The organism is Burkholderia sp. LK4 (assembly GCF_001043615.1).
Lineage (GTDB): Bacteria > Pseudomonadota > Gammaproteobacteria > Burkholderiales > Burkholderiaceae > Burkholderia > Burkholderia cepacia.
Genome location: NZ_LDUL01000019.1, coordinates 1 through 57,671, shown reverse-complemented (window position 1 = coordinate 57,671; position 57,671 = coordinate 1). Strand labels below are relative to the sequence as shown.

At 68.2% G+C, this 57,671-nt stretch carries 49 protein-coding genes (1 of these 49 running past the window's edge); 25 read left to right on the top strand and 24 right to left on the bottom strand.

All coding sequences use genetic code 11. The features are described 5' to 3' along the window. The 3 genes from VK92_RS11060 to VK92_RS11050 all read right to left on the bottom strand — a co-directional run. On the bottom strand, positions 1 to 380 hold the 5' portion of the coding sequence (locus tag VK92_RS11060) for a type VI secretion system Vgr family protein (protein ID WP_048025535.1). It extends 2,338 nt beyond the left edge of the window; only the first 380 of its 2,718 coding nucleotides appear in the window; its start codon is at positions 378 to 380; its stop codon lies beyond the left edge, outside the window. An 831-nt stretch (positions 381 to 1,211) separates the two neighbouring features. Then, positions 1,212 to 2,531 (bottom strand): MFS transporter, encoded by a 1,320-nt coding sequence (locus VK92_RS11055; protein ID WP_048025534.1) that lies wholly within the window; start codon positions 2,529 to 2,531, stop codon positions 1,212 to 1,214. A gap of 44 nt (positions 2,532 to 2,575) precedes the next feature. Further along, complete coding sequence (locus tag VK92_RS11050) at positions 2,576 to 3,760, bottom strand: M20 aminoacylase family protein (RefSeq protein WP_048025533.1); 1,185 nt, start codon at positions 3,758 to 3,760, stop codon at positions 2,576 to 2,578. Positions 3,761 to 3,942: 182 nt separating this feature from the next. Here VK92_RS11050 and VK92_RS11045 point away from each other — a divergent pair, with 182 nt between their 5' ends. Both VK92_RS11045 and ppnP read left to right on the top strand, forming a co-directional pair. Next, entirely contained in the window at positions 3,943 to 4,845 is a 903-nt protein-coding gene (locus VK92_RS11045; RefSeq protein WP_048025532.1) for a LysR substrate-binding domain-containing protein, read from the top strand. A gap of 208 nt (positions 4,846 to 5,053) precedes the next feature. Continuing rightward, positions 5,054 to 5,374, top strand: coding sequence for a pyrimidine/purine nucleoside phosphorylase (gene ppnP / locus VK92_RS11040; RefSeq protein WP_021162026.1), 321 nt, complete (start codon positions 5,054 to 5,056; stop codon positions 5,372 to 5,374). 84 nt (positions 5,375 to 5,458) lie between these two features. On the opposite strand, the gene VK92_RS11035 is transcribed toward ppnP, so the two are convergent. The 4 genes from VK92_RS11035 to VK92_RS11020 all read right to left on the bottom strand — a co-directional run bounded on the left by VK92_RS11035 (position 5,459) and on the right by VK92_RS11020 (position 9,804). Then, a complete protein-coding gene (locus VK92_RS11035; protein WP_021162025.1) occupies positions 5,459 to 5,794 on the bottom strand; it encodes a hypothetical protein in 336 nt (111 codons plus the stop codon). A 480-nt stretch (positions 5,795 to 6,274) separates the two neighbouring features. Then, entirely contained in the window at positions 6,275 to 8,062 is a 1,788-nt protein-coding gene (locus VK92_RS11030; RefSeq protein WP_048025531.1) for a chloride channel protein, read from the bottom strand. A 20-nt stretch (positions 8,063 to 8,082) separates the two neighbouring features. Then, positions 8,083 to 8,496, bottom strand: coding sequence for a MarR family winged helix-turn-helix transcriptional regulator (locus VK92_RS11025; protein WP_048025530.1), 414 nt, complete (start codon positions 8,494 to 8,496; stop codon positions 8,083 to 8,085). 132 nt (positions 8,497 to 8,628) lie between these two features. Further along, positions 8,629 to 9,804, bottom strand: a complete 1,176-nt coding sequence (locus tag VK92_RS11020) for an HPP family protein (protein ID WP_048025529.1) — start codon at positions 9,802 to 9,804, stop codon at positions 8,629 to 8,631. A 364-nt stretch (positions 9,805 to 10,168) separates the two neighbouring features. On the opposite strand from VK92_RS11020, the gene VK92_RS11015 reads away from it, so the two are divergent. From VK92_RS11015 to VK92_RS11000, 4 genes are all read left to right on the top strand, one after another. Further along, on the top strand, positions 10,169 to 11,137 hold the full coding sequence (locus VK92_RS11015) for a LysR family transcriptional regulator (RefSeq protein ID WP_021162020.1): 969 nt from the start codon (positions 10,169 to 10,171) through the stop codon (positions 11,135 to 11,137). A gap of 101 nt (positions 11,138 to 11,238) precedes the next feature. Further along, entirely contained in the window at positions 11,239 to 12,147 is a 909-nt protein-coding gene (locus VK92_RS11010) for a LysR substrate-binding domain-containing protein (protein ID WP_021162019.1), read from the top strand. A gap of 667 nt (positions 12,148 to 12,814) precedes the next feature. Beyond that, entirely contained in the window at positions 12,815 to 13,588 is a 774-nt protein-coding gene (locus VK92_RS11005) for a hypothetical protein (RefSeq protein ID WP_048025528.1), read from the top strand. 20 nt (positions 13,589 to 13,608) lie between these two features. Then, positions 13,609 to 14,742, top strand: a complete 1,134-nt coding sequence (locus VK92_RS11000; protein ID WP_048025527.1) for a transporter substrate-binding and LysM peptidoglycan-binding domain-containing protein — start codon at positions 13,609 to 13,611, stop codon at positions 14,740 to 14,742. A 90-nt stretch (positions 14,743 to 14,832) separates the two neighbouring features. Here VK92_RS11000 and VK92_RS10995 read toward each other — a convergent pair whose 3' ends face one another. Next, on the bottom strand, positions 14,833 to 15,921 hold the full coding sequence (locus tag VK92_RS10995) for a calcium:proton antiporter (RefSeq protein WP_021162015.1): 1,089 nt from the start codon (positions 15,919 to 15,921) through the stop codon (positions 14,833 to 14,835). Between the two features lie 549 nt (positions 15,922 to 16,470). On the opposite strand from VK92_RS10995, the gene VK92_RS10990 reads away from it, so the two are divergent. From VK92_RS10990 to VK92_RS10970, 5 genes are all read left to right on the top strand, one after another. Continuing rightward, positions 16,471 to 18,027 carry a 3-hydroxyacyl-CoA dehydrogenase gene (locus tag VK92_RS10990; RefSeq protein ID WP_048025526.1) on the top strand — a complete coding sequence of 519 codons (1,557 nt, stop codon included), beginning with the start codon at positions 16,471 to 16,473 and terminating at the stop codon, positions 18,025 to 18,027. Positions 18,028 to 18,085: 58 nt separating this feature from the next. Further along, on the top strand, positions 18,086 to 19,408 hold the full coding sequence (gene paaK / locus VK92_RS10985; RefSeq protein ID WP_048025525.1) for a phenylacetate--CoA ligase PaaK: 1,323 nt from the start codon (positions 18,086 to 18,088) through the stop codon (positions 19,406 to 19,408). Positions 19,409 to 19,446: 38 nt separating this feature from the next. Beyond that, positions 19,447 to 20,247 carry an enoyl-CoA hydratase-related protein gene (locus VK92_RS10980; RefSeq protein WP_048025524.1) on the top strand — a complete coding sequence of 267 codons (801 nt, stop codon included), beginning with the start codon at positions 19,447 to 19,449 and terminating at the stop codon, positions 20,245 to 20,247. Positions 20,248 to 20,368: 121 nt separating this feature from the next. After that, positions 20,369 to 21,040 carry a MarC family protein gene (locus tag VK92_RS10975; RefSeq protein WP_048025523.1) on the top strand — a complete coding sequence of 224 codons (672 nt, stop codon included), beginning with the start codon at positions 20,369 to 20,371 and terminating at the stop codon, positions 21,038 to 21,040. 215 nt (positions 21,041 to 21,255) lie between these two features. After that, positions 21,256 to 22,236 (top strand): aldo/keto reductase, encoded by a 981-nt coding sequence (locus tag VK92_RS10970; protein WP_048025522.1) that lies wholly within the window; start codon positions 21,256 to 21,258, stop codon positions 22,234 to 22,236. A gap of 20 nt (positions 22,237 to 22,256) precedes the next feature. On the opposite strand, the gene VK92_RS10965 is transcribed toward VK92_RS10970, so the two are convergent. The 5 genes from VK92_RS10965 to VK92_RS10945 all read right to left on the bottom strand — a co-directional run bounded on the left by VK92_RS10965 (position 22,257) and on the right by VK92_RS10945 (position 28,594). Further along, complete coding sequence (locus VK92_RS10965) at positions 22,257 to 23,123, bottom strand: CPBP family intramembrane glutamic endopeptidase (RefSeq protein WP_048025521.1); 867 nt, start codon at positions 23,121 to 23,123, stop codon at positions 22,257 to 22,259. Between the two features lie 74 nt (positions 23,124 to 23,197). Then, positions 23,198 to 23,854, bottom strand: coding sequence for a VC0807 family protein (locus VK92_RS10960; protein WP_021163924.1), 657 nt, complete (start codon positions 23,852 to 23,854; stop codon positions 23,198 to 23,200). A 151-nt stretch (positions 23,855 to 24,005) separates the two neighbouring features. Continuing rightward, the gene (locus tag VK92_RS10955; protein ID WP_048025520.1) at positions 24,006 to 25,943 is read right to left on the bottom strand and encodes a sensor histidine kinase; all 1,938 of its coding nucleotides are present in this window, start codon (positions 25,941 to 25,943) and stop codon (positions 24,006 to 24,008) included. A gap of 440 nt (positions 25,944 to 26,383) precedes the next feature. Next, complete coding sequence (locus tag VK92_RS10950) at positions 26,384 to 27,448, bottom strand: 2,3-butanediol dehydrogenase (protein ID WP_042978224.1); 1,065 nt, start codon at positions 27,446 to 27,448, stop codon at positions 26,384 to 26,386. A 348-nt stretch (positions 27,449 to 27,796) separates the two neighbouring features. Beyond that, positions 27,797 to 28,594 (bottom strand): GNAT family N-acetyltransferase, encoded by a 798-nt coding sequence (locus VK92_RS10945; protein WP_048025519.1) that lies wholly within the window; start codon positions 28,592 to 28,594, stop codon positions 27,797 to 27,799. A 138-nt stretch (positions 28,595 to 28,732) separates the two neighbouring features. Between VK92_RS10945 and VK92_RS10940 the strand changes: the two genes are divergently transcribed. Beyond that, positions 28,733 to 29,944, top strand: a complete 1,212-nt coding sequence (locus VK92_RS10940; protein WP_048025518.1) for an MFS transporter — start codon at positions 28,733 to 28,735, stop codon at positions 29,942 to 29,944. A 38-nt stretch (positions 29,945 to 29,982) separates the two neighbouring features. Then, complete coding sequence (locus VK92_RS10935) at positions 29,983 to 30,462, top strand: DUF3331 domain-containing protein (protein ID WP_048025517.1); 480 nt, start codon at positions 29,983 to 29,985, stop codon at positions 30,460 to 30,462. A gap of 24 nt (positions 30,463 to 30,486) precedes the next feature. On the opposite strand, the gene VK92_RS10930 is transcribed toward VK92_RS10935, so the two are convergent. Then, positions 30,487 to 31,689, bottom strand: coding sequence for a GNAT family N-acetyltransferase (locus VK92_RS10930; protein WP_048025516.1), 1,203 nt, complete (start codon positions 31,687 to 31,689; stop codon positions 30,487 to 30,489). A gap of 363 nt (positions 31,690 to 32,052) precedes the next feature. On the opposite strand from VK92_RS10930, the gene pdxR reads away from it, so the two are divergent. The 4 genes from pdxR (at position 32,053) to VK92_RS10910 (ending at position 37,697) form a co-directional block, all read left to right on the top strand. Further along, positions 32,053 to 33,525 (top strand): MocR-like pyridoxine biosynthesis transcription factor PdxR, encoded by a 1,473-nt coding sequence (pdxR, locus tag VK92_RS10925; RefSeq protein ID WP_048025515.1) that lies wholly within the window; start codon positions 32,053 to 32,055, stop codon positions 33,523 to 33,525. Between the two features lie 410 nt (positions 33,526 to 33,935). Then, positions 33,936 to 35,510, top strand: a complete 1,575-nt coding sequence (locus VK92_RS10920) for a trypsin-like peptidase domain-containing protein (RefSeq protein ID WP_048025514.1) — start codon at positions 33,936 to 33,938, stop codon at positions 35,508 to 35,510. 238 nt (positions 35,511 to 35,748) lie between these two features. After that, complete coding sequence (locus VK92_RS10915; protein WP_048025551.1) at positions 35,749 to 36,960, top strand: MFS transporter; 1,212 nt, start codon at positions 35,749 to 35,751, stop codon at positions 36,958 to 36,960. Positions 36,961 to 37,157: 197 nt separating this feature from the next. Continuing rightward, entirely contained in the window at positions 37,158 to 37,697 is a 540-nt protein-coding gene (locus tag VK92_RS10910) for a DUF4303 domain-containing protein (RefSeq protein WP_048025550.1), read from the top strand. Positions 37,698 to 37,781: 84 nt separating this feature from the next. Here VK92_RS10910 and VK92_RS10905 read toward each other — a convergent pair whose 3' ends face one another. The 7 genes from VK92_RS10905 to cobA form a co-directional block, all read right to left on the bottom strand. Further along, positions 37,782 to 38,480: a fumarylacetoacetate hydrolase family protein gene (locus tag VK92_RS10905; RefSeq protein WP_048025513.1), complete on the bottom strand. Its 699-nt coding sequence runs from the start codon at positions 38,478 to 38,480 to the stop codon at positions 37,782 to 37,784. Positions 38,481 to 38,605: 125 nt separating this feature from the next. Continuing rightward, positions 38,606 to 39,547: a helix-turn-helix transcriptional regulator gene (locus VK92_RS10900; RefSeq protein WP_048025549.1), complete on the bottom strand. Its 942-nt coding sequence runs from the start codon at positions 39,545 to 39,547 to the stop codon at positions 38,606 to 38,608. 119 nt (positions 39,548 to 39,666) lie between these two features. Then, a complete protein-coding gene (locus VK92_RS10895; RefSeq protein WP_048025512.1) occupies positions 39,667 to 40,446 on the bottom strand; it encodes a YkgJ family cysteine cluster protein in 780 nt (259 codons plus the stop codon). Between the two features lie 60 nt (positions 40,447 to 40,506). Continuing rightward, positions 40,507 to 41,106 carry a uracil-DNA glycosylase family protein gene (locus VK92_RS10890; RefSeq protein WP_048025511.1) on the bottom strand — a complete coding sequence of 200 codons (600 nt, stop codon included), beginning with the start codon at positions 41,104 to 41,106 and terminating at the stop codon, positions 40,507 to 40,509. Between the two features lie 120 nt (positions 41,107 to 41,226). Continuing rightward, positions 41,227 to 42,279, bottom strand: coding sequence for a CmpA/NrtA family ABC transporter substrate-binding protein (locus VK92_RS10885; RefSeq protein WP_048025510.1), 1,053 nt, complete (start codon positions 42,277 to 42,279; stop codon positions 41,227 to 41,229). A 5-nt stretch (positions 42,280 to 42,284) separates the two neighbouring features. Beyond that, the gene (locus tag VK92_RS10880) at positions 42,285 to 42,881 is read right to left on the bottom strand and encodes an ANTAR domain-containing response regulator (RefSeq protein WP_042977474.1); all 597 of its coding nucleotides are present in this window, start codon (positions 42,879 to 42,881) and stop codon (positions 42,285 to 42,287) included. 162 nt (positions 42,882 to 43,043) lie between these two features. Next, entirely contained in the window at positions 43,044 to 43,823 is a 780-nt protein-coding gene (gene cobA / locus VK92_RS10875) for a uroporphyrinogen-III C-methyltransferase (RefSeq protein ID WP_048025548.1), read from the bottom strand. 714 nt (positions 43,824 to 44,537) lie between these two features. On the opposite strand from cobA, the gene VK92_RS10870 reads away from it, so the two are divergent. From VK92_RS10870 to VK92_RS10855, 4 genes are read left to right on the top strand one after another with little or no spacing between them, the layout of a single operon-like run. Next, entirely contained in the window at positions 44,538 to 45,863 is a 1,326-nt protein-coding gene (locus VK92_RS10870) for an MFS transporter (protein ID WP_048025509.1), read from the top strand. A 21-nt stretch (positions 45,864 to 45,884) separates the two neighbouring features. Beyond that, a complete protein-coding gene (gene nirB / locus VK92_RS10865) occupies positions 45,885 to 48,482 on the top strand; it encodes a nitrite reductase large subunit NirB (protein WP_048025508.1) in 2,598 nt (865 codons plus the stop codon). A gap of 31 nt (positions 48,483 to 48,513) precedes the next feature. Beyond that, positions 48,514 to 48,861: a nitrite reductase small subunit NirD gene (gene nirD, locus VK92_RS10860; protein ID WP_021162917.1), complete on the top strand. Its 348-nt coding sequence runs from the start codon at positions 48,514 to 48,516 to the stop codon at positions 48,859 to 48,861. Between the two features lie 16 nt (positions 48,862 to 48,877). After that, positions 48,878 to 53,065, top strand: coding sequence for a bifunctional nitrate reductase/sulfite reductase flavoprotein subunit alpha (locus VK92_RS10855; RefSeq protein WP_048025507.1), 4,188 nt, complete (start codon positions 48,878 to 48,880; stop codon positions 53,063 to 53,065). Positions 53,066 to 53,256: 191 nt separating this feature from the next. Here VK92_RS10855 and VK92_RS10850 read toward each other — a convergent pair whose 3' ends face one another. Together VK92_RS10850 and VK92_RS10845 are read right to left on the bottom strand one after the other, a co-directional pair. After that, a complete protein-coding gene (locus tag VK92_RS10850; RefSeq protein WP_048025506.1) occupies positions 53,257 to 54,033 on the bottom strand; it encodes an SDR family oxidoreductase in 777 nt (258 codons plus the stop codon). Between the two features lie 4 nt (positions 54,034 to 54,037). Then, the gene (locus VK92_RS10845) at positions 54,038 to 54,475 is read right to left on the bottom strand and encodes a GlcG/HbpS family heme-binding protein (RefSeq protein ID WP_048025505.1); all 438 of its coding nucleotides are present in this window, start codon (positions 54,473 to 54,475) and stop codon (positions 54,038 to 54,040) included. 96 nt (positions 54,476 to 54,571) lie between these two features. On the opposite strand from VK92_RS10845, the gene VK92_RS10840 reads away from it, so the two are divergent. From VK92_RS10840 to VK92_RS41670, 4 genes are all read left to right on the top strand, one after another. Beyond that, positions 54,572 to 55,486 carry a LysR family transcriptional regulator gene (locus VK92_RS10840; protein WP_081080111.1) on the top strand — a complete coding sequence of 305 codons (915 nt, stop codon included), beginning with the start codon at positions 54,572 to 54,574 and terminating at the stop codon, positions 55,484 to 55,486. Positions 55,487 to 55,569: 83 nt separating this feature from the next. After that, positions 55,570 to 56,004, top strand: a complete 435-nt coding sequence (locus VK92_RS10835; protein ID WP_021162920.1) for a hypothetical protein — start codon at positions 55,570 to 55,572, stop codon at positions 56,002 to 56,004. Positions 56,005 to 56,360: 356 nt separating this feature from the next. Continuing rightward, the gene (locus tag VK92_RS43475) at positions 56,361 to 56,558 is read left to right on the top strand and encodes an ESPR-type extended signal peptide-containing protein (RefSeq protein ID WP_419761817.1); all 198 of its coding nucleotides are present in this window, start codon (positions 56,361 to 56,363) and stop codon (positions 56,556 to 56,558) included. A gap of 388 nt (positions 56,559 to 56,946) precedes the next feature. After that, entirely contained in the window at positions 56,947 to 57,369 is a 423-nt protein-coding gene (locus tag VK92_RS41670; protein WP_131723363.1) for a hypothetical protein, read from the top strand. 17 nt (positions 57,370 to 57,386) lie between these two features. On the opposite strand, the gene VK92_RS42875 is transcribed toward VK92_RS41670, so the two are convergent. Then, the coding region (locus VK92_RS42875; protein ID WP_205630789.1) for a hypothetical protein at positions 57,387 to 57,671 on the bottom strand (285 nt) is incomplete at its 5' end.

Below are 57,671 nucleotides of genomic sequence, written 5' to 3'. Positions count from 1 at the left end.
GTTTTATCCTGCCAGATGCGTTGGTCCCGACGGAATTTAAGGAAATTCAGCCACGACGCAAAGCGGATCTGGTAACTGGTCAACCCACCCTCTGATCCCAGTCGCCTGACCGAATAAACATACCCGTGGCGGGGCAGATAGGATTGATTGGACTGTTGAAGCCAAAGGGTAACAGGCTGACCAATCAACTGTTTCAGCTTGATATTGCTATTGGTCGATTGGACGTCGAGTGTGAACTCAAAATGTCGGCCAATACGTGACCATCCCGCGACACGTTGCGGCAACAGCACGTCCGGGCCGAGCGGGGTATCGAGCTTGACCAGTCTCTCATTCTGGATCAGGCCGCCGCGAATTGCAGCCACTATATCCTGCGCGTTCATGTTCAGTCCCTTTATTATATTTGGCCACTTGTTGTCATTGATTTGACATGCCGGGTCGCCGATTTTACAACCTATTGGCCTGACGATTGCAAGAAATGGAAAGTACGGAACGTCGACGCTCTCTTCATGCGTTCGGGCATGCTGGATTCGAGCGCGGGCGGTACAAACAGGCGCCTGAAGCGAGGTATCACTCTCTTCTCGGGATCGAACATGGCAAGTTCGATGAAGGTCGAGACGCCCATGTCGCGGCCTATCGCAATGGCATTGAGTGGCGTGATTGCGTCGTGCAGTGGGCCGACATCGCCACATAGCTGGATATTACGCGCGGCTTACGGCAAGTCGAATAACCCGGCTGCATTGAATCAGCGATCCATTCATCTCAGTGGGCACTGTCCGACGGCGATCTGGCTGTCCGATGCACCGGCCGGTTGACGGTATCCGAAACCGGCAACTCGGCCGTCAGCGTCTACCAGCAACCAGCCTTGAGGGGAGGCTGCCCATGCAACGGCGGATTAGAAGCGGGTGATGAGGGCCGGCCCTTGAGGATGCTTGCAAGGACAGGTGCTGCTCGGCCGTGCAGCAGCACCTGTAATTCGGGACACGCGGATGCTGATAGTCAGATTGACGGTGCTGATCCGTACGGCTGGCAGCGCCGGTCGATCAACCCGTTGATGTTGGCGATTTCGCGTCCGCTGTCGCACGGGCAGTCGGGGCCGTGAAACTGACCGGCCAGCATGTCGACGACGTTCGGTGCGCGTTGCGGGAATGAGGCGACTGGCATACCCGCTACACGCAAACCACGTCAATCGCGCACTCGGCATCGACCGCCGTTCAGTCGAGTGCCTTCCCGGCTTTTTCGTCCATGCAGCGAATCGCGAGCAGCGTGAACGCACCGCACCCAATCGCATACCACGCCGGCGCATTCGGGTTGCCGGTTGCCGCGATCAGCCATGTGACGAAGAACTGCGCGAAGCCGCCGAAGATCGCAACGCCCACGCTGTACACGAGTGCGCCGCCCGTCGCGCGCACCGCACGCGGGAACAGCTCGCCGAGCATCGCACCCGTCGCACCGACGTTGATCGCATGCACGATCGACAGCGCGGCGATGATCGACAGCAGCGACACCGCGCCCGGCCAGCGGTTCAGCGCGATGAATGCCGGATAGATCGCGACCATCAGCACGATGCGCGTCCACCAGACGATCCGGTTGCGCCCGTAGACGTCGGACAGGTGGCCGCCGATCGGCGTCACGAGCATCAGGATCGCGCCCGCGACGCAGCCGGCCGTCATCGACAGCCAGGTCGGCAGATGCAACACCTGCACACCGTAGATCGCCATGTAGAACACGATGATGTAGTGGATCGACGTGCCGCCGATCGTCACGCCGAGGCCCGCGAACACGGCCTTGCCGTGATGGCGCAGCACGTCGGCGAGCGGCAGCGATGCGACCGGCTCGTCATGCGTGGCGGCGGGCGTGGCGGCCGGCACTTCCTCGACGGTGCGGCGCAGCCAGTAGCCGAGCGGCACGAACAGCGTGCCGATGATGAACGGGACGCGCCAGCCCCAGCTTTCGAGCTGCGCGGCATTCAGCGTCGACGTCAGCGCGACGCCGGTCAGCGCACCGGCGAGCGCTGCGAGTCCCTGGCTCGAGAACTGGAACGATGCGTAGAAGCCGCGACGATGCTGCGGCGCCTGTTCGAGCAGCAGCGTGGTAGACGCGCCGACTTCGCCGCCCGACGCGAACCCTTGCAGCAGGCGTGCGAGCACGAGCAGCAGCGGGGCGGCGAGGCCGATCTGCGCGTAGGTCGGCGCGACGGCGATCGTCGCGGTGCCGAGCGCCATCAGCAGCAGCGTGAGGATCATCGCCTTCTTGCGGCCGGCGCGGTCGGCATACATGCCGATCACGAGCCCGCCGAGCGGGCGCGTGACGAAGCCGACACCGAAGCTCGCGACCGCGAGCATCAATTGCCCGAACGACGAATGCACGGGAAAGAACAGCTTGCCGATCAGGATCGCGAAGAAGCTGTAGACCGTGAAGTCGTAGAACTCGAGCGCGTTGCCGACGGCGGCGGCCGCGATCAGCCGGCGTTTCTTCGCGGCGGCGCGAGCATCGACCGGCGTGCCGGCGAGCGAAAGGGCGGACGTTTCCATGTGGGGTTCCCCCGGTTGGCGCGAAACGATAGGATGAAGGGCCGTCAGGCCGCGAGCCAGGCTTCGGCGATGCGAACCCAGTAGCTCGCGCCGATCGCGAGGATGTCGTCGTTGAAGTCGTAGCCGGAGTTGTGCACCATGCAGCCGCCCTTGCTGCCGATCCCGTTGCCGATGAATGCGTAGCAGCCGGGGCGCGCTTCGAGCATGAACGCGAAATCCTCGCTGCCCATCAGCGGCGCGGCGTCGGTTTCGACACGCTCGGCGCCGAGCATCCGGCGCGCGATGTCGGCCGCGAATGCAGTCGGCTCCGCGTGATTGACGAGCACCGGGTAGCCGTAGTCGTAGTCGACTTCCGCCGTGACGCCGAAGCTTTCCGCCTGGCCTTTCGCGAGCGCTTCGATGCGGCGCGCGAGCAGCGCGCGCACGTCGGCGTTCAGCGCGCGCACCGACAGCTTCATCACGACGGTTTCGGGAATGATGTTGAAGGTCTCGCCGGCCTGCACGCTGCCGACCGTGATCACGGCCGCATGCTGCGCATCGACCTCGCGCGCGACGATCGTCTGCAGCGCGACCATGATGCTGCCCGCGGCCGACATCGGATCGCGCGCGAAATGCGGCATCGCGCCGTGCCCGCCGACACCGCGCAGCGTGATCGTCACGCGGTCGGCCGATGCCATCGCGGCGCCGGTGCGGAAGGCCATGTCGCCAGCCGCGCGGCCCGGCATGTTGTGGATCGCGAAGATCGCGTCGCACGGGAAACGGTCGAACAGGCCGTCGTCCATCATCGCCTTCGCGCCGCCGAAGTTTTCCTCGGCCGGCTGGAAGATCAGGTTCAGCGTGCCGGAGAACCGGCGCGTTGCCGCGAGGTGGCGCGCCGCGCACAGCAGCATCGCGGTGTGGCCGTCGTGGCCGCACGCATGCATCTTGTTCGCATGGCGGCTCGCGTACGGCAGGCCGGTGGCCTCCGCGAGCGGCAGTGCATCCATGTCGGCACGCAGCCCGACCGTGCGTGTGCCTTGCCCTTCGCGCAGCACGCCGACCACGCCCGTCTTGCCGATGCCGCGATGCACGTCGTAACCCCAGCCGGCGAGCAGCTCGGCGACGAGGTCGCTCGTGAGCGTTTCCTCGAATGCGAGTTCGGGGTGAGCGTGGATGCGGTGGCGCACCTCGACCAGCTCGGGCGCGATCGCGGCGATACCGGGGATGACGGGGTTCACGGCTTGCAGCATGGTCTCTCCTGTGGGGCGGCTGGGGCGTTTGACGCACATATGACGAGCAAGCATATAAATTTCTTTTGCGTACCAGAAGCTGATAAATTGCTTTGGTGCTCACCACCGGTTGCCGCTCGGGAATACCCTGAGCCGGTGTGTGCCGTGCAGCACAGGGTTTCCACGGATCACGCGTCGCCGCCATGAAATACCATCAGCTGAAAGCGTTCGTCACCGTCGCGGAAGAGGGGAGCATTCGCGCGGCCGCGCGGCGCCTGAACGTGTCGCCGGCGGCATTGACGAAGGCGGTCAAGGAACTGGAGATCGCGCTCGGCGTGTCGCTCGTCGTGCGCACCGCGCGCGGCGTCCAGCTCACCGCGTTCGGCCAGCAGTTGCAGGTGCGCGCGCGGCTGATCGTCGCCGAAATGCAGCGCGCCCGCGACGACATCGAGCAGGCGCAGGGGGCGATGACGGGCTCCGTCGCGGCGGCGGTCACGCCGGCCGCCGCGGTGACGATCCTGCCCGATGCGTTTCGCGCGTTCCGGCGGCGTTTTCCGGCGGCGCGCGTCAGTATCGTCGAAGGGTTTCCGGGCGTCGCGCTGCCGCGGCTGCACGACGGCTCGCTCGATTTCGCGGTGGCCGTCGTCGTGCCCGAACTGCTGGCCGCCGAGTTCGATCACGCCGAACTGTATTCGAGCCGTTCGCTGATCGTTGCGCGCAAGGGGCATCCGCTCGCATCGGCCACGTCGCTCGCCGATCTCGTCGAAGCCGACTGGCTGATGAATCCGTCGCCCGAAAGCTCGACGCAGGTGCTGTTCAATTCGTTCGTCGCCTACGGGTTGCCGGTGCCGGCGCGCGTCGTCGAATGCCCGAGCTTCGGGCTCGCGCGCAGCCTGATGATGGGCTGCGACCTGATTGCCTCGATGCCCGAGCAGCTATTGCAGGGCGAGTGGGCGCGCGACCAGTTCGCGGTCCTGCCGATCCGCGAGCGGTTGCCGGCCGTATCGGTGCAGGTCATCACGCGTCGCGACAGCCCGCTGACGCCGGCAGCGGCCATGCTGCTCGATTGCCTGCGCGATTCCGCGAGGCGCAAGGGGCTGCTGTGAACCTGTACCGGCGGGCAGCGACCGTCATGTGTCGTTATCCTGACGATCTGGCGTGCGGCGTTGCGGTTGCCCGGCGGGCACGTGGCTTGCGCGGCGCACACGTCATCGCGGCGCCCGCCGCGCGAGCCGGTATCATAGCGGCCGGCCCGCCGCTCCGGCTGGCCTCCAACAACATCGCCATCCGGCATCCAGCAAGCAGAGGCATTTCATGACCAGTGCAACCCAATTCGACAACGTATCGATCGTCAAGCGCGCGAACGTCTATTTCGACGGCAAGTGCGTGTCGCATACCGTGCTCTTCCCGGACGGCACGCGCAAGACGCTCGGCGTGATCCTGCCGTGCGCGCTCAACTTCGGCACCGATGCGCCCGAATTGATGGAAGTGCAGGCCGGCAAGTGCCGCGTGAAGCTCGACGGCAGCAGCGAATGGCAGACCTACGGCGCCGGCGAATCGTTCTCGGTGCCGGGCAAGAGCCGCTTCGACATCGAAGTGCTCGAGACGCTCGATTACGTCTGCAGCTACCTGTAAGACGCGCGCAGCAAAAGAAAAGCCCCGCCGAAGCGGGGCTCGTCACAAGCGGATGGCGCAAGGCCATCCGGAGCGCCTGTTCTCTTACAGGCAGGCGTTGATGTCGCCGGCCGACGATGCGTCGCCGCCGCGGAAACCAACCCACGTCTTTGCATTCGCGGCGTTGGCCGGACGCACGACGGCCGCGGCGCCGTTCGGCGGCTGCTGGCCCGGCGCATATACGGCCATGGCGAGGCCGTTCGCGAGTTCATACTGCGACGTCACTTGTTGCTGCGACTTGTCGGCCCAGGTCTTGGCGATGCATTGCGCGACCTGATCGGCGGGCTTCTGGCTTTGTCCCACGTTTTGGAGGGCAGAATCGGCTGCATGAGCAGAAAATGCCACGGTCAATGCGATGAGCGGTAAGTATTTCGCGTTCACGTTATCTCCCTCGAGTCGTGATTGATTGAGTGGGATGCGCAGCAGGACTGCGTGCAAGTGAGATCGCATCGAACAAGCACGGTTCCGGCTATTCCGAAACAAGTTGTTAACGCGCTTGCCAAATGGCGACTCCGATGCTGTGCACTTTGCTGCGGCACGGCATGCATCGTGTGCGGTTCGACGTCATGCGCGGCGTGGTCGGCGCGCTGCCCGGTCGTGTGGTGAAGGGATGGCCGCGGCGAGCGGCATGCGTGTGCATGCCGTGCCGCAACTCTTTATTTGATTGTGCGCAGTGGAATGGCTGATGGTTGGCCCCGTCGCATGAGCACCATGATGACAAACTTTCGGCCGTCGAATTGTTAACCAACTTTAAACAGGGGAAGCGACGGAATGCGACGCGGCACGCGACGGGCGTGCCGCGTCGTGCGCAGAGGTGACGCGAGCGGCGCGTGCGCGGCGTGGGTGCCGCGCGGTGCTGGGTCAGCCGGCCTTGCGCGTGCCGATGTCGCGCAGGTTGGGCGGGACGATCGGGCGGAAGCGCTCGCGCTTCTGTTCGTCGTCGAAGTGCTGCAACGCGGGCTTGATGAGGTCGCTGCGCGACACGATGCCCGTGATGCGCATCGAGTGCTCGTTGGCGACGACGGGCAGGCGCTCGAGCCCGAGCATCGCGAGTCGCGACGCGACGACGCGGCACGTTTCGTGCGCTTGGGCAACCGCCGGCGCACGATTGGCGAACGCGCGCGAGATCGGCGTGTCGGCTGCAGCCTGCGCGCGCTGCGCATCGAGCGTCGCGCGATCGACGAGACCGAGCAGGCGCCCGTTCTGCACGACCGGGTACGCACGGTGCGTCTGTTTCGCGCCGAAGTACCGCGACTCGACGGCATCGAGCGTCGCCGCGCCGTCGATCGTGACGAGCAGGTCGGCGGACGTCATTACTTCGCCGATGTCGTGCCGCTCGAGCGGATCGACGCCGTATTCGCGATAGATGTGATAGCCGCGGCGTGCGATCTTTTCCGTCATGATCGAGCGTTTCATCACGATGGTTGCGAAGCCGTGCGCGACGAGCGTCGCCGCGAGCAGCGGCAGCAGCGCGTTCGCGTCATGCGTGAGGCCGAACGCGAACACGATCGCGGTGAGCGGGGCGCCGAGCGTCGCGCCGAGGGTCGCGGCCATGCACACGAGCGGCCACAGTATCGGGTCGCCGCCCGGCAGCATCGGCGACAGCACGGTGCCGAGGCCGGCGCCGAGCATCAGCAGCGGAGCGAGCACGCCGCCCGACGTGCCCGAGCCGAGCGCGATCACCCACATCACGGCTTTCACGATCAGCAGCGCGAGCGCGATCTTCAAGGCGATGTGCTGGTGCAGCAGGTCGCCGATCACGTCGTAGCCGACGCCGAGCGCGCGCGGCTCGAGCCAGCCGCCGATGCCGATCACGATCGCGCCGAGCGCGGGCCACCACATCCAGTGCACCGGCAGCTTCGCGAAGGTGTCCTCGACGCGGTACAGCGCGGCCGACAGCCCGCATGCGAGCAGGCCCGACAGCAGACCCGCGACGATGCACGACAGCAGCGCGACGGGTGTCGGCGCGGCCGTCGTCAGCGGAAACAGCGGATCGACGCCGAAGAACACGACGCGGGCGAAACCCGCCACCGCGCATGCCAGGGCGACCGGCAGGAAACTGCGCGGACGCCATTCGAACAGCAGCAGTTCGACCGCGAGCAGCACGGCGGCGACCGGCGTGCCGAACACGGCCGTCATGCCGGCGGCCGCGCCGGCGACGAGCAGCGTCTTGCGCTCGGCGGCGGTCACGTGCACGCACTGCGCGATCAGCGAGCCGAGTGCGCCGCCCGTCATGATGATCGGGCCTTCGGCGCCGAACGGGCCGCCGCTGCCGATCACGACGCCGGACGACAGCGGCTTGAGGATCGCGACCTTCGGCGACATGCGGCTCTTGCCGAACAGGATCGCCTCGATCGCTTCCGGAATGCCGTGGCCGCGGATCTTTTCCGAACCGAAGCGCGCCATCAACCCCACGATCAACCCGCCGATCACCGGCACCACGATCACCCACGCGCCCAGCGTGTTGGTCGCGGGCGAGCGGTCGACGAACGAGAACTGCTGGAAGAAGAACAGGTTCGTGAACAGATGGATCAGGCTCAACAGCACGAACGCGGCAAGCGTGCTGAGCAGGCCGATCCCGGCGGCGAGCAACGCGATCCTGGGCAGGCGTTCGTTGGTCGAGAAATCGCGTTTGTGTGGGGCGTTCATCGGCGTGGAAAAGGAGAGGGTCAGAAATCGATCTGCGGAACCTGGAACGTGCCCTTGAGCGACTTCAGCTCGGCGCGATGCATGGCCGCGAGGCGGGCGAGCAGCGTCTCGCCGGCCGGCTCGAGGTGAACCTCGACCTGCCGGCGATCCGCTTCGCTGGTCTTGCGCTTCACGAGGCCGAGCGCTTCGCAGCGCGTGACCAGCGCGACGACTCCGTGATGCTGCGCCTGCAGGCGTTCCGCGAGTTCGCCGATGGTCGCCCATTCGCGATGCGGGTAGCCCTTGATGTGCAGCAACAGCAGGTATTGCAGCGGCGTCACGCCCTCGCTTTGCGCGGCGCGCTCGGAGAAGCGCTCGAAGCGGCGCATCTGGTAGCGGAACTCGGACAGTTGCTGGAAATCGCTTTTCGTCAGCGCGCGTCGGGTATCGTTCATCGAGGTCGGTCGGGCAGTCGGTTACGGTGACGTTGAATATATCACAACATGATATAAATGGCCGGATTCGTGCGGACAGGATGCGCTCCGCGTTGCACCGGCCGCTACATGGCGTTACGTGCGCGGCATACGTCAGGCGGCATCGAGCATTTGCGTCTGCCGATAGAGGCCCGTGACGAGATCCGTCTGGGTAATGATCCCGACGAGCCGGTGCGATTCATCGACGACCGGAATGTGGTGGTGGCCCGAATGCGTCAACAGCGGGACGAGCGCGGTGATCGGCATCGTTTCCGGCACGCACGCGACGTCTCGGGTCATCACGGAGGCGACGCTCGCCGGCTGGCCGCCGAACGATTGCGGCAGCCGCGCGGACAGGCGTTGCCACAGCGGGGTCGGGCGGCGCGGCTGGCGCGTCAGGTCGGCGCGCGTGACGATGCCGGTCAGGCGGCCTTCGCCGTCGACGACGGGCAGCGCCTTCACGCGATGGCGGTCGAGCAGCGTGAGCGCGGTCATTACCGATGTCGACGGCGCGACTTCGATCGCGTTCTTCGTCATCAGGTCGGCGCACGAGAGCTGGCCGAACGTGCGTGAGTAGGCCTGCATCTCGGTTTCGCGCAGCAGTGCTTCCAGGTCGTCCGGATCGACGTCGAGCCATTCGCCGCGGCGCTTGAGCACCGCGTCGAGGTCGCCGCGCGTGAAGCGGCCGCGCGCCGGAGTGGCGCCGCCCGCCTGCGGTTTCGCTTCGGGGCGCATGCCGCCGTGCGGGTAGCGGTGCCCGGTCAGCGTGTGATAGGCGAGTGCGGCGGACAGCAGGATGGCCGATTGCAGCGCGATCGGCTCCAGCACGAAGCGGAACCCGAGCGAATGGATCGCAGGGCCGCCGACCACGGCCGTGAGCGCGACGGCGCCCGACGGCGGGTGCACGCAGCGCAGCGCGAACATGCCGCCGATCGCGCACGCGATCGCGACCGCGGCGGCCGTGATCGGATCGGCGATCCATTGCGCGCAGGCGACACCGACCGTCGCCGCGACGAGATTGCCGCCGATGATCGACCACGGCTGCGCGAGCGGACTCGCCGGCACCGCGAACAGCAGCACGGCCGACGCGCCCATCGGCGCGACGAGCAGCGGCACGAGGCCCGGTACGCCAGGCAGCACGCGCATGGTCACGCCGACTGTCGCGATGCCGACGAGCGCGCCCGTGCACGAACGCAGGCGCTCGCGCCAGCCCAGCGACATCGGATGGGGAATGAAGCTGTGCAGCCATTGCCGCAACGTGCGGCGCGACGGAGGTGAGCCTGACGACATGGACGGTAAGCGGTAAAGATGACAGCGCGGGCGCGCGCAGCGACGAGCCGCGAATTATATCTCGTTGTGATATAAATTGTCGCGCCGCATCAAGACGTTGCATGTGCGTGACATGCGTGTCTTGCAAAAACCTTTCATCCGATGAAAGGTTGCGGTCCTGGCAATAGCGCAAATTTGTCTGTAGCGGCGTACAATTCGGGCCACTGAATCCCCCCTTCATGCCAGAACCACGTACGCGATGCCCGCTCTCCCGCCTTTCTCCCGGCACGGTGATCGATTCGACGTGGTTCGCGGCTGCGTTCCGTTCCTCACCTGACGCGAGCGCTGCCGACGCCTCCCCACTGACTCTCCCCAAGCCAATTCAATGGACATGCTCGAAAACATGCGCCTGTTCGTGCGCGTTGTCGAAGCCGGCAGTTTTACTGCGGTCGCGAAGGAAATCGACGCGACCACCGCGCAGGTGTCGCGCGCGGTTTCGAACCTCGAAGCGCACGTACAGACGCGCCTGCTGCATCGCACGACGCGCCACCTCGGCCTCACCGAAAGCGGCGAACGCTATTTCGAGCGCGCGAAATCGATCCTCGCGGAAATCGACTACGCGAATGCCGAGGCGCGCAACGCGCTGCTGCGGCCGAGCGGCAAGATGCGCATCCATGCGATGACGGGGCTCGGGCAGAGTCATGTCGTGTCGTCGATCGTTCGCTACCAGGAGGACAACCCCGATGTGTCGGTCGAGCTGACGCTCGCGCAGCGGATGCCGAATCTCGTCGAGGAGGGTTATGACGTCTCGATCGTGACGGCGTCGCAACTGCCCGATTCGGGCTACGTCGCGCAGACCTGCGGCACGAGCTGCAGCGTGCTCGTCGCGTCGCGCGAATACCTGGCGCGCCACGGCACGCCGCAGTCGCCCGACGAATTGCCGAACCACGTGTGCCTGCGCCTCGACACGCCCGCATCGCCGGCCGGCGAATGGCGGCTCGAGCGCAACGATGGCGAGGAGGCTGTCTACGAGCTGCAGCCCGCGCCGTTCCAGGTCAACGTGCCGGACGCGCTGTGTGTCGCGGTGCGCGCCGGGCGCGGGATCGCGTGCGTCGCGCTGTATACGGTGCTCGACGACATCCGCGAAGGGCGGCTGATCCGCGTGTTGCCCGATTATCGGCTGCAGACGGTGAGCGTGTATGCCGTCTACGCGACGCGCCGTTATCTCGACGCGAAGATCCGCACGTTCCTCGACCACCTGCGCACGACGCTCACGCCCGCGCTGGAGGACGACCTGCGCGAACTCGACCGGCTGACCACCGAACAGTCGCCGGGCGGCCGCAAGCGCGCCTGACGTCCTGCGCGGCCCCGGCCGTGCATCGGGTGCAATCGAGTATGGAAATCGTATCGATATCGGTCTAACGTCCAGAGACGATCGATCGATTCAAGAATTGCATGATTGAACTGCACCAGCTTCGCTGCTTCGTCGCGGTCGCCGAGGAACTGCATTTCGGTCGCGCGGCCCGGCGGCTCTTCATGACCCAGCCGCCGCTCAGCCGGCAGATCCAGCTGCTCGAGCATGCGCTCGGCATCGCGCTGCTCGAACGCAGCAGCCGGCAGGTCAGCCTGACCGCGGCCGGCGAGCGGTTCCTGCGCGACGCGCGGCACATTCTCGAATTCTCCGCACGGGCCGAGCAGGCCGCGCAGCGCGTCGCGCATGGCGGCGCCGGTCGCATCACGCTCGGCTTCACGGCGGTCAGCGCGTACCGGATGATCCCGATGCTGCTGGCGCATGCCGCGCACGCGCTGCCGGACGTCGACGTCGAATTGCGCGAGATGGTGTCGACCGTGCAGATCGATGCGCTGGCGTCGCGGATGCTCGACGCGGGCTTCGTGCGCCAGCGGGCTGCCCGCCAGCCGCTCGAATACCGGCTCGTGCAGCGCGAACCGATGCTGGTCGCGGTCGCGGAGGGGGCGCCGCTCGCCGCGTGCGAGCGCATCGGCCCCGACGATCTCGACCGGCAGCCGTTCATCGCGTATTCGCCGAACGAGGGGAAATACTTCCACGACCTGATCTCGGGCCTGTTCGCGAACGCGGGGCGGCTGCCGAACTACCTGCATTACGTCGGGCAGACGCATACGATCCTGGGCCTCGTACGCGCGGGCCTGGGCGCCGCACTCGTGCCGGCGTCGGCGCGTGAACTGCATGTCGACGGCGTGGTGTTCCGGCCGCTGGCGGGCACCGACGTGGCGGCCGAGCTGTATCTCGCATGGCGCACGGACAACGACAATCCTGCGTTGCCGGTGTTCAACGCGATGGTCGAACGGTTTCTCGCGCAGGAGCGGGGCGGCGCGGCGACGTGATGCGCCGGGGCATCCGCCCGGCGATGTGACAAGCTTTCAGTCCGGAAGGGGGCGCATGCGATGACAAGCAATCCTGACCGAGCACGACGGGTCGCAGTCCTGCGAATCCTTACCGTACTGAAAGCCGTTTCGCTGCCGGTGTTCCAGCGGAGGAACGCAGCGCTTCGCTGCACTGCGACAACTGCTTGACGCTGCATGCCGGTCGGCGCAGGATACGCTCGTGCATGTGGAGCGGGACGCGCCGGCCGCGCGGTTCCTGCACCCGCGATACGCAGAAGAACAACGATGAGCCTTTACGCACTCGTACCGGAATACCGGCCCCGTGTCTGTCGGCCCGCCGGAACCACGCTTCTCCCGACGCCCGTCGCGTCACGTATCCGTCATCCCGTTTCGTACCGTGCCTCGGTAGGCTTTCTCGTTCGCGCGCGAGCCGCGACGACGAACGGCGCCCGTCCGGCGCGCCGCATCGCGGCACCGTCCGCCATCCTTCATGACCGCATCCTGAACGGCGCCTACACCGGCGTCTCGTGACGCCCGTCGCGCCCGTCCTTGTATTGCGCCGCCGGTTTTGCCTGGCTGCCCGGCGGCACCGAAGTCCGAAGCATTTCGATTGAGCTTGAAAGAGCACACGCAAGCAGTTCGGTTCGAGGTTCAAGGAGAAAAACTCATGTCGCAGCTTTCGAATGAAGAAGCAAACGGCAGTTCGGGGAGTAGCAAGGTCAAGCTGGTCAAGTGGGCGATCATCATCGCCGGCGTCGCGATCGCGGCCCCGGCCGCGCTGTTCATCCTGAAGGGGGTGATCGCGCTGGTCACGGCGGGCGTGATCGGTCTCGGCGCGATCTACATGGCGCCGGTCATCGCGATGAAGTTCGCGAACCAGAAGGTGAAGATGATCGTCGAGGAGGCGCAGGCGAATCCGATCGAGACGCTGATCAACCAGCTCGCGGAAAAGCGCCAGGCGGCACAGAAATTCGCGGACAGCATCACCGCGTTCCGTACCGAGGTGAAGAACTTCGAGAACAAGACGGAACTGTTCGAGAAGCAGTATCCGGACGACGCGCCGCGCTTCAGGCAGCAGCTCGACACGATGAAGCAACTGCTCTCGTTCCGCGAGGGGCGCTACAAGCAGGTGCAGGCCGAGCTGAAGAACTTCGCGTCGGCGATCGACCGCGCGAAGGCGATGTGGGACATGTCGCAGGCCGCGCAGCAGATGAACAAGCTCGCGGGCCGGCAGGCGTCCGACACGTTCGAGCAGATCAAGACCGACGTGGCCGTCGATTCGGTGATGCGCTCGGTCAACAAGGCGTTCTCCGAAATGGAGACGTCGCTGATGGATAACCCCGAGGTCAAGCAGGCGCAGCAGCAGGCGGTGGCGAACGCACCGCACGCGCCCGGGCTCGATGCGGCGAACCCCGCGCAGCTGCCGTCGAAACAACAATAACTTCCTGCAGGCACGCAACCATGAAAAAACTGCTTGGCGCCATCGCGTTTCTGGTAGTGCTCGTCGGCGTATGGATCGTTCATCAGGGCGGCCTGTCGACGCTGATTCCCGCGCATGACGCGGCCCCGGCCTCGACATCCGCGCAAAACGGCGACAGCGGCCAGTCGGCGCAGACGCCGCCGTCGGCCAGCGTACTGCCGGCCGGCTTCACGCCGCAGGCCAGCACGCTGAAATCGATCGCCGAAAACGGCATCGTGCGAATCTCGGTGCAGAACCCGAGCGAGCCGTTCTTCGGCGAGGACAAGGGCTCGCCGCACGGCTTCAACGTCGAGTTCGCGCGGCTGCTGTTCGCGGACCCTTCGTTCTCGCACGGCGGCAAGCCGGTCGTCGTCGATACGCGTCACGAGGTCGACACGTACCCCGGCGTGCCAAAGCAACTGCTCGATACCGACGCGAAGGGGAACCACGTGGTCGACGTGGCGATGGACGGGCTGACGTTCCCGGACAACACGCCGGCGGGCGTCGTCTATTCGGTGCCGTACGTCGACGATTTCGGCTATTCGCTGATCGTGCGGCAAGGCTCCGCGATCCGCTCGACCGACGATCTCGCGGGCAAGACGGTCGGCATCCTGAAGGGCGACCCGGACGTGCGTGCGTTCGTCACGCGCCAGTATCCGAACGTGAAGTTCGTCGAAGTCGACGATTCCGATCCGGCGTTCATCGCGAAGAGCATCGACGGCCATGCGGTCGATGCGTTCATCTACGACTATCCGTTCGCGGTCAGCTCGATCAAGGGCACCGACCTGAAATTCGCGGTGACCAAGCTCGACGGCTCGAACATCGCGTACAAGATCGGCGTGCGCGCGGATGACCAGGATCTGCTGATCTACCTGAACGCCGCGATCGCGAAGCTCAAGCAGTCGCCGCAGTATCTCGAGCTGCTGCGCAAGTACTTCGTCAGCGACCAGGCGGTGACGACCGCGGCCGCGTCAGGCGAACACACGTACGTGGTGAAGGCGGGCGACACGCTGAACATGATCGCGGCGAGCAAGCTCGGCAGCGGCCAGCGCTATCGCGAGATTCAACGCCGCAACAACCTCGCCAACCCGAACCTGATCCTGGCGGGCCAGCATCTGGTGATTCCGGTGCGCTGACGGCGGCGTGAAGTGAACGAAAAGGAAGGGACGTGAAGGACTGCGTGCGGCCCGGCGGAGGTGATTCGCCGGGCCGCGCGCAGGCGGGCGTCAGTGGGTGATCGACAGGAACAGGTACGCGGCGAACAGCGACAGGTGCACGACGCCGTGCAGCACCGTCGTGCGGCCCTGGCTGAGCGTCAGCGTGCTGACGAGCAGCGTCAGTGCCAGCAGCACGGTTTCCATCGGGCCGATGCCGAGCGTGAGCGGCTGGCCGACCCAGATGAACACGGCCGCGACGGTCGGGATCGTGAGCCCGATACTCGCGAGCGCCGACCCGAGCGCAAGGTTCATGCTGGTCTGCAGGCGATTCGCGCGTGCGGCGGTGACGGCCGCGAGCCCTTCCGGCAGCAGCACGAGCGCGGCGATCACGATACCGACCGCGGCTTCGGGCGCACCGAGCCGCAATACGGCATGCTCGACGGCCGGCGACAGCAGCTTCGCGAGCAGCACGACCGCGACGAGGCTCGCGAACAGCAGCAGCAGGCTGATCAGCGCGGTGCGGCTGCTCGGCGGCGCCGCGTGCACCGATTCGTTCGCGCTGTCGTGCGCGGTGAGGAAGTAGTCGCGGTGACGCACGGTCTGCACGAACACGAATGCGCCGTACAGCACGAGCGACGACACGCCGGCGAACGCGAGCTGCGATTTCGAAAAGAACGGGCCCGGTGCGGCGTTCAGGTAGTTCGGCATCACGAGCGACAGCACGGACAGGGAAGCCAGCACCGCGAGCGCCTTGCTCGCGCCGCGCCCCTGGAAGTCCTGCTCGCCGTGCTTCCACGCGCCGACCAGCAGGCAGATGCCGACGATACCGTTGCAGATGATCATCACGGCGGCGAACACGGTGTCGCGTGCGAGGCCCGATTTCTCGGGGCCGGCGCCGAGCATCACCGACACGATCAGCGCGACTTCGATGACGGTCACGGCGACCGCGAGCACGAGCGTGCCGAACGGTTCGCCGACCCGATGGGCGACGACTTCGGCATGGTGGACGGCGGCGAACACGGCGCCGGCGAGTGCGGCGGCGAACACCGCGATGACGAGGCCTTCGGCCGGCACGACGCGCGACAGCGCGAGGACCAGCCATGCGGCAAGCGGGGCCACGAGGGTCCAGCGCGGGAGCTGGTTGGACGAGAGCGGCATGGAGGGTTTCCTTATGCGAGTGGCGACGCGCGACGCGCCGTCACGGGTTGACGAAGCCCGGCCGTACTATCCGCCGAACGAGGGTGATGAAACCGAAGGGCGGCAGCACGCAACGGTGCTGCCCTGGGTTCGCTGCCGCACGGCAGCGAGGGGCGCGGGCGGGCCGGAGCCCGTCGCGGGATGAAACGATTCGATGCGGCCGCCGCAAACGGCGAGGCGGGCGCGTGAGACGACGCGCGTGCCGGAGGCTCGGTTCCGACCCCGGAAGGGCGGCCGGCAATGGACGGCGGTGGCGGCGTGACACGCGGTTTCCCCCTGAAATCCGGCGGTTTGCCGAATTTTATCAGGCGTTCGGGGGTCACTATCTCATATTCGAGTGCTTTCATTGACCTTTCGGTTTACAAAAAGTGCCCCGATCGTTCGATTTTTTGTCTTTGCAGTTTCCGTAACGGTCTCTTGCACGACAAATTCGGGCACGCCCTGACATAAATATACCGACCGGTCGGTTTATAATCGCTCGCACTTCCACTTCATGACGGATCGCAAGCGATGGCTGTTTCTTCTGCACATTCGGTGAACTCGGGCGCGCTGGCGCCGTCGGCCGTCGTCGGCGTGATCGGTGCCGGCGCGATGGGCGCGGGCATTGCGCAGGTCGCGGCGGCGGCCGGCCATACGGTGCTGCTGTACGACCTGAACGAAGCCGCTTGCGACAAGGCACTGGCCGGCATCCGCGCGCAGTTCACGCGGCTCGCGGAGAAGGGGCGGCTCGAACCGGCCCAGGCCGATGCGGCCGGCAGCCGGCTCCGCGCGGTGCGTGCGCTGGCCGATTTCGCAGGGGCCGCGCTGATCGTCGAAGCGGCCGCCGAGCGGCTCGACGTGAAGCGCGAGATCTTCGCGACGCTCGAGCGCCATGTCGACGACGCGTGCCTGCTGGCGACCAACACGTCGTCGATCTCGATCACGTCGATCGCGGCCGGGCTGCGCGCGCCGCAGCGCGTCGCCGGCCTGCATTTCTTCAACCCGGCCCCGCTGATGGCGCTCGTCGAGGTGGTCAGCGGGCTCGCGACCGCACCCGAAGTCGCACAGGTGCTGGTTGCGACCGCCGCCGCGTGGGGCAAGCAGCCCGTGATGGCCAAATCGACGCCGGGCTTCATCGTGAACCGCGTCGCACGGCCGTATTACGCGGAGGCGCTGCGCGTGCTGAACGAACAGGGTGGTGCGCCGGCGTCGATCGACGCGGTGATGCGCGAGGCCGGCGGCTTCCGGATGGGGCCGTTCGAGCTGATGGACCTGATCGGCCACGACGTGAACTTCGCGGTGACCGAATCGGTGTTCCGCGCGTACTTCAACGACCCGCGCTACACGCCGTCGCTGATCCAGCAGGAACTCGTGAACGCCGGTTTCCTCGGGCGCAAGTCGGGGCGCGGTTTCTACTCGTATGCGGACGGCGCGACGCCGCCCGCGCCCGATCTCGAAGCCCCGCGCAACGCGCCGGCCGACGTCGCGCTGTTTGCGCAGGACGGCCCGGCCGCCGCGCTGCATACGCGTTTCACCGAACGCATCGCGGGCGCCCGGCAGGCCGGCACGCATGCCGACGACCTGCTCGCGACGGCCGGCCGCGCATCGATCGCGCTGACCGACGGCCGCACCGCGACCGCGCGCGCCGCGCAGACGGGCGTGGCCGATCTCGTGCTGGTCGACCTCGCGCGCGATTACACGCAGGCCTGGCTCGTCGCGCTGACGCGTGCGCTCCAGTGCAGCGATGCGGCCTATGCGGATGCGGTCGGCCTGTTCCAGCAGGCGGGTTTTCGCGTCGTCGGCGTCGCGGATGTGCCGGGCATGGTCGCGATGCGCACCGTCGCGATGCTCGCGAACGAGGCGGCCGACACGGTGAACCAGGGCGTGTGCTCGCCCGCCGATCTCGATCTCGCGATGGAGAAGGGCGTGAACTACCCGTGCGGCCCGCTCGCGTGGGCCGATGCGATCGGCATCGGCCGCGTGTTTCGCGTGCTGTCGAACCTCGCGGCGAGCTACGGCGAGGACCGCTATCGCGTGTCGCCGCGCATCGCCGCACTGCATGCGGCCGGCCGCACGTTCCGGTCGTAACGCCGACTTCGTCACCTCGAACACGATAACGACATCACTCCATTGGAGGAGCACCCCGATGACCCACCCGACGCATCCCGTCGCCGCCCTCGAGCCGATCGAGACCGCCAGCCGCGACGAACTGCAGGCACTGCAGCTCGAGCGCATGAAGTGGTCGCTGCGCCACGCGTACGACAACGTCCCGCACTATCGCCGCACGTTCGACGCGGCGGGCGTGCATCCGGACGACCTGAAGTCGCTCGCCGATCTCGCGAAGTTCCCGTTCTCGACCAAGAACGATTTGCGCGACAACTATCCGTTCGGGCTGTTCGCGGTGCCGCGCGAGCAGGTCGTGCGCGTGCACGCGTCGAGCGGCACGACGGGCAAGCCGACGGTGGTCGGCTACACCGCGCGCGACATCGATACCTGGGCGAACGTGACCGCGCGCTCGATCCGCGCGGCCGGCGGCCGCCCGGGCGACACGCTGCACAACGCGTTCGGGTATGGCCTCTTCACGGGCGGCCTCGGGATTCACTACGGCGCGGAGCGGCTCGGCTGCATGGTCGTGCCGATGTCGGGCGGGCAGACCGAGAAGCAGGTGCAACTGATCCGCGATTTCGAGCCGAAGATCATCCTCGTCACGCCGTCGTACATGCTGAACCTGATCGACGAGATGGTGCGGCAGGGGATGGACCCGGCCGAGTCGTCGCTGAAGATCGGCATCTTCGGTGCCGAGCCGTGGACGCAGGCACTGCGCGAGGAAGTGGAGACGCGTGTGGGCATCGACGCGCTGGACATCTACGGGCTGTCGGAAGTGATGGGGCCGGGCGTCGCGTGCGAATGCGTCGAGACGAAGGACGGCCCGGTGATCTGGGAAGACCATTTCTATCCGGAGATCATCGATCCCGTCACGGGCGAAGTGCTGCCCGACGGCAGCCAGGGCGAGCTCGTGTTCACGTCGCTGACGAAGGAAGCGATGCCGGTGATCCGCTACCGCACGCGCGACCTCACCGCGCTGCTGCCGCCCACCGCGCGCGCGATGCGCCGTCTCGCGAAGATCACCGGCCGCTCCGACGACATGCTGATCGTGCGCGGCGTGAACGTGTTCCCGAGCCAGATCGAGGAGATCGTCGTCGCGCTGCCGCAGCTGTCGGGCCAGTTCCAGATCACGCTGTCGCGCGACGGTCACATGGACCGGCTCGACCTCGCGGTCGAACTGCGCTCCGAAGCGGCCGCGTCCGTCACCGAAAGCGATCGCGCGGCGCTCGCTCGCGAGCTGCAGCACCGGATCAAGACGATGGTCGGCGTGTCGTCCGGCGTGACGGTGCTGGCGGCCGGCGGCATTCCCGCGACCGCGACCGGCAAGGCCCGGCGCGTGATCGACCGCCGCCAGGCCGCGTAATTCCGATGTTTGCCGTTCTACCCGAGGAAACCTGTTCGATGGATGGATTGAAGACCCTGGCCGTCACGGTCGATGCGCGCGGCATCGCAACCGTCGCGTTGCAGCGCGGCGACGTGCTCAACGCGTTCGACGAAACGATGATCGCCGAACTGACCGCCGCGTTCACCACGCTCGGCTCGCGCGACGACGTGCGCGCGATCGTGCTGCGTTCGGACGGCCGCGCGTTCTGCGCGGGCGCCGACCTGCAGTGGATGCAGCGCGCGAGCGCGAACGACGCGGCCGCGAACCTGCGCGATGCGGAGCGGTTCGCCGCGATGATGCGCGCGATCCGGCAATGCCCGAAGCCGACGGTGGCGCGCGTGCAAGGTCACGCGTTCGGCGGCGGCGTCGGCCTGTGCGCGGCGTGCGACATCGTGATTGCGAGCGATCACGCGCGCTTCTCGGTCAGCGAGGCACGCTTCGGGATCCTGCCGGCCGTAATCGGGCCGTATCTGGTCGAGGCGGTCGGCCAGCGCCAGGCGCGGCGGCTCGCGCTCACCGCGACGCAGCTCGCCGCCGGCGAGGCGGTCGCGATCGGCCTGATCCACCAGGCCGTGCCGCTCGATTCGCTCGACGAAGCACTCGACCGGACGCTCGCCGAACTCGGCCGGAACGGCCCGAACGCGCTGATGGAGATCAAGCGCTTCTTCGACACGATCGGCGAGTATCCGTCGTCCGACGAGCGCGCGGCGTTCACCGCGCAGACGATCTCCCGCGTGCGGGCGACGCCGGAAGCGAAGGAAGGCTTCGCCGCGTTTTTCGCGAAGCGGCCGCCGGCATGGGAGGCGGGCGCCGAATAAGCGCAAGCGGAGACGATCGGCGGCGCAACGGGCGAGCCCGCATTTTGCGCCGCGGGCGCTTGCTCTACAATGCGTGACCCCCGGCGCCCCGCCGGCCCAGCCCCGACCGATTCTTCATCCGATGATCGTCAACCGCCTTATCTCCGAGATCCTGTTCGGCTTCACCGGCCTGATCGGCATCATCAACCCGATCGGCATCGCGTTCCTGTTTCTCGAACGGACCGAGGCGCTCACCGAACACGAGCGGGACCTGCTCGCCCGGAAGGTCGCGTTCAACTCGTTCATCGTGATGCTGGTCGCGTTTTTCGCCGGCACGCCGGTGCTGCATTTCTTCGGGATTTCGATGGAAGCGCTGCGGATCGGCGGCGGCTTCGCGGTTGCCGTGGCCGGCTGGCAGATGCTGAACGAACCCGACGGGCCGGGCGGCGGCGACACGCCGGTCAAGCCGATCGACGCGAACGCGATCATGACGCGCGCGTTCTTCCCGCTGACCGTGCCGCTGACGGTCGGCCCGGGCTCGATCGCGACCGCGATCGCGCTGAACGCGAACCGCACGCACAAGCTGTCGGAGTTCATGCTGTCGAGCATCGTGTCGATCGCCGTGTCCGTGCTGGTCGCGGTTGTGATCTGGCAGGTCTACAGCCGCTCCGCGCTGCTGTCGCGCTACCTCGGCAGCGAAGGCACCAAGGTCGCGAAGCGCGTGTCGGCGTTCCTGCTGCTGTGCATCGGCGTGCAGATCATGCTGACCGGCTTTTCCGCGTTCCTGCAGCCGATCGCCGATCAGGCCAAGTAAGCGGCCCGCGCCGCAGCGCACGTCCCGCGAAGCCGGCGCCTCGCACGCCCTCGCACGCCCTCGCACGCCCTCGCACGCCCTCACGCCGGCGAACGCCCCTTCGTCCGACGCGGCGACGCCGCACGTCTTTTTGCCGCCCGGGATACCATGCGACGGTCCGGCGGATGCGCGGCGCGCATCCGGCCGTCAGCTCAACTTCAATCGCGAGGCGTGCAATGGAATACGTGAAATTCGGATCGACAGGGCTGGAAGTGTCCAGACTGGTGCTGGGTTGCATGACGTTCGGCGAACCGTCACGCGGCTCGCACCCGTGGACGCTGCCGGAAGCGGAGAGCCGCCCGATCATCCAGCGGGCGGTCGAAGCCGGCATCAACTTCTTCGATACCGCGAACATCTATTCGGACGGCACGTCGGAGGAGATCGTCGGCCGCGCACTGCGCGATTTCGCGAAACGCGACGAGATCGTGATCGCGACCAAGGTGTTCTACCGGATGCGGCCGGGGCCGAACGGCGCGGGGTTGTCGCGCAAGGCGATCATGACCGACATCGACCAGAGCCTGAAGCGGCTCGGCACCGATTACGTCGATCTCTACCAGATTCACCGCTGGGATTACGGCACGCCGATCGAGGAGACGCTCGAGGCGCTGCACGACGTCGTGAAGGCCGGCAAGGCGCGTTATATCGGCGCGTCGTCGATGTTCGCGTGGCAGTTCGCGAAGGCGCTGCATACGTCGAAGCAGCACGGCTGGACCCGCTTCGCCAGCATGCAGAACCACCTGAACCTGCTGTATCGGGAAGAAGAGCGCGAAATGCTGCCGCTGTGCGCGGACGAGGGGATCGCGGTGATTCCATGGAGTCCGCTCGCGCGCGGCCGCCTGACGCGCAACTGGGACGAGTCGACCGAGCGGCAGCAGAGCGACGAGGTCGGCCAGCGGCTTTACGACGCGACGGCGGAGTCGGACAGGGCGGTCGTCGACGCCGTTGCGACGATCGCGGCCGCACGGAACGTGCCGCGTGCGCAGGTGGCACTCGCGTGGGTCGCGCAGAAGGCCGGGGTCACCGCGCCGATCGTCGGTATTTCGAAGCCGCGGCAACTGGACGACGCACTGGCCGCGCTCGAACTGAAACTGACCGACGACGAGATCGCCACGCTCGAACGCCCGTACGTGCCGCACGCGATCGCCGGGTTCAACTGAGCGGCGGTGCCGCGCGGCCGTCAGCGCGCGGTGGCGAGCATCGGGTAGGTGAACAGTCCGAAGTGGATGACGTTGAGCCCCGCATGCGCGAGCGCGGACGCGAGCAGTCCGCCGCGCCGCCATGCGAGGCCGTAGCCGACGCCGGCCACCGTGCCGAGCACGATCCATGACCAGCCGCCGGCCGCATGCGCGGCGCCGAACAGCACCGCGCCGATCGCCAGCGCGGCCCACGGCCCCCACGCGAACGCACCGAACGCGCGCGTCAGCCCGCCCTGCACGTAACCGCGGAACAGCGCTTCCTCGGCGAGCGTCACGAGCAGCAGGTTATTGACGAGCCACAGCCAGCCCGACGCCGGCCACTTGGGCGCCCAGCCGACCATGCCGAACGCGAGCGCGCCGGCCAGGCACGCGGCCGCCGTGGCGACGGCCGCCACCGCGCCGGTGCGCAGCGCGCGCGACAGCGGGACGTCGGGGGCGACCCACGGCAGCACCCACACCAGCCACAGGCCGACGAGCGGCTTGTCGAGGTTCAGGTACATCGTGAACGGGACGGCATCCGGCGTGAAGCGCGTCGGGGCGATCACGAGGGGATTGTGGAAGCCGGGAAGCAGGTGCAGGCTGAGCGCGATCGCGAGTGCGGCGAAGACGGCGTGCGCGGCGATGCGCACCGCGCGCGGGCGCCCGGGCATCACGCCCCAGGCGGCCGCGGCCAGCAACGCGAGCGGCGCCAGCGCGAGCGGCGCGAGCTTGCCGAACGCCAGCGCGCACGCATAACCGAGCGCGGCAAGGCCGACGCTCAGCCCGTGCTGCGGGCGATGCCACGCAAACGCGGCGGCCGCGAACAGGGCGAGCCAGATCGTGGCGGATGGAAGGAGCGAGAGGGACATGACAGGAGCGGCATTCGTCGGACGAGACGCCGCGCATCATACAGCAGCCTTCCGGTCATGCTGGCCGGGAGCCGTCAGCGGCCGGCGGTTTCGGTGACGCCGTCGCGGCCCGGGATGTGCACGCTGTTGCGCACGCGCATCCGCCGCCGGTACCAGAACGTCCACGTCAGCAGACAGCCGAACACGGTATAGCCGATGATCGGCGACACGACCAGCACGCGTTCGACCGGCCAGGTCATGACCATCCAGCAGCGCAGCAGCATTTCCAGCGTCATGAACCCGCCCCAGACGAAGGTCATGCGCCGGAGCATCTGCCGCAGACCCGGCTGCGCGTTCCAGACCGCTTCGAAATGCGCGGCACCGCCATCCATTTCGCGGGCGATGGTGGCGCGGGCGAGATAGAAGATCAGCGGGCGTTCGCGGAACAGCGACAGGAGGAACACGACGCCGATCGTGCCCGACGCGAGCGATTCGCGCATCAGCAGCGTGCGCGCGCTGCCGCCGAACGCCATCCCGATGATCGACAGCGCGATGCCGAGCAGCACGATGGCCGCCACCGCATCGACGCGGCGCGAGCGGATGAATTCGACGATCGACCAGATGACCGGCGGGACCGCCGACGCGTACAGCGCGCCGGTTTCGCCGAAATACGGCTGCGCGGCCCGGTAGGCAACCCAGGGCAGCACCAGGTTGACGAAGAGTTCGAGAATCAATCCGGCTCGCGGTTTCACGGTGAGCAATTCCACGCAGGTTGGGGCGAACGCGCAATGGGTGTGGTGGCCACCGGTTGCCCCGAAAAGGGTTCGGTCCAGTATATCGAAGAATCGCGCGGGGCTGCGGCACGGCTTCGGCCGCTTTCCGCCGGCCGCGGCGGCACCGTCGTCATGGCGCCGCCGCGGCCGGCAGCGTGATCGTGATGGTGGTGCCCTGCAGCACGACGCTGTGCACGTGGATGTGGCCTCCGTGCCGTTCGACGACGGCCTTGACGAACGCCATGCCGAGCCCGACGCCGCTGGTTTCCGGCTGGCCGGCGGTGCGAAAGCGCCGGTAGCGCTCGAACAGCCGCGTCTGGTCCCCGCTGCTGATTCCGCACCCGCTGTCGCGGATCGTGCAGCGCACGGTCTTGCCGTCGGCACCCGGCTCGACCTTGCATTCGACGCTCGTCAGCGGCGCGCTGTACTTGATGGCGTTGTCCAGCAGGTTGATCAGCGCGCGCGACAGCAGCGCCGGGTCGCCCCGCACGATCGTGTCGTCGCGCCGCGGCACGTCGTCGATCGACATGGATTTCCGGTGCGCGAGCGGCCACACCGCATCGCGTGCCTCGTTCATCAGGTCGGCGAGGTTGACCGGCACGCGTTCGTATTCGCTCGCCTCCGCACGCGACAGCTGCGCGAAGCCGTCGGCCATCGCCAGCGTGTGCCGCGCCAGCCTGGCGATTCTCGCGAACTGCTGCTTCATCTGCGCGTCGGCTGCCCGCTGCGCCTGCGTGTCGATCAGGATGATCAGCGATGTCAGCGGGGCGCGCATGTCGTGCGAAAACAGCGTGAGCATGTCGTTGCGCTGGCGCTCGAGCATGTCGCGGCGGACGGTCGCGTTGCGCAACGTTTCCAGCGACGCGTGGATTCGCGCGATCTCGGGTCCGACGCCGCGCGGCATCGCGACGTGCGACGTATCGCCTTCGCTGAGCGCGACGATCCGGCGGCCGAGTACATCGAGCGGCTTCGACAGCAGCCGCTGCATGCCGCGCGCGAGCGAGGCCAGGATCGCGATGCACAGCGTCGTGGCGAACGCCGACACCCCGACCCTGACCCGCGCGGCGTTCCGGTCGCCGATCGCGCGATGCCGGGCAAGGTCGATCACGCGGTCGCGCAGCAGCTCGCTCGGCCGGAAATGCGGCACGATCGCGCGGGAAAAATCGGCGGCGCTCATGGCATACGCGCCGTCCCGGCCGCCGGCGATGGTCGCGTCGACGAGCGGCAGGATGCGCGCGTCGAAGGCCGCGTTGAGCTGTGCATATTCGCGTGCGACGTCGGGGTCGTCGAGCTGCGTGCCGATCGCGCCGTCGATCAGCGCGCGCAACTGCTCGATGCGGCCGCGCATCCGCATGATGTCCGCGAACTGCGCGCGATCGAGCGCCTGCCGCGCGAACATCGGCGCGATCAGCAGCGAACCCGTGCGCCCCGCGTATTCCCGGAGATCGCCGAGGAGCCGCGCGAGCAGGATCGCACCGGACGTGCGCGGGTCGCGCATCGCCGTGTCGCTCATCGCGCCGTCGATCAGCAGCGACAGCGTGTCGACGATCCGGAACAGGCGCGCCTGCGCGTGCTGGATATCGTGAACGGTGCGTGACGCGAGCGGCCGCGCGTCGAGCGCGTCGACTTCGGCACGCGCGTCGGCAAGCATCATCCGGACGGAGTCGAGTGCATGCAGCAGGTTGCCGCGTTCGCGGTCGTCGAGCACGGCCGCCTGCGCGATGCCGGCGCGAAAACGTTCGAGCGCGTTGTCGGAACGCGCGCGCGCGGCGAGCAGGTTGCGGATCTCGGCGGCGCCGTCGTCCTGCAGGCGTACCAGCAGGTCGTTCGTCGGGCCGCGTTCGGCCGAGATCACGTTGGCGGCGCTCATCGCGCCGCGGACGAATTCGAAGCTCTGCAGGTCGGCGTTTTCCTGCCGGTATTGCCGGAAACTCCCCCAGATGATCGTGCCGCAGAGCAAGGCCAGCAGCGTGGTGACGAGCGCGAAGCCGATATGCGTCTTCTGCAGGATCGTCAGCGATCGAATGTTATATGCGTGTTCCCGGCTAAACGAGAATGAACGATTCATGACACACCATGTTTGCAAGCTATCCCGGGTGGGCCCGTATTCTCGGCCTGTCGGCGCCGTGACGCCGTAAGGTTTTGTGGGGGGCGCGGCCGCCTTCACGGGGCCGCCACGATCCCGGCCGGGAGGCCGGATCTCGCGTTGCACAGGATCGCCTTGCGTCAATGCCCTGTCGACATCGGGCGAATCGCGCTTGATCCGGAGAAACCCTGATCGCGTATCGAACCCTTGGCGCGTTACGGCAGATGATTTGGATAACGAATATTTTTGATCCGCGCGTCTGTCGTGAGGTGCGGCATCAGGTCCGCTTAGGACGACGGCGGCAAGGAGGGAGCTGGACGGGAACGGAAGGCAGGTGCGCCGCCCGTGTACGGGCGACGCTTCAGGACGATGCGGCAGCAGGCGTGCCGCGGCGCGAATCGGTGCCGCGGCCGCGCGAGCGGTCAGGCGACGGCGGGCCGAACGATGATCTTCACGTTACGGTCCTTGTGATTGACCAGTTCCTCGAAGCCGTGCGAGACGATGTCGCCGAGCGCGATGCGCCCGGTGATGAGCGGCTGTACGTCGATGCGGCCGTCCGCGATGAAGCGGATCACGTCCGCGAACTCGCCGTTGTACGCGAGCGAGCCGATCACTTCCTTTTCGGTCGACACGATGTCGAAGAAGTTGAACGGTGCCGGCTCCTCGAAGATGCCGACCATCACCGACTTGCCGGCCTTGCGGATCACGTCGATCGCGAGTTTCGCCGTGGCCGTGTGCCCGATGCACTCGAACGACACGTCGGCGCCGTAGCCGTCAGTCAGCGCCTTGACTTCGGCGATCGCGTCGGACGTCTTCGGATCGATGACGACGCTCGCGCCGACCTCGAGCGCCTTCTGCTTGCGCGCGGCCGACATCTCCAGCGCGATCACGCGCCCGGCGCCCGCGGCCTTCGCGCACATGATCGTGCACAGGCCGATCGTGCCCGCGCCGACCACGACGACGGTCTGCCCGACGATGTTGCCGGCCTTCTTGACCGCATGCAGCCCGACTGCGAGCGGCTCGATCAGCGCGCCGGCCTCGGTCGGGAAACCGTCGGGCAGCTTGTACAGCAACTCGGCCGGCACGTTCACGTATTCGGCGAACGCGCCGTTGTTCATCAGCCCGGTGAACGCGAGGTTCTCGCAGATGTTGTACAGCCCGTGCCGGCAATACCAGCAGGTGCCGCAATGCTGGCATGCGTCGGCCGTCACGCGGTCGCCGACCGCGAAGCCCGTCACGCCCGCGCCGAGCTCGGCGATCTCGCCGCTGAACTCGTGGCCGAGGATGCACTGGCCCTTCAGGCCCGTCAGCGGATGCGGCGCGTCGACCGGGATGAAGACGGGGCCGGCGACGTATTCGTGCAGGTCGGAGCCGCAGATCCCGCACCAGTGCACGCGAATCGTGACCCAGCCGGCCGGCGGGCGCGCCGGAACGGGAACCTGTTCGACGCGGATGTCGTGGCGGCCATGCCAGACGGCGGCTTTCATGCTGGGGGCGGTGGTCGATGCCGGTGTACTCACGTTGCTGTCTCCGTCAGGTTGTCGTCGGGCACGCGGCATGGCTGCCGGTGCGCCCGTTGCGCGATTGCGCGATCGACCGGTATGCAGGAACGGGGCCAGCTCGAGCGGGTACGCCGGGTGGCGATTCAACGGAACGTGCGTGATGCAATGCACCATTCGCCTGTTCCGTTGACAGAAAACGATTCGACGGGGGAAATGCACGAATTTTGCTGCAATCGCTGCACGGCACGCCGGTGAGACGCTGGGACGTTCGTCTCAGTGCAATGAGACGAATCGCGAGACGCGCGGCGATGGACGGCGCCGTTCGACGCGCGGTCAGGCGGCGATTTCGTCGACCGCGACCGATGCGAGCCGCGTGAATCCGGCGGCGCGGTACAGCGGCAGGCCGGCCTCGGTCGACACGAGCCACACGCGCCGCGCGCCACGTTGCCGCGCGTGCGCGACGATCGCGGCGAGCACCTGCATCGCGAGACCCCGGCGGCGGTACGCATCTGCCGTCGCGACGCGGTCGACGACGATATCGTGCGCCGACGCAAAACCGTAGCGCGCGGTGGCGGCGATCTGCCCGTCCAGGCGGTGCGCGAACAGGAACGCGGCCGGATTCGGCTGGAATGGCGGGAACGGGGCGTCCGCATTGAACGTTTCGACGTCGCGCGGCGTGTGGCAACCGAGCGCCTGCGCGAGTGCATCGTCGCCGGACAGCGTGCCGATATCGGCGGCCATGAAATGCTCGTCCGACAACCGGCGTGTCCTGCCTTCCAGCGCGGGCGGCAGCGGCGCGGCGCCGAAGCGCGTGATCCATGCGCCGACGGTGAACGGGCCGTCGCCATACGCGGGCGCGCCCTCGATCACGAAGTGCTCGAAAGGCCGCCCCATGCCGGCGTCGAACCGCACGACCTGGCCGTCCGGGCTGTCGTGCAGCGGCGCATCGCGCCGGTCGCGTGCGGCGCAGTAGCCGGCGACGAAGATGCGCACGGCGGCCTTGCGGCGGGGGAAGGTCGACCAGGCTGCGGCGAGCGGAAGCGGGAGAGGCGGTCGGCATGCGGGCGCAACGTGGTCGGGGCGAAGCCGACAGCTTAAATCAGGCGGCCGCTCGCCGCCGCGCGGGCCCATTGCCGCGATCGGCGAAACGGATCGTTGCGCGCGATACCCCTTTACTTGAAGTTAACTTCAATTTGTATCATGTGCGCCAGTCCGATCGCGGACGCGTGACGCACCCCGTTGCACGCGGCCGCTCCAACGGAGGTGGAGATGACCGAATCGCCTGTCGCGGCCGAGGCCGCGACGCTGCCGCCGCGCAGCTACCGGGCCGCCGTCGCGAACGTCGTGCTGGCGAGCATCGTGTCCGCGTTGCACGTCGGCAAGGCGACGATCGCGTTGCCGTCGCTGCAGCACGAGTTCGGCGGCTCGCTCGCTTCGCTGAGCGGGATCATGTCGGTGTTTCCGTTCGTCGGCGTGTTCGGCGGCATCGCGGCCGGGCTGCTGGTACGGCGCTGGGGCGACCGGCGGATGCTGATCGCGGGCCTGGTGATCCTCGGCCTGTCGAGTGTCGCCGGCGCGTCGGCCGGCAGTTTCGCGTTGCTGCTCGCCACGCGCTTCGCGGAGGGGCTCGGGTTCGTGATCGTGGTGGTCGCCGCGCCGGCGGTGCTGAATCGCGTGACGCCGCCCGAGCGGCGCAATCTCGCGTTCGGGCTGTGGAGCACGTTCATGCCGGCCGGCATGGCGCTGTCGATGCTGGTCGGGCCGCTGCTCGGCGGCTGGCGCAACGGCTGGCTCGCGGCCTCGGCGCTGACGCTCGCCGCGGCCGCCGCGGTGCCCGTCACGACGTCCGCCGAAACGCCGGCCCGGCAGGCCGCGGCGCCGCGCATCGGGCCCGCGCTGCGCGACGTGCTCGCGTCGCGGTCGACCACGCTGCTCGCGCTGGGTTTCGCCACCTACAACGTGCAGTTCTTCGCGGCGATGACGTTCCTGCCGGTTTTCCTGATGCAGCGCCTCGGCGTCGCGGTCGGCGCGGCGGGGCTGATCAGCGCGGCGATCGTCGCCGCGTGCGTGATCGGCAACCTGACGGCCGGCTGGTTGCTGTCTCGCGGCGCACGGCCGGGGATCGTCATGGCTGCGACGTCGGTCGCGATCGGCGCGGCGGGCGCGGGGCTCTTCAGCGCGGCCACACCGGCACCGCTCGCGGTCGCGCTGGGTTTCGCGTTCTCGGCGATCGCGGGGATGCTGCCGGCGACGATCCTCGCGTGCGCGCCGGGCTCCGCGCCGACGCCGTCGCTGGCGCCGCTGAGCATTGGCTGGGTCGTGCAGGGCAACTATCTCGGCCAGGTGATCGGGCCGCTGTCGATCGGTGCGATCGTCGGTGCATTCGGCTGGTCGGGCGGCATCGGACTGATGCTCGCGGCCGCCGTCACCGGCGCGGCGATCGGCCTGTCGCTGCTGCGCGAACCGATGGGCCGGCGCTGAGCGCGGCGCCGTTCAACCTGCACGGAAATCCGTCAAGCATGCTCAACACCATGGAAAGCCTGATTTGCGAAGAAGACGTGCCGTGCGATGCGCCGGCACGGGTCGAACACGATGCGATGCCGCCGCGCGGCGGCGCCGCGCATCCGCTCGTGACGCCCGGCGGAGCGCCTGCTCCCGAGCATGCCGCGGCGGCCGTCTCGCCGTTGCGCCCGCAACTGTTCGTCACGGTGCTGGAGGCCGGCGACGACGCGTTGCTGGTTCGCTGGGTCGAGAGCGGCCGTTGCCATTACGGCGAACAGCGCTGGCGCTTGCGCGTCGCGCTGCAGCCGGGCCGTTGCGCGATCTCGGGGCAGCCGATCGAGCCGGGCGAGCCGGTGTTCCGGCCGGTGCGACGGCCCGTGCCGGCCAATGGCGACGAGATGATCTGCCCGGCGTCGGTGCCCAGTGCAACCGGCGCGGCGTGTGGCGTCACGGCGGAGGGTGACGACGCATACGCGCCGGCCGACGTTCGCGGCTGAACGCCGGCCGGCCGGGGCATCCCGTCATTTCTTCACGTCGTGCCGGTACTGGATGAACCCGGCGTTGTTCGCGAGCTTGTCGTACAGCGCGCGCGCGGTCGTGTTGGTTTCGTGCGTGAGCCAGTACACGCGGCTCGCGCCGGCTTCGCGGGCATGGTCGTACACGGCTTCGATCAGCGCACCGCCTGCGCCTTGCCCGCGTGCGTCAGGCGCGGTGTACAGGTCCTGCAGGTAGCAGTACGGCCCTTCGGTCCAGCACGAGCGGTGGTAGATCGAATGCACGATCCCGACCAGCGCCCCCGATGCGTCGAATGCGCCGAGCACGAACATCGGCTCGGCAGGATCCATCAGGCGGGCCCACGTCGTCGCGAACACCGCGTCGCTCAGCGCGGTGTCGTAAAACTTCTGATAACCCTGCCACAGCGGGCGCCACGCGGCTTCGTCGGCGGCGACGAGCGGGCGCACCGTGACGCGCGTCGCGTCGTGCGCGCGGCCGGCCGCATCGCGCGCGCGCGCCTGCGCGTGGCGGATCGCGGTGAGCGACTGGCGCTGCTTGCCCTGCGCGTCGAAGTTTTCCGGTGCGAGCCACGCGTCGAACGCGGCGCGGACATCCGGCCATTCGCCGTCGATGATCGAGAACCACGCGGTGTCGCGATTGCGGCCGCGGTAGATGATCGCCTGCCGGAACGTGCCTTCGTAGCGGAAGCCGAGCCGTGCGGCGGCCTTGCGCGACGGCACGTTCAGGTCGTCGCATTTCCATTCGTAGCGCCGGTAGCCGAGCGTGTCGAACGCGTACTTCATCAGCAGGAACTGCGCTTCGGTCGAGACGGGCGTGCGCTTGAGCAGCGGCGAGAACGTGACGGAGCCGACCTCGATCACGCCGTTGGCCGGATCGATGCGCATCAGCGCGAGCGTGCCGACCGCGCGGCCCGTGGAACGGTCGATCACCGTGTAGTGCAGCGGATCCGCGCTCGCCTGCGCGCCGCGCGCGTAGTCACGGTAGCTCGACTCGTCGGTGTACGGGCCGTGTGCGAGATAGGTCCAGTCGCTGCCGTCCGGCGCCTGGGCGTAGGCGGCGTACAGGTCGGCCGCGTGGCGCTCGGCGTCGAGCGGTTCGAGCCGGCAGTAGCGGCCTTTGAGCACGATGCGCTCCGGGCGCGGGCGCGCGGACCAGTCGGGGACGGGGTGGCCGATGGATTGCTGGAAATCGTTGGTGAGCGTGGACAAGGTCGATCTCGCTTCGGTTGGCGGCCGGCGACATGCCGGCATGCAGACGATCGTAGTCGCGGCGAGGTACCATGAGAAGCGCCAGGGATTGGCAAATTTATGGTGCCACGAGCCATGCGCCGTGAGCCACGAGCCACGAGCCACGAGCCACGAGCCACGAGCCAAGAGCCAAGAGCCAAGAGCCACGAGCCAAGAGCCACGAGCCGAGAGCCAAGAGCCAAGAGCCAAGAGCCATGCGCCATGCGCCATGCGCCATGCGCCGTGCGCCGTGTGCCGTGTGCCGTGTGCCGCTGGCCGTCAGCAACCGGCCGTCCGCAACTAGCCGTCCGCCACGTTCCGACATTTTCACGCTGAGATGTTCCGATGACGACAATCCTGCCTTCCTGCGACGCACCGTTGCTGCCGCTCGACGCGCCGCTGGCGCGCACGCCCGGCGCGCCTTCGCTGCAGCGCCAGTTGCTGCGCCGCGTGCGCGACGCGATTCTCGGCGGTGCGATGCCGGCCGGCACGCGGCTGCCCGGCACGCGTGCGCTGGCCGAGACGCTCGGCGTGTCGCGCAACACGACGGCTGCCGTCTACGAGCAACTCGTCGCCGAAGGCTTCCTGCAGTCCGACCGGCGCGGCACGCGTGTCGTCGGGTTGTCGCGGCCGGCGCCGCCGCGCCGGCGTGCCGCGCCGCCGGCCGTCGCGCAGCGGCTCGGCCGCATTCGCCCGAGCCGCATCGGCACCGGCGAAACGGAGGGTTTCCGGCCGGGCGTGCCCGCGCTGACGCATTTCCCGGTGGACGCGTGGCGCCACGCGATCGACCGTGCGCTGCGCCGCAGCGGCCGCGACCTGCTCGGTTATGGCGATCCGCTCGGCGAGCGCGCGCTGCGCGAATCGATCGCGCGCCACCTGGCCGTGACGCGCGGCGTGCGCTGCGATCCCGAGCAGATCGTGATCACGGAGGGCGCACAGGGTGCGATCTCGTTGTGCGCGCAGCTGCTGACGAACCCGGGCGATACGGTGTGGGTCGAGGAGCCCGGCTATCGCGGCGCGCGCACCGCGATGCAGGCGGCCGATCTCGACGTCGTGCCGATGCCGGTCGACGCGGAAGGGCTGCGCGTCGAAGCGGACGACTGGCGCGAGCGGACGCCGCGCCTCGTCTATACGACGCCGTCGAACCAGTTCCCGACCGGCGCCGTGCTGTCGATCTCGCGCCGGCTCGCGCTGATCGATGCCGCGCGCCGGCATCGCGCGTGGATCATCGAGGACGACTACGACAGCGAATTCCGTCACACCGGCGAGCCGATCGGCGCGATGCACGGGCTCGCGGACGATTCGCCCGTCGTCTATCTCGGCTCGTTCAGCAAGACGATGTTTCCGGCGCTGCGCATCGGTTTTCTCGTGCTGCCCGACGCGCTGCTGGCCGCGGTGCGGCCGGTGCTGCCGGAGATGCTGCGCGGCGGCACGCGTCACGTGCAGCTCGCGCTGGCGGATTTCATCGAGACGGGCGAGTACGGCCGCCATCTCGGCCGCATGCGCCGGCTGTACCGCGACCGGCGGCGGTTGCTGCTCGCCGCGCTCGACGGCAGCCTGAGGGTGCCGCACCAGATCGAGGGCGGCCCGTGCGGGCTGCATCTTGCGCTGCGGCTGCCTGCGCGCTACCGCGATCGCGCGATCGTCGACGCGGCGCGCGCCCACGGCATCGGGCCGTTCCCGCTGTCGGGCTTTTCGATCGATGCGGCATCGGCAGGCAACGGGCTGGTGCTCGGTTTCGGCAATACGTCGGCCGACGCGTTCGAGCCGATGTTGCGGATGCTGTCGGCGATCGCGGAGCGGGTGGGCGGGGCGTGACGTGCGTACGCGTTGCCTGAGCCGGCGGCGCGGCGATCCGGTGAAGGAAGCCGCCAACCTTTGACTCGATACCGCTTCTCGGCGGTCGGCAGCAGCAAGTTCACCGCTGTCAGCGGGCTGTTCTTCGTACATCGACCGGATATGCAGCCGCCGGGTTCGGCTCCGCGTACCAGCACACACCGCTCACCGCCGCGCACGACAATCGGACTTGTGCGGATTGACGAACCGCACACTTTGTTCGAAACGAACGCCGTCGCGGCTCCGCGCCTGCCGTGCCGCCCGGCATACGGGTTTCGATTCGTATGTTCGAACAGGCCGCGTGGACTATAAATGGATGCGTGTACCGGTGCTTGTCAGGCGCCTGCGCGTCTCGCGCATGTCGGCGCCGCGACGCCCGGGGGAGGTGCACCGTGGTTCGCCAGACGCTTGCTCGCGCCGTGCTTCGCACCGCGTTGATCGGGGGCGTGTTTGCCGGCTGTTTGCTGCCTTCGCCGGCCGCCGTTTCCGGAACCCTGTCGCCATCCGCCACGCCACCCGCGACGAAGCAAAGGCCGGGTGCGACGCCTTATGCGATGCCGGTCGATTTTCCGGCGATCGTCGACCGCTACGGCCCGGCGGTCGTGACCGTCACGTCCGCCGCACCCGACCAGCAGGCCGGTGTCCAGTCGTTCACGATCCTCGATCCCGACGATCCGCTCGCCGCATTCTTCCGGCGCGGCGCGCCGCCTCCCGCGCAGGGCCCGCAGACGCCGGCGCCCGACACGGCGCCGCGTGCGGTATCGGGCAGCGGCTCGGGTTTCATCGTCAGCGCCGACGGCCTGATCCTCACCTCCGCGCACGTGGTCGACGATGCGACCGACGTGACCGTGCGGCTCACGGACCGCCGCGAATTCAAGGCGACCGTGCTGGCCGTCGATCCGCAAAGCGACGTCGCCGTGCTGCGCGTTACCGCGACGAAACTGCCGTTCGTGCGCATCGGCGATTCGGCGAAGGTACGCGCGGGCGAACCGGTGATGACGATCGGCGCGCCGGACGGATCGGGCAACACGGTCACGGCCGGCATCGTCAGCGCGACGTCGCACCGGCTGCCGGACGGCAGCGCGTTTCCGTTCTTCGAAACCGACATCGCCCCGAACCCCGACAACTCGGGCGGCCCCGTATTCAATCGCGCGGGCGACGTGATCGGCATCGCGGTGCAGGTGTATACGGGCACCGACCGCTACGCGAGCATGACGTTCGCGATTCCGATCGCGTTTGCCGCAAAGGTGCGTGCGCAACTGCAGAAGCAGATGCAGGCGCAGCAGTCTCAGGAGCCGGGCGAGCCGTCGTCCGGCAACGCGCTTGGCGTCGACGTGCAGGATGTCGGCATCGGGCTGGCCGCGGCGTTCGGGCTGCCGCGTCCGGCGGGCGCGCTCGTCAACGGCGTGGCGCCCGGCTCGCCGGCGGCCGCGGCCGGCGTGAGGCCCGGCGACGTGATCGTCAAGCTGGGCGACAAGTCGATCGGCCGTTCGGCCGAGCTGAACGACCTGGCCGCCGCGCTGCCGCCCGGCCAGAAGACGCCGCTGCGCGTGATCCGCAATCGCGCGCCGGTGAGGCTGACGATCACGGGCGCCGACGAGGCCGCCGGCAACGCGGGCACGACCGTCGGCATGGCCGCGCCGAAGGTGGCCGCACGACCGGGGCCGGGGGCGGGAGCGAGTGCGGGCGCGGGCGACGGCGGCGACCGCCTCGGGCTGACGATGCACGCGCTGAGCGACGACGAGCGCCGCTCGACCGGGCTCGCGGTCGGGATGATGGTGGACGCGGTGCACGGCCCGGCAGCCCACGCGGGCATCCAGCCGGGCGACGTCGTGCTGGAGCTCAACGACACGCTGCTCGAGACGCCGGACGACGTGCAGTCGCTCGAAGCGAACGGCGGCAGCGTGATCGCGGTGCTGATCCAGCGCAACAACGCGCGGAAGTTCGTGTCGGTGCGGGCGCGTTAGGGCGTTGACGCGGCCGGTATCGTCCGCCTACCATCGTCCGGTATCGTCCGACATCGCACCAGGCCAGCCCGGCAACCAGGAGCCATCCGGCATGAAAGCAGCAACCTTCATCGTAGTCGTACACAGGCGCAGGGTCCGGTAGCGGCACCGCGCCGGCATTCCTGCGCCCCCGACTCGTTCGGGGGCTTTTTTTTTGCATTGCGCACGGCCGTGCGGCACGTGCGCGGAGGACATCCGCTTGCAACCGAACCTGCCGATCGCTTCCGAACGCGCGTCGCCGAGGCACGCGACGCTGATCCTGCTGTGCGCGTGCTCGGTGCTGCCGCTGAGCCTGTTCCTGCCGTCGCTGCCGGCAATCGCACGAGACCTGCGCGCCGACTACGCGCTCGTCGCGCTTTCGCTCGGCGGTTACGCGGCGGTGGCCGCGTCGCTGGAGTGCGTGATGGGGCCGCTGTCGGACCGGTTCGGGCGGCGGCCGGTCGTGCTGGCGGGCGTCGGCATCTTCGCGCTCGGCTCGCTCGGCTGTGCGATGGCGACCGATATCCGGGTGTTTCTGGCATGCCGGCTGATGCAGGCGGCGATCACGTCGGTCTATCCGGTGTCGATGGCGACGATCCGGGATACCGGCGGCGGTGCGCACGCGGCGAGCCGGATCGGCTATGCGGCGATGGCGGCCGCGTTCGCACCGATGCTCGGCCCGACGCTCGGCGGCGCGCTCGACCAGACGGCGGGCTGGCGCGCGAGCTTCTGGCTGCTCGGCGCGGCGGGCATTGCGCTGTTCGTCTGGTGCGGGTTCGATTTCGTCGAAACCCACGCGAACCGGTCGTCGAGTCTCGGGCAGCAGCTGCGCGCGTATCCGGCGCTGCTGCGCGCGCGCCGTTTCTGGGCCTACGCGCTGTGCATGGCGTTTTCGACCGGCTCGTTCTACGCGTTCCTGGCCGGCGCGCCGCTGGCCGCGCAAACGGTGTTCGGCATCCCGCCCGCGGAAATCGGCTTCTACATGGGGACCATCACGGCCGGCTTCGTGTGCGGCAGCTTCCTGGCCGCGCGTTACGCGCGCCGCTTCGCGCTGGCCACGACGATCCTGTGCGGGCGGATCGTTGCATGCGCGGGACCGTTGATCGGCCTCGCGTCGATGTTCGGCGGCGCGACGCATGCGATCGCGTGGTTCGGGCCGTGCGTGCTGGTCGGCATCGGCAACGGGCTGACGAATCCCGGTGCCCATGCCGGCGCGGTGTCGGTGCGCCCGGCGCTGGCCGGGAGCGCGTCGGGGCTGGCCGGTGCGATGACGATCGCCGGCGGCGCCGCGCTTTCATCGTTGACGGGGGCGGTACTGACGCCCGGCAACGCGGGTTATGCGCCGCTGGCGATGATGCTGCTGTCGGCCGCGATCGCGCTGGCGGCGGCCGTCTGCGTGCGGGTGTTCGACGCACGGGACGCAGGGCGGTGAACGCGAGTACGCGGTATCGCCGCGCAGAATCGGGCATCGGTGCGGGCATGGGCGCGGGTATCGGTGCGGACATGGGTGCGGGTACCGCTACCGTCCCGCGGGCGATGGGCGGACAATCGATCGCATATCGGGAGACGACGAACCCGCCGCGCGCCGAGCATGCTCCGCCGCGCGAAGGTCGATTGGACGAGGGAACGATGAGCGACTTTTCTGATTTCCAGCGAGACATTGCCGACGCCGCGAGAGCGACATTCAGGGCGCTGCGGGCGCTGCACCCGGACGAGCATTTCTACGCGTTCGCGCTCTATACCGACAGCGGCGCGATGACGGTGGTGCCGGCAGCCAATTCGGTCGAGGGGCTGCGCCGGGTTCGCGAGCAGCAGGCCGTCGCGGACGACGACCCGTGGTATGCGTGGGGCTTTTCGGAATGGGCGTATGCGGCGGCGGAAGCGTCGCCGTTCAATGCGATCTGCGGCAAGCTCGCCGACGACGTGCTGAGCCCGCAGTTTGTCCGGTCGAGATTCCCGGAATTTTCGCGGCAACTGCACGCCGACATGATCGGTGCGTTGCGCCTGCTCGACCGCGAGGGCCTGTTCGGCACCGGCGAAGAACGGGCGGCGATCACGCTGTTCGTGTCGATCAGCGACGACAACGCGGCCGAAGCGCTGGAAAACGAATCGGCGAAAGCGCTGAATCCGCCGGCCGTCGCCGACGCATTCCTGCGCCGCTACGACTGACCCAAATCGGGATATCGCACGGCGGCCCCGCGCGGGCGGCCGCCGTGCTTGCTGCGGTACGGCTTACGGCTTACGGCTTATGGCTTACGGCTTCGCGCCCACCACGAACTCGAACGTCGCGACGCCGTCGACGCCGCCCGTCACGCGGTCACCGGGTTGCAGCGCGCCGACGCCGGCCGGCGTGCCCGTGAAGATCAAATCGCCGGCCTTCAACTCGACCGAGCGCGACACGTACGCGATGACATCGGGCACGGCCCAGATCATGTCGGCCAGGTCTCCTTGCTGGCGCGTGTCGCCGTTGACCGCGAGCCAGATGCGGCCCTTGGCCGGATGACCGGTGGCCGAGGCCGCGCGCAACGCGGTCACGGGGCCCGACGCGTCGAAGCCTTTCGCCCAGTCCCACGGACGGCTCAGTTTCTTCGCTTCGGCCTGCAGGTCGCGGCGCGTGAGGTCGACGCCGACGCCGTAGCCCCATACATGCGACAGCGCGTCGGCCGGGTCGATCGACCGCCCGTCCTTGCCGATCGCGACGACCAGCTCGATTTCGTGATGGAGGTCGTTCGTCAGCGGCGGATAGGGGACGGTGCCGCTGGCCGGGACGATCGCGTCGCCCGGCTTCGTGAAGAAGAACGGCGGTTCGCGGTCGGGATCGGCGCCCATTTCGCGCGCGTGGTCGGCGTAGTTGCGGCCGACGCAGAAGACGCGGCGCACCGGAAAGCGCGCGGACGACTGGTCGACTTCGACGGAAGGACGCTCGGCAGCGTCGATGACATAGGCGGACATCGGATGGCCTCGTTCGGTGGGAAGACGGATGCCGCGCCCGTGCGGCGCACGGGCCGGCATGCGTGCAACGATACCTGACGCCCGTGCGGCCGGATGCGACGCAACTGCGTTTTACCGGGACAAAACTACGCGTCGGGTGCTGCCGGCGTGTCCTCGCCGTCCGGCAGCGCGGCGTTCGCGTCGCGGTACGCCTTCGGCGACACGCCGACCCGCGCGCGGAAGCGCCGCGCGAAATACCCTTCGTCGCGGAAGCCGACCGAGCGGGCGATGTCCGCGATGCGCCGGCTCGTGTGAGCCAGCAGCGACTGCGCGAGCGCGATCCGGCGCTCCGTCACGAGATCGGTGAAGGTGCTGCCGGTTTCCTTGCGGACCAGGTGCGCGAGGTAGTTGGGCGACAGGAACGCGGCTTCGGCGGTCGCGGCGAGCGTCAGGTCCTCGCGGGTGAGGTTGGCGCGGACGTGCCGCAGCACGCGCGCGAGCGCATCGCGCCGGCCGGCGCGCTGGGCGCCGCGCTGCGCGAGCTTGTCGAGCGCGCCCGCGTACTGCGTGCAGACGAGCCCGATCAGCTGCAGCAGGTAGCCGCGCAGCAACGTGGTCGAGCCGAACGTGCGCACGCGATCGGTGTCGAGCATGCATAGCGCGAGGCGGCGCGCTTCGTCGTAGGTGTCGCCGGTCAGGATGAAGTCGAGGTGTTCCTGGAAGCGGAACGGCGTCAGCTCGGGAAAGCGGTGGGCGGGCACGTCCTCCAGGTCGAGCGGGTCGACGTCGAGATCGGCGCGCAGGAACGCCTGGCTGAAGTTGATCACGATGAAGTGCGCGCCTTCCGGATGCGGGATCAGGTGCTCGCGGTGCGGCAGCACGAACGCGAGCGCGCCGCGCGGAAACGGCCGCGTGACGCCGCCAATCCGCTGCTCGGTGTCGCCGCCGAGATTGAACTGGATCTGGAAATACGCGTGCCGGTGCGGCTCGGTGATCGCCTGGCGCGACGCCTGGTCGCGGATGTAGAAGTCGAGCCGGTCGCTGCGTTCGGGCATCCCGTACAGGCGCGGCGGGGCGGTGGAGGGCATGAAGGATTCTGCTGGTCGTGACGCGGTTGAGCCGCGATGGTACAGCGAACCGGGCGCGTCGGCGATCCGCGCGGCCGTGCGGCGTTGCCCGGTGTCGCTCGCGGCGTGCCGCGCGACGGTCATTCGTCCGGGTGGAAGCCGAGATAACGGGCGTGCGGGCCGCCTTCGCCGGCGCGCTGGCTCGCCGCGCCGACCGATGCGAGCGCGTCCACCGTCGTCGCGCGGTTCGAGATCAGCGTCCACGCGACGGTGTCGTCGGCGTCGGCCGGTGCCGACGCGCGCAAATCCGTCAGCGCGGCGAGCAGCGTGGCGGCCGGCGGCGCGTGGATCGCGAACCCTTCGTTGGCCACGGCCGCCGTCTCGATCCCCAGCACCTTGCACAACCGTGCCCGCAGCGGCGTTTCGGCTTCGCTCGCCGCACGCGAGCGCGCGATGTTCTCGCGGGTGGCCGCGTCGACGATCGTGCCGCCGCGGACGAACGGCGCCTGCTGCCACGCGTCGGGCGTGCATTGCTTGCCAGCCGGTACCAGCGGTACGAACGGATTCACTTCGGCCGGGTAGATCCGGCACACGAGCGGGCGCTCGTCGTAGATCGCGCATCGCAGGTCGTCGCGCAGGTTCGGGCACGGCCCCGCATGGGACGCCGTGAGCATCACCGTCACGCGGACGGGCAGCGAGCCGCTGAGCGCGGCGCTCGAGCGTGCGCGTTTGTACGCGGCGAACGCGTTGTCGGGCTCGGGCTCGACGAGCCACGGCATCGCGTCGCACAGCAGCTCCACGTGGCCGCCGCGCTGCAGCCACGCGGTGGCCTCGTCGATCGTCAGCGGAATGCGCAGGTCGCGGCAGCATCCGCCGCAGCCGTTGCAGGCAAAGTCGAGGTCGGTAGGGGTGTCGTTCATGCTTGATTCGATACGGATGACGGGGTGTCGCGAAGCGTCGCGACACGGCGGTGATTTCGTTTACCGGGCGACCAGCGGCGCGATCCGGCGTCGCAGCTCGGGCACGACGTCGGCGTCGAACCACGGATGGTGCTTGAACCACGCCTGGTTGCGCGGCGACGGATGCGGCAGCGGCAGCACGCCGGGGCCGTAGTCGCGCCACGCATGTACGGTGTCCGTCAGCGTGGCCTTGCGCGCGTCGCGCAGGAAGTGCCGCTGCGCATACTGGCCGATCAGCAGCGTGAGCCGGATCGACGGCAACCCGGCGAGCAGCCGGTCTATCCACAGCGGCGCGCATTCGGGGCGCGGCGGGTTGTCGCCGCTCGTGCCGCGGCCCGGGTAGCAGAAGCCCATCGGCACGATCGCGAAGCGGGTTTCGTCGTAGAACGTGCCGGCGTCGACGTCGAGCCAGCCGCGCAGCCGCTTGCCGCTCGCATCGTCCCACGGGATGCCGCTCGCATGGACGCGTGCGCCCGGCGCCTGCCCGACGATCAGGATGCGCGCGTCGCGATGGGCACGCACGACCGGGCGCGGGCCGAGCGGCAGGTCGGCTTCGCAGGCACGGCACGCGCGGATTTCAGTGAGCAGCACGTCGAGCGGCGCGCGCGTGGGTTTCGGCATCGAATCGGATCGGGGACGGAGTGGTCATGCGGCGCCCCGGGAACCGCGCGCCCGGCGCCGACAGGCGGCCCGGGCAGGCGTGGCGCGGGAGCGCGCGCCGCCTGCATCACGCGGCGCGCCTCACGCCCGCGACGGGCCCGGTGCGCCGCTTTCGGCGACGGCAGCATCATACAACGCGGTTTGCGCGATCGCGCGGGCGATCGCCGCGTCGTCGTGCGAACCGTCGAGCATGCCCCAGCGCCGGTATTGGGACAGGAACCACTCGCCTTCGCGCGGATCGGGGCGGTTCACGGCGCCGCCGTCGTGGAAACGGATCGGCAGCGGCGGCACGGCGAACGGCCCCGATCCGTAGTCGCCGAGCAGGCGCGGCGCGATCAGCCGGGCCGGCACGCCGAGCGCGTCGGGCGACGCGAGCCAGCCGGCCGCCTCGCGACGGTGCGCGGCACTGTCGAGCCACGCGCACGCATCGACGAGCGTGCGGATCAGCGCGCGCGCGGTGGCCGGATACAGCGCGACGAAATCGCGCCGGGCCGCGAGCACCTTCTCCGGATGATCGGGCCAGATCTCGCTCGTGACGGCGACGGTCCGCCCCGCGTTGCAGGCCTCGGCCACGGCATGCCACGGTTCGCCAGCGCAGAAGCCGTCGAGTTCGCCGCCCGCGAGCGCGGCCACCATCTCGGGCGGCGGGATCACGACGCTGCGCACGTCGCGCAGCGGATCGACGCCGTGCGACGCGAGCCAGTGGTTCAGCCACATCGCGTGCGTGCCGGTCGGGAACGTCTGCGCGAGGAGCGGCTTGCGGCCGAGCGTCGCGAACGCGTCGCGCACGCTGCCGCTTTCGCGATAGGCGTCGGCGAGGCCGCGCGACAACGAGATCGCCTGGCCGTTGCGGTTCAGCACCATCAGCGCGGCCATGTCGGCCTGCGGGCCGCCGATCCCGAGCTGCAGCCCGCAGACCAGCCCGTACAACGCATGCGCGGCGTCGAGCTCGCCGCTCAGCAGCTTGTCGCGGACGGCGGCCCACGACGGCTGGCGGCTGAGTTCGAGCGTGAGGCCGTGCCGCGCACCGAGATCCAGGCGCTGTGCGACGATCAGCGGGGCCGCGTCGCTCAGCGCGACGAACCCGAGGCGAAGATGCGCGCGTTCCGGCGCGACGGGAGAGGTGGTGTCCATGGCGGTCATGACTGGGGTGACGCGTCGAGCAATTGCCGCGCGACGTCGACGATGCGCAGGCCCTGATCCATCGCGCGCTTGCGCAGCGCCGCATACGCGTCGTGTTCGGACAGCCTGCGCTGGTCCATCAGCATCCGCTTCGCGCGGTCGATCAGCTTGCGTTCGGCGAGTTCGCGCTCGACATCGGCAAGCCGGCGGCGCAGCGCGTCGTCGTGCGAGAAGCGTGCGAGCGCGACTTCGAGAATCGGTGCAAGGCGTTCGGCCGACAGCCCCTCGACGAGATACGCGCTGACGCCCGCGCCGACCGCCGCGCGGATCAGCGACTGGTTGGCGTCGTGGCTGAACATCAGCACGGGGCGCGGCGCGGTCGCATGCATGACCGCGAGTTGCTCGAGCGTGTCGCGCGACGGCGAATCGGTATCGATGATCACGACGTCGGGATGCTGCTCCTCGACGGCGGCCGGCAGGCGCGCGGGCGTCGCGACGTCGTTCAGCATGTCGTAGCCGAGCTGCGCGAGCGCGTCGCCGAGCTCGCCGATCGGTTTGTCGGTATCGGTGACGAGCAGCACGCGCAGGCGGGGGGAGGAAGCGGGCGCACTCATGATGCGAACGGCGGCGGAGAAATCGTGGCGCGATGCGCAGATCGGAGGGGGCCCCGCGCGCACGTCGTGCCGGTGCCGCGCGCGGCGACCCGGCAGCCGGTGCGAACGGCGCCGCTGTTTTCATGACAGGTGGGCGGCGAGTGCCGCGTGGTGTCGCGCATGCTACGCGGCCCGGGAGAAGGCCGTGTCGATCGCGGCCCCCGCTGCGCCCGCGTCCGGCACCTCCCGCACGGCCGTTTCGCCGATCGCGCCGCCGACGAGGATCACGGCCGGACTGCCGAGCCGTGCTGCGTCGATGCCGCGCGCGAGATCGCCGAGCGTGCCGGTCCAGCGGCGTTCGTCGGGCGTGCCGGCCCATTGCACGGCCGCGGCCGGCGTCGATGCCGGCAGCACGGCGAGCAGGCCGGCGGCGATGCTGTCGACGCGGCTCATGCCCATGTAGATCGCGAGCGTGGTGCCGGTCGCGGCGAGACGCGCCCAGTCGGGTTCGCCGTGGTCCTGACGATGGGCGGTGACGAACGTGACGCCGTGGCAATGCGCGCGGTGCGTGAGCGAGATGCCGAGGCTCGCGGCGGCGGCGAACCCCGACGAGATGCCGTTGACGATCTCGACCGGAATCGCGGCGGCGCGCAGCGTCGCGAGTTCTTCGCCGGCGCGCCCGAACAGCAGCGCCTCGCCGCCTTTTACACGCACCACGTGCGCGCCGCGCAGTGCGTAACGGCGCATCAGCTTCTCGATGAATGCCTGCGGCGTGGAGCGGCAACCGCCGCGCTTGCCGACGCGGATGACGCGCGCCTGCGGCGCGAGTTCGACGATGCCGGGCGCGACGAGATCGTCGAGCAGCAGCACGTCGGCAGCGGCCAGCGCTTTCACGGCCTTGAGCGTGAGGAGATCGGGATCGCCGGGGCCGGCGCCCAGCAGGGTGACTTTGCCTGTCGTCATGTCGTGTTCCAGTGCCGCCTGCATGCGGCGGCCGATAGCGCGTTGTTGCGCGGCGGCGGGCGGTCGACGTATCGGTATCCGGCCGTGCCGCGCACGGAAGGACGCCGTTGTCCTGAGCGGCCCGCCTGCACGACGGGCCCGGTTTTGCGGGGACTGCCCACCGGCGCCGTTGCCGGTGTCATGCAGCGGGTTCAGCAATATCCGGGCCAACCGGCATCGCCCGTCGCGCCCGCGCGGCGGGAACGGCGCGCACCGTGCCGCGCGATGGTCATGTGAGGGCGAAATGCGGGCCGAATATGGGCCAATCGCGGGCCAAGTACGACCCCCGTGCCGGCGCGCGGCCGCCGCGCGCCGGCACCCGCAATGCCGCATCGGCGTGCATCGTGCCCCGCCCGTACGCACCGCGATGTCGCACGGCGACAGTGCTGCATCGCACCACATCTGTGCCTCTCTGCATCACCGCGCATCGTGTGCCGACTGTCGCCGCTCGCCGCGCGACGCCGGACGAGCCTTGCGCGGCGGGACTGCGGGCCCGATTGGCGGCGACATGGCACGGCGTTTGCGTGAGCCGGTTCGGGCGAATCAATGGCGATTCGTCCGGCAGTACCGATTACAGACGCGCCCGGCAACGGGCTTCATGGGCAACGGCGTCCTACGCATCGGGTCTCGACGAGACCGGGTGCGCAGGACGCCGTTTTTCGTTTGGCGGATGACATGACCGACAAAGCTACCCGTATCGATCTCTTCAGCCTCCGCACCGCGCCGATGCGCGCGTTCCACCTGACGTGGATGGCGTTTTTCGTGTGCTTCTTCGCATGGTTCGCGTGCGCGCCGCTGATGCCGCTGATTGCACGCGAATTCCACCTGAGCGCGGCGCAGGTTGCCAACATCAACATCGCGGCCGTGGCCGCGACGATTGCCGTGCGGCTGCTGGTCGGCCCGCTGTGCGACCGCTTCGGCCCGCGCCGCGTATACGTCGGCCTGCTGCTGCTCGGCGCGATCCCCGTGTTCGCGGTGTCGTTCACGCACGACTACCTGTCGTTCCTGATCTGCCGGCTCGGCATCGGCGCGATCGGCGCGGGTTTCGTGATCACGCAGTACCACACGTCGGTGATGTTCGCGCCGAACGTGGTCGGCACCGCGAACGCGACGACGGCCGGCTGGGGCAATGCCGGCGCGGGCGCGACGCAGGCGCTGATGCCGCTGCTCGTCGCCGCCGGCCTGATGCTCGGCTTCGGCGAGGATTCGTCGTGGCGTATCGCGCTGGTCGTGCCGGGCGTCGCGATGCTCGCGATGGCCTGGGCGTACTGGCGCTTCACGCAGGATTGCCCGCAAGGCGACTTCGCCGCGCTGCGCAAGGAAGGCGTGACGGTCGACAGCGGCAAGAAGGGCGGCTGGGCGAGCTTCTTCGCGGCCTGCGGCAACTATCGCGTGTGGATGCTGTTCATCACGTACGGCGCGTGCTTCGGCGTCGAGGTGTTCATCCACAACATCGCCGCGCTGTACTACGTCGATCACTTCAGCCTGTCGCTGAAGGACGCCGGTTTCGCGGTCGGCATGTTCGGGCTGCTCGCCCTGTTCGCCCGCGCGCTCGGCGGCTGGCTGTCCGACAAGATCGCCGCGCGCCGCAGCCTCGACGTGCGCGCGATGCTGTTGTGCGCGCTGATCGTCGGCGAAGGGCTCGGGCTGATCTGGTTTTCGCATGCGCAAAGCGTCGGCATCGCACTCGTCGCGATGCTCGCGTTCGGCCTCTTCACGCACATGGCGTGCGGCGCGACCTACGCGCTGGTGCCCTTCATCGACCGCAAGGCACTCGGCGGCGTCGCGGGGATCGTCGGCGCGGGCGGCAACGTCGGCGCGGTCGCCGCGAGCTTCCTGCTCAAAGGCGTCGGCGACGTGCAGCACACGCTCGGCCTGCTCGGCCTTGCCGTCACCGCGACCGCGCTGTGCGCGATGGCCGTGCGCTTCAGCGAGGAACACAAGGCGCGCGAAGCCGAGCTGCGCGACCGCGCGCTGGCTGCCGGCAGCGTCGCGAACTGATCGACCGAGGGAAACGTCATCATGAAACTCATCGTCATCGGCCACGGGATGGTCGGCCACAAGCTGCTCGAATGCGTCGCGGCGCAAGCGAGCGCGGCGGGCGCGCTGCAGGTCACCGTGCTCGGAGAGGAGCCGCGCCCGGCCTACGACCGCGTGCACCTGTCCGAGTTCTTCGCGGGCAAGTCGGCGGACGACCTGTCGCTCGTCGAACCCGGCTTCTTCGAGCGTCATCCGCAGTTCGACCTGCGCCTGAACGCGCGCGTCGCGTCGATCGACCGCGCCGCGCATACGGTCACGCTCGCGTCCGGGGAAACGCTCGCGTACGACAAGCTGGTGCTGGCGACGGGTTCGCGCCCGTTCGTGCCGCCGATGCCGGGGCACGATCGTGAGGGCTGCTTCGTGTACCGGACGATCGAGGATCTCGAGGCGATGCAGGCGTGCGGCACGCGCGCAAAGCGCGGCGTCGTGATCGGCGGCGGGCTGCTGGGCCTCGAATGCGCGAAGGCGCTGCGCGACATGGGGCTCGACACGCACGTCGTCGAATTCGCGCCGCGGCTGATGGCCGTGCAGGTCGACGACGGCGGCGGCCGGATGCTGCGCGCGAAGATCGAGGCGCTCGGCGTGACCGTGCATACGGGCAAGAACACGCTCGAGATCGTCGACGGCGAAGAGGGCACGCACCGGATGGTGTTCGCCGACGGCTCGCATCTCGACGCCGACATGATCGTGTTTTCGGCCGGCATTCGCGCACGCGACGAACTGGCGCGTGCGTGCGGCCTGGAAATCGGCCCGCGCGGCGGCGTCGCGATCGACGACGCGTGCCGCACGAGCGACGCCGACATCTACGCGATCGGCGAATGCGCGGCCTGGAACGGCATGGTGTACGGCCTCGTCGCCCCCGGCTACGACATGGCGCGCGTGGTGGCGAAGCAGCTGGGTGGCGATGCGGACGGCGAGGCCGGGGCCGCGTTCGCGGGCGCCGACATGAGCACGAAGCTGAAGCTGATGGGCGTCGACGTCGCGAGCATCGGCGACGCGCACGGCACGACGGCCGGCAGCCGCACCTACCAGTACGCGGACGAGCGCCGCCAGGTCTACAAGAAGCTCGTCGTGTCCGACTGCGGCAAGTTCCTGCACGGCGCGGTGATGGTCGGCGACGCGGCCGAATACGGCACGCTGCTGCAGATGATGCTGAACCGCATCGAGCTGCCCGAGTCGCCGGAATTCCTGATCCTGCCGTCGTCGGACGGCGCCGCGAAGCCGGCGCTCGGTGTCGACGCGCTGCCTGACGGCGCCCAGATCTGCTCGTGCAACAACGTGTCGAAGTCGCAGATCTGCACGGCGGTCGCCGACGGCGCGACGAGCCTCGGCGCGCTGAAGTCGTGCACGGGCGCCGGCACGTCGTGCGGCGGCTGCGTGCCGCTCGTCACGCAGATCATGAAGGCCGAGATGAAGAAGCAGGGCCTCGCGGTCAACAACCATCTCTGCGAGCACTTCCCGTATTCGCGCCAGGAGCTGTTCCACCTGATCCGCGTCGAGCGCATCACGACCTTCGACGCGCTGCTCGCGAAGCATGGCCATGGCCTCGGCTGCGACGTGTGCAAGCCGGCGGTGGCGGGCATCCTCGCGTCGTGCTTCAACGAGTTCGTGCTGAAGAAGGAACACGCGGGGCTGCAGGATTCGAACGACTACTACCTCGCGAACATCCAGCGCGACGGCACGTATTCGGTCGTGCCGCGCATGCCGGGCGGCGAGGTCACGCCGGAAGGGCTGATCGCGGTCGGTCAGGTCGCGAAGAAGTACGGGCTCTACACGAAGATCACCGGCGGCCAGCGCGTCGACCTGTTCGGTGCGCGCGTCGAGCAGTTGCCGTCGATCTGGGAGGAACTGATCGCGGCCGGTTTCGAATCGGGCCACGCATACGGCAAGGCGCTGCGCACCGTGAAGTCGTGTGTCGGCTCGACGTGGTGCCGTTACGGCGTCGGCGATTCGGTCGGCCTCGCGATCGACCTCGAGAATCGCTACAAGGGGCTGCGCGCGCCGCACAAGATCAAGTTCGGCGTGTCCGGCTGCACGCGCGAGTGTGCGGAAGCGCAGGGCAAGGACGTCGGCGTCATCGCGACCGAGAAGGGCTGGAACCTGTACGTATGCGGCAACGGCGGGATGAAGCCGCGCCACGCGGAACTGCTCGCGTCCGACCTCGACCGCGCGACGCTGGTTCGCTACATCGACCGTTTGCTGATGTTCTACGTACGCACGGCCGACCGGCTGCAGCGCACGAGCGTTTGGCGCGACAACCTCGAAGGCGGCCTCGATTACCTGATCGACGTCGTCGTGCACGACCGGCTCGGGATCGGCGCCGAACTCGAAGCCGACATGCAGCACGTGGTCGACACCTACGAGTGCGAGTGGAAGCGGGCCGTCACCGATCCCGACACGCGCAAGCGCTTCCGTCACTTCGTGAACAGCGATGCGCCGGACACGACCATCGAATTCGTCGAGACGCGTGGTCAGATCCGGCCCGCGATGCCCGGCGAACGGGCAGGCGGCAAGCCCGTGTCGATTCCCGTCGTCGCCGAAAGCGCGGCGCAAGCCGTGACCGAACCCGCAACCGCCTGACCGATACCCGCACCACTTCAAGGAGCCCATCATGAACGATCGTCTTCCGCCGTCCTGGACCCGCGTGTGCGCGCTCGACGATATCGTGCCGAACACCGGCGTGTGTGCACTCGTCAACGGCGAGCAGGTCGCGGTCTTTCACGTCGCGCATGCCGAGGAAGGCGGCGTGTTCGCGATCGACAACGTCGATCCCGTGTCGCGGGCGGCCGTGATGTCGCGCGGGCTGATCGGCAGCCTCGGCGAGCGCGTCGTCGTCGCGTCGCCGCTGTACAAGCAGCATTTCGACCTGCGCACCGGCGAATGCCTGGAGGCACCCGGGCAGTCGGTGAGCACGTATCCGTCGCGGGTCGAGGACGGCTTCGTGTGGATCGCGGCCTGACCGCCCCGGAGCGCGCATGACCGCCACCCCCGTCAAGAGCGTGTGCCCGTACTGCGGCGTCGGCTGCGGGATGGTGCTGCACGTCGAGGAAGGCGAAGTCGTCAAGGTGTCCGGCGACGCCGACCATCCGGCCAACTTCGGGCGGCTGTGCACGAAGGGTTCGTCGGCGCACGTCGCGCTGCGCCGCTCGGGGCGGCTCGACCGCGCGTTCGTGCGCCGCGCGCGCGAGGACGACCTCGTGCCGCTGCCGGCGCGCGAAGCGATCGCCGACACCGCGCGCCGCCTGCGCGCGGTGCTCGATGCGCACGGGCCGGACGCGCTGTCGTTCTACGTGTCGGGGCAGATGTCGATCGAGGCGCAATACCTCGTCAACAAGCTCGCGAAGGGTTTCGTCGGCACCAACAACATCGAGTCGAACTCGCGCCTCTGCATGGCGAGCGCGAGCACCGGCTACAAGCAGTCGCTAGGCGCGGACGGCCCGCCCGGGTCGTACCAGGACTTCGATCGCGCGAACCTGTTCTTCGTGATCGGCGCGAACATGGCCGACTGCCATCCGATCCTGTTCCTGCGGATGATGGACCGCGTGAAGGCCGGCGCGAAGCTGATCGTCGTCGATCCGCGCCGCACCGGCACCGCCGACAAGGCCGACCTGTTCCTGCAGATCCGGCCGGGCACCGATCTCGCGCTGACCAACGGGCTGCTGCACCTGCTGCATGCGAACGGCCGCACCGACGGCGCGTTCATCGACGCGTACACCGAAGGCTGGGACGCGATGCCTGCGTTCCTCGCCGACTACACGCCCGGGCGCGTGGCTGAAATCACGGGGCTCGCGGAAGCCGACCTGCGCACGGCCGCGCAATGGATCGGCGACGCGCAGGAATGGATGAGCTGCTGGACGATGGGGCTCAACCAGAGCACGCACGGCGTGTGGAACACCAACGCGATCTGCAACCTGCATCTCGCGACGGGCAGGATCTGCCGTGCCGGCAGCGGGCCGTTCTCGCTGACCGGCCAGCCGAACGCGATGGGCGGGCGCGAGATGGGCTACATGGGCCCCGGGCTGCCGGGCCAGCGCTCGGTGGCGTCGGACGACGATCGCCGTTTCGTCGAGCACCTGTGGCGCGTGCCGGCCGGCACGCTGCGCAAGGAAACCGGCAACGGCACCGTCGACCTGTTCGAGCGGATGGCGGCCGGCGACATCAAGGCATGCTGGATCATCTGCACGAACCCGGTCGCCACGGTGCCGAACCGGCAGAACGTGATCGCCGGATTGCAGGCCGCGGAACTCGTGATCGCGCAGGACGCGTTCCTCGATACCGAAACCAACCGCTACGCGGACATCCTGCTGCCCGGCGCGCTGTGGGCCGAGGGCGACGGCGTGATGATCAACTCCGAGCGCAACATGACGCTGATGCGAGCGGCGGTCGCGCCGCCGGGCGACGCGCTGCCCGACTGGCGCATCGTCGCGGAAGTCGCGCGCGCGATGGGGTTCGGCGATGCGTTCGACTATGCGTCGGCGGCCGATGTGTTCGACGAGATCGTCCGTTTCTCGAATCCGGCGACGGGCTACGACCTGCGCGGCGCAAGCCATGCGGCGCTGCGCGACGGGCCCGTGCAGTGGCCGGTCGCGCCGGGCACCGCGCGCGAGCGGCACCCGATCCGCTACCTGAACGACGGCGTGAGCCAGCCGCTGCGCCCGGCCGCCGACGGCGACGACGCGCCGCGCATCGCGTTCCCGACGCCGTCGGGCAAGGCGCGCTTCTTCGCCCGGCCGCACGTCGATCCGGCCGAATTGCCCGACGACACGTTCCCGATCGTGCTGAACACGGGGCGGCTGCAGCATCAGTGGCACACGATGACGAAGACGGGCAAGGTCGCGATGCTGAACAAGCTGAACCCGCGCCCGTTCGTCGAGCTGCATCCGGACGACGCGAGCGCGCTCGGCATTGCCGCGAAGGACAGCGTCGAGATCCGCTCGGCGCGCGGCCGCGCGGTGCTGCCGGCCGTCGTGACCGAGCGCGTGCGGCGCGGCGACTGCTTCGCGCCGATGCACTGGAACGACGTGTACGGCGACGACCTGTGCATCAACGCGGTGACGAACGACGCGATCGATCCCGAATCGCAGCAGCCCGAACTGAAATACTGCGCGGTCGCACTGCGGCGCGTCGAGACCGATGCGTTCGCGTCCGCCGACGACGAGACGGCGCAACCCGATGCCCGCGCCGACGACGCACGGCCCGCGCCGGCGACGGTGCAGGCGACTGCTTCACAGGAATCCGATATGGCAGACATCGACACTTTCGCGGCCGCGCTCGGCGTCGCCGACTTCGCGCCGCCGCCGTTGACGGACACCGAACGGCTGTATGTAGCCGGGTTCGTCAGCGGGCTGAAGGCAAGCGCCGGCCGGCGCGAGGGCGGCGTGCCGGTGCTGCCGGCCGGCGCGCCGCTCACGCCGCCGGTGCGGTTCTGGCTCGACGGGATGCTCGCGGGGTTGTTCAGCCGCTCGCTGCCGGCGAGCTTGCCGGGCGCCGCGGCCCCCGTGCTGCCGGCCGATGCCGCCGCGTCCGGCGGCGTGCGGATCGTGCGCACGCGGCCGAAGGTCGTGCTGCTGTGGGCGTCGCAGACCGGCAACATCGAATCGTTGACCGAGGATTACGCGACGCAGCTGATGAACGCGGGCTTCGAGATCCGCACCGCGTGCATGTCCGACTATCCGGTGGCGTCGCTCGCCGGCGCGCAATACGTGTTGCTGATGACGAGCACGTTCGGCGACGGCGATGCCCCCGACAACGGCAGCGAATTCTGGGAAGCGCTGCAGGCCGGCGGCGCCGCGCGCCTCGACGGCGTGCACTTCGCGGTGCTCGCGTTCGGCGACCGCAACTACGACCAGTTCTGCGGCCATGGCCGCCGGCTCGACGCGCGGCTTGCGGAACTCGGCGCGGCGCGCCTGTGCGCGCGCGTCGATTGCGACGTCGAGTTCCAGCGCGATGCCGACCAGTGGCTCGAACGCGTCGTCGCGCGGATCAAGGAGGCCGATGCCGCGCTGCACGCGGTGCCGACCGGCGGCCTGGGCCCGTCCGGGCTGCTGCCGACGAAGGCGCATCCGGCGCCGTCGAAGCTCGTCGCGAACCTGCGGCTCAACCGTCCGGGCGCGGCGAAGGACACACGCTACGTGTCGTTGTCGACCGAAGGCGCGAACCTCGAATACGAAACCGGCGACGCGCTCGGCGTATGGCCGACCAACTGCCCGGAACTGGTCGACGAACTGCTGTCCGTCACCGCGCTGAAGGCCGATGCACCCGTGTCGGTGGCGGGTGTCGGCGACGTGCGCCTCGGCGACGCACTCGCGCGTCACTTCGACATCACGCGCCCGCATCCGGACACGCTCGCGTTCATCGCGTCGCGCAGCGCGAACGGCGCGCTGAAGGCGCTGCTCGGCGACGACCGCAAGGGCGACCTGAAGCAATGGTTGTGGGGGCAACAACTCGCGGACGTGCTGCACGAGTTTCCGGTCGAGCTGTCGGGCAACGAACTCGTCGGGATGCTCAAGCGCATGCAGCCGCGTCTTTATTCGATCGCGTCGAGCCCGAGCGCGCACCACGGCGAGATCCACCTGACCGTGTCGGCCGTGCGCTATCACAACGGCCGGCGCGCGCGCAAAGGCGTCGCATCGACGTTCCTCGCCGATCGCGCGGACGACGGCCGCGTGCCCGTGTTCGTGCAGAAATCCGCGCATTTCCGGCCGCCGGTGAACGGCGACGTGCCGATCGTGATGGTCGGCCCCGGCACCGGCGTCGCGCCGTTCCGCGGCTTCCTGCACGAACGGCAGGCGCGCGGCGCGCGCGGGCGCAACTGGCTGTTCTTCGGCGAACAGCATGCGCAGACGGACTTCTACTACGGCGACGAGCTGGGCGCGATGCGCGACAGCGGTTTCCTGACGCGGCTCGATCTCGCGTTCTCGCGCGACCAGGCCGACAAGATCTACGTGCAGGACCGGATGCGCGAGCAGGGCGCCGAGCTGTTCGCGTGGCTGGAGGAAGGTGCTCACTTCTACGTGTGCGGCGACGCCGCGCGGATGGCGAAGGACGTCGATGCCGCGCTGAAGGCCGTCGTCGCCGAGCACGGCGGCATGTCGGACGAAGCCGCGAACGACTATGTCGCGCGGCTCGCGAAGGCGCGCCGCTACATGCGGGACGTGTACTGACCGCGAGCGGTGCGGCGTGACGCGGCGCGGCCCGCCGGTTTGCGGGCCCGGCTTCGGGCGACGCGTTGGCCTGCGACGAGCCGCGCCGGGCCGTCGGGAAGGCCGTCGACGGCGAACGTCGCACGCGACAGGCCGGGCAGCGGGCACGGCGTTCCTGCATGACATGAACCGCCGGGCGCCGCCGGTTTGCGTTACTGCTGACGCTCCCACGCGCGCGCCTGTTCGGCACGGACGAACGTTTCCGACGACCGCGGCAGCAGGGTGCGGAACGCGCCGCCGTCGCTGTCGATCACGTCGACCATCTTCGCGATCATTTCTTCCGGATCGTGCTGTTCGAGCGGGAACGTCAGCCGCTCGGGCGTCACCGTGTGAACGGCCGGATCGTGCCAGCGCCGCGTCGTTTCCATCATCCGGTCGTTGAAACCCGTGCTGTACGGGCCCGGGTTCACGACCGCGACGCGGATTCCGTGCGGCGCCAGCTCCGCGTGCATTGCCTCGGCGATCGATTCGACCGCGTGCTTCGACGCGCAATAGGCGCCCGTGAACGGCCCGGTGATCAGGCCCGCGATCGACGACACGAATACGATCTTGCCGTGCCGGCGCGCGAGCATCCCGCGCGCGATGTGCTGCGTGAGTTCGAGCGGTCCGAACACGTTGACGTCGAACAGGTCGCGGACGATCCCGACCGGCAGGTCGACGAGCGCGCCGGCTTCGCCGACGCCCGCGTTGTTCACGAGCACGTCGACGTCCAGCTCGGCCGCGCGGGCGCGATCGTCGGCCGACGTGACATCGAGCTTGATGGCGCGCAGCGTGGTGCCGCGTTGCGCGGCAGCGGCCGTCAGTGCGTCGATCTCGGCCGTGACGCGCACGCCGGCCGTCACGTCGTGGCCGCGTTCGGCGAGCCGCAGCGCCACTTCGCGGCCGAAGCCGGTGCCTGCGCCGGTAATGAGGATGCGTTTCCGTGCCATGTGCTTACCTTGTGGTGGGAAGGGTTGCCTGAAAGCGGTCGCGGCCGTGCCGGGCGATCGCGGTGTCTTCGTCGACGCTGCCGCCCGAAACGCCGATGGCGCCGACGCAGCGTCCGCTGTCGTCGACGAGCGGTTCGCCGCCGCCGAACGTGACGAGCCCGCCGTGGCTGTGCTCGATCCCGCGCAGCGGCCCGTCGCCCGACATCGCACCGAGCGCGCCGGTCGATATGCGGAAGCGGACCGCCGTCAGCGCCTTGCGCTGCGCGAGATCGATCGCGCCGAGGAAACAGTCGTCGGTGCGCGCGAACGCGAGCAGGTTCGCGCCGGCATCGACGATTGCGATGGCGACGCCGGCGACCTGCAGCGACGCCGCATGCGCGAGTGCTGCGTCGATCGTACGGCGGGCGGCTGCGAGCGGCAGCGCGGCGGTGAGCGGGTCCATGCGAGGCTCCGGAGGGACGACAGGCCCCAGTGTAGGCAGTTGCGGTATATGGGAGAATCCGCATTCCGCTCGAAAGAGTTTCAAGTTTTTCTAATGATGAGCCGACGCGATCCGATGGCCGGGCTGCACGTGTTCATGACGGTCGCGACGGCCGGCAACTTCACGCGGGCGGCCGCCGCGCTCGGCCTGACGCCGGCCGCCGTCAGCCTCGCGATCGGGCAGCTCGAGGGCGAACTGAACGTGAAGCTGTTCAATCGCAGCACGCGCGGCGTGAGCCTGACGGAAGCCGGGCAGCACTACTGGCGGCAGACGGAGCCCGCGTACCGGCAGGTCGTGCACGCGCGCGACGCGCTGAAGGATGCGCGCAGCGAGCCGAGCGGCGTGTTGCGCGTCACCGCGCTGCCGCTGGCGCGCACGCTCGTGATCGCGCCGGTGCTGGCCGTATTCCGCGAGCGTTATCCGAAAGTGCGGCTCGAGATCCGCTACGAGAACGAACTCGTCGACATCGCGAAGGACGGGTTCGATGCGGGGATTCGCCTCGCCGACCGGCTGCAGCCGGGGACGATCGGCGTGCGGATCGCGCCGGCGCTCTCGTGCGCGCTGGTCGCGTCGCCCGGTTATCTGGCGCGGTACGGCACGCCGGCATCGATCGCAGCGCTCGAAACTCATGCCTGTATTCGCTTCCGGTTTTCGGAGAGCGGGCGGCTGCACAAATGGCTGCTGCACGACGGGCGCCGCGATGTCGATCTCGATCCGGAAGGCGTATTCGTGACGAACGATGCGGATGCGGTGATCGACGCGGCGCGTGCCGGTGTCGGGATCGCGTTTGCGTTCATGCGCGAGCGCATCGAGCAGGACTTGCGCGACGGCACGCTCGTCGAGGTGTTGCCGGGCGCGTGCCGGACGCTGCCGCCGATGTGGCTGTATTACGTGAATCGCAAGCACGTGCCGGCGAAGCTGCGCGCGTTCATCGACGTGCTGCGGGAGCGCGACGGCTCGGGCGCGGCGTAAGCGTTGCATCGGCCGGTTGACTGCAGCGCTGGCCGAGGCGGCGCATGATGGCGGCTCCAGCCACGAAACGAAGGAGTCGCGTCATGACGGTATCTCTTCATTTTCCGGTTCGTACTTTGGCCATTGCCGCGGCGCTGGTGGCGGCCGTGACCTGCAGCGCGCCGGCCATCGGCCAGACATCGACCGTACCCGCCGGTTCGGCTGCGGCAACGCCCGACAATGCGGTGCTGCTCACCGTCTTCCTGAAACACGACCAGTCGCGCCCGCTCGCCGAGCTGAACGCGCAACTGGCGAAGCAGGGGTTCTACAAGGCGTTCCCGCCGCCGGGCGTCGAAGTGGTGAGCTGGACCGTGACGATGGGGATCGGGCAGATCGTCGTGTTGCGGTTGCCGGCATCGCGGGTGCGCGAAGTCAATCGGGTGCTCGAAGATACGGCGTGGGGTGCGTATCGGACGGAGTTCTATCCGACTTACGACTACAAGGCGATCGGGTTGGGGGAGCATGAGCGGGCGAAGTGAGGTTGCGCGTGCGTGCTGCATGGTCCCGTATGAATGCAAGCAGAGGCCGAATATCCCGATGCGGCGATTTGCGGGTCAACATATTTTGACTGACTCTCGATTATCGATACGCAGTGCGATATCGGCAGGATTTTTATCTGTGGAGAGGTGGATTGCGAACCAATGCTGGAGAAGTTGGGTTGGTCGCAATCAAAATGGGGTGACTTATATGTGATGGCAAGAGGATGAGAAATATCCTAAAAATGCATTGCTCCACATCGTTGAAATTCTTTGGCAATTTTTGACATTCGCCCTATGGATTGCTGACGATTGCTTTGCTACTGTTCGTCGGTCTGAAAGAAATCAAATAAAGAACGATGAATCAGAGAGCCTACCGTCTGGCGTATTCCAGACTCCGGGGAATGGCGGTGGCCGTCGACGGGACGGCTACTGCTTCGGCGAAAACAGCTTCCGGTGAGCGCCGCGCCGGCCGGCATCCGCTCGACGGTTCGGGCCGGCTGATCGCGGCTGCATCGCTGGCCGGTGCGCTTTCGCATGCACAGCGCAGATCGTGACGAAGCGGACGCGCCCACCGACGTGATCCAGACACGGAACGGCTTATCGCCGGTGAATATCGCCAGGCTGATTTAGGGACAACTTGAGCGGAGCTATCTCACGGTGTCGTCGAACTCCGCTTGGGAACTGAAGAGATTGATTGTTGCTGGAGGGGTAACTTCTGATGTTGCAACCAATGACGTGTGGATTTCTTTGAATACTATATTTCAGAGTGTTAGAGAGATGTTGGTGATGGGTTGCGATCTTTTGCGAAGCGCGTCATGCTGGAATTGGTCGGGAATGAATGTTGGATGCGATTTTTTGGATTTTTTGACTGATTTTTGTTTTTGATATGTCTGGGTCTGGCGATGGTCTGAGTAAATGCTGAAAGGAAGGTCAGGAATTGTCGTGAGCGAATTGTCGGAAATTGATTGCCAGAAGCAACTTATCGTATCTGGAATTGATGACTTTTCTCCGAACGCGGCGCTTCCCCATGTGTTTGGTGGTCAGTTCGGATCGAGTCCTGAGAAATGGAGGGCGGCTGTTGTTGAATTCCTGTGTATTAACGTTCGGGTGGGTTTGCTGCGGTGTGTGAATCGAAAGGAGATATCGGGTGAAGATAGTGAGGTTTTATTACGAGGGTTGCTGAATTTCGGTGATAAAGAAAAGCGCGTGGATGCTGAAATGGTATGGAGTATTTTATATTTCAGTTCGACGCCAAAGATGGATGGAATATTGCAATCGTTGGGTTTGAATTCTTGGGATGCACTCAATCAAGGCGTGAGTCAGCAGTTTGTTGAAATTTTGAGGGGGGTGTATTCGAGGGTTTGAGTGGTGATGTGTAGTGTCTATTGTGACGTCCGGCTTCCAGCTGACGACGCAGTTTTGACGGCGACGGCTATGCGATGAAAAGCTGGCTTAGCTCCGCCAAGAGGGTAATGGCCTGCATAGATCAAGTAGGTCATCTGGCATAAGTAATTAGAGATATTTAACAAATAAGAGAGAAGAAAATGAAAATAAATCGACTGTGTCTCGCTACCGCGATCGGAGCGGCGGTACTGCTGGCGGGATGTGGCGGTGGCGATGGTGACGGTAGCGGCCCCACCACAAGGGGGTGTCAGGATTTCCGTGTT

Excerpts from the sequence above, each read along its gene's own strand:
- VK92_RS11055 (WP_048025534.1), bottom strand. The coding sequence starts at position 2,531 with ATGGAAACGTCCGCCCTTTCGCTCGCCGGCACGCCGGTCGATGCTCGC.
- VK92_RS11050 (WP_048025533.1), bottom strand. The coding sequence starts at position 3,760 with ATGCTGCAAGCCGTGAACCCCGTCATCCCCGGTATCGCCGCGATCGCG.
- VK92_RS11045 (WP_048025532.1), top strand. The coding sequence starts at position 3,943 with ATGAAATACCATCAGCTGAAAGCGTTCGTCACCGTCGCGGAAGAGGGG.
- ppnP (WP_021162026.1), top strand. The coding sequence starts at position 5,054 with ATGACCAGTGCAACCCAATTCGACAACGTATCGATCGTCAAGCGCGCG.
- VK92_RS11030 (WP_048025531.1), bottom strand. The coding sequence starts at position 8,062 with ATGAACGCCCCACACAAACGCGATTTCTCGACCAACGAACGCCTGCCC.
- VK92_RS11025 (WP_048025530.1), bottom strand. The coding sequence starts at position 8,496 with ATGAACGATACCCGACGCGCGCTGACGAAAAGCGATTTCCAGCAACTG.
- VK92_RS11020 (WP_048025529.1), bottom strand. The coding sequence starts at position 9,804 with ATGTCGTCAGGCTCACCTCCGTCGCGCCGCACGTTGCGGCAATGGCTG.
- VK92_RS11015 (WP_021162020.1), top strand. The coding sequence starts at position 10,169 with ATGGACATGCTCGAAAACATGCGCCTGTTCGTGCGCGTTGTCGAAGCC.
- VK92_RS11010 (WP_021162019.1), top strand. The coding sequence starts at position 11,239 with ATGATTGAACTGCACCAGCTTCGCTGCTTCGTCGCGGTCGCCGAGGAA.
- VK92_RS11005 (WP_048025528.1), top strand. The coding sequence starts at position 12,815 with ATGTCGCAGCTTTCGAATGAAGAAGCAAACGGCAGTTCGGGGAGTAGC.
- VK92_RS11000 (WP_048025527.1), top strand. The coding sequence starts at position 13,609 with ATGAAAAAACTGCTTGGCGCCATCGCGTTTCTGGTAGTGCTCGTCGGC.
- VK92_RS10995 (WP_021162015.1), bottom strand. The coding sequence starts at position 15,921 with ATGCCGCTCTCGTCCAACCAGCTCCCGCGCTGGACCCTCGTGGCCCCG.
- VK92_RS10990 (WP_048025526.1), top strand. The coding sequence starts at position 16,471 with ATGGCTGTTTCTTCTGCACATTCGGTGAACTCGGGCGCGCTGGCGCCG.
- paaK (WP_048025525.1), top strand. The coding sequence starts at position 18,086 with ATGACCCACCCGACGCATCCCGTCGCCGCCCTCGAGCCGATCGAGACC.
- VK92_RS10980 (WP_048025524.1), top strand. The coding sequence starts at position 19,447 with ATGGATGGATTGAAGACCCTGGCCGTCACGGTCGATGCGCGCGGCATC.
- VK92_RS10975 (WP_048025523.1), top strand. The coding sequence starts at position 20,369 with ATGATCGTCAACCGCCTTATCTCCGAGATCCTGTTCGGCTTCACCGGC.
- VK92_RS10970 (WP_048025522.1), top strand. The coding sequence starts at position 21,256 with ATGGAATACGTGAAATTCGGATCGACAGGGCTGGAAGTGTCCAGACTG.
- VK92_RS10965 (WP_048025521.1), bottom strand. The coding sequence starts at position 23,123 with ATGTCCCTCTCGCTCCTTCCATCCGCCACGATCTGGCTCGCCCTGTTC.
- VK92_RS10955 (WP_048025520.1), bottom strand. The coding sequence starts at position 25,943 with ATGAATCGTTCATTCTCGTTTAGCCGGGAACACGCATATAACATTCGA.
- VK92_RS10950 (WP_042978224.1), bottom strand. The coding sequence starts at position 27,448 with ATGAAAGCCGCCGTCTGGCATGGCCGCCACGACATCCGCGTCGAACAG.
- VK92_RS10945 (WP_048025519.1), bottom strand. The coding sequence starts at position 28,594 with ATGGGCCCGCGCGGCGGCGAGCGGCCGCCTGATTTAAGCTGTCGGCTT.
- VK92_RS10940 (WP_048025518.1), top strand. The coding sequence starts at position 28,733 with ATGACCGAATCGCCTGTCGCGGCCGAGGCCGCGACGCTGCCGCCGCGC.
- VK92_RS10935 (WP_048025517.1), top strand. The coding sequence starts at position 29,983 with ATGCTCAACACCATGGAAAGCCTGATTTGCGAAGAAGACGTGCCGTGC.
- pdxR (WP_048025515.1), top strand. The coding sequence starts at position 32,053 with ATGACGACAATCCTGCCTTCCTGCGACGCACCGTTGCTGCCGCTCGAC.
- VK92_RS10910 (WP_048025550.1), top strand. The coding sequence starts at position 37,158 with ATGAGCGACTTTTCTGATTTCCAGCGAGACATTGCCGACGCCGCGAGA.
- VK92_RS10905 (WP_048025513.1), bottom strand. The coding sequence starts at position 38,480 with ATGTCCGCCTATGTCATCGACGCTGCCGAGCGTCCTTCCGTCGAAGTC.
- VK92_RS10900 (WP_048025549.1), bottom strand. The coding sequence starts at position 39,547 with ATGCCCTCCACCGCCCCGCCGCGCCTGTACGGGATGCCCGAACGCAGC.
- VK92_RS10895 (WP_048025512.1), bottom strand. The coding sequence starts at position 40,446 with ATGAACGACACCCCTACCGACCTCGACTTTGCCTGCAACGGCTGCGGC.
- VK92_RS10890 (WP_048025511.1), bottom strand. The coding sequence starts at position 41,106 with ATGCCGAAACCCACGCGCGCGCCGCTCGACGTGCTGCTCACTGAAATC.
- VK92_RS10885 (WP_048025510.1), bottom strand. The coding sequence starts at position 42,279 with ATGGACACCACCTCTCCCGTCGCGCCGGAACGCGCGCATCTTCGCCTC.
- VK92_RS10880 (WP_042977474.1), bottom strand. The coding sequence starts at position 42,881 with ATGAGTGCGCCCGCTTCCTCCCCCCGCCTGCGCGTGCTGCTCGTCACC.
- cobA (WP_048025548.1), bottom strand. The coding sequence starts at position 43,823 with ATGACGACAGGCAAAGTCACCCTGCTGGGCGCCGGCCCCGGCGATCCC.
- VK92_RS10870 (WP_048025509.1), top strand. The coding sequence starts at position 44,538 with ATGACCGACAAAGCTACCCGTATCGATCTCTTCAGCCTCCGCACCGCG.
- nirB (WP_048025508.1), top strand. The coding sequence starts at position 45,885 with ATGAAACTCATCGTCATCGGCCACGGGATGGTCGGCCACAAGCTGCTC.
- nirD (WP_021162917.1), top strand. The coding sequence starts at position 48,514 with ATGAACGATCGTCTTCCGCCGTCCTGGACCCGCGTGTGCGCGCTCGAC.
- VK92_RS10855 (WP_048025507.1), top strand. The coding sequence starts at position 48,878 with ATGACCGCCACCCCCGTCAAGAGCGTGTGCCCGTACTGCGGCGTCGGC.
- VK92_RS10850 (WP_048025506.1), bottom strand. The coding sequence starts at position 54,033 with ATGGCACGGAAACGCATCCTCATTACCGGCGCAGGCACCGGCTTCGGC.
- VK92_RS10845 (WP_048025505.1), bottom strand. The coding sequence starts at position 54,475 with ATGGACCCGCTCACCGCCGCGCTGCCGCTCGCAGCCGCCCGCCGTACG.
- VK92_RS10840 (WP_081080111.1), top strand. The coding sequence starts at position 54,572 with ATGAGCCGACGCGATCCGATGGCCGGGCTGCACGTGTTCATGACGGTC.
- VK92_RS10835 (WP_021162920.1), top strand. The coding sequence starts at position 55,570 with ATGACGGTATCTCTTCATTTTCCGGTTCGTACTTTGGCCATTGCCGCG.
- VK92_RS43475 (WP_419761817.1), top strand. The coding sequence starts at position 56,361 with ATGAATCAGAGAGCCTACCGTCTGGCGTATTCCAGACTCCGGGGAATG.